Here is a 57,276-nt window from a genome sequence, read left to right on the forward strand (position 1 = left end):
TCGGCACGAACGGCCGCAGCATCATCAATGCAACGGCAACGATCGGCGATGGTTTCAACTCGACGCCTTCGTCGTCGCGCAGCATGGTCGGTGTCGGTGCAGGCATCATTCACCGGTTCTGATGCGGCTTTTGCCGGCTTTGCCGTATGAACGCTGCTTGACGTTTGCCTGAAGTGGTTTGACGTTTGCGTGAAGCAGGACAGGGCGCCGCGATTGCGGCGCTTTGTTTTTTGGGCGGGCACACATGTTGTATCGGTGTATGCGTGTGGCGCGGGACCGGCGCTTGCAACTCGCGTCGGCGGCTGAATCCTGCTTCATGACACGCCTGATCCGGCGTGACGACAGCAAACGGCCATCAACGGCGCGCATGATAGGCAGACGGCAACGACAGCCCGGCGGCATGAAGATGCTCAGCGGCTGCTACAATCCTGCGTCATTGCAATGAAGGTGAACACATGGGCTTTGAACAACTGGCGAAGCTGAGGGACGAACTCGCCAAGCAGGCAAAAGCGCAGCGCAAGGAAAAACAGGCTGCGGACACGCACGCTGCCCACCCGGGCAAGGATGCGAAGGCAAAGGATTCGAAGGCCAGAGACGCGCGCCCGGCAGGCAAGCCGGCCGCGAAGGCAGACCGGAAGCCGGCGCCCGCACGTCCGGCTCCGAAGCAGCAGAATCCCGTCGACCCCGTCGTCCATACCATCGGCAAACTGCAGAAGCGGTTTCCGCTGGCGTTTCCGAAGAATCCTGCGCCGAAGGTGGCGTTGAAAATCGGCATTCTCGACGATCTGCTCGCGCAGGCAGGTGAACTTAAGCTGACCGAGCAGGAAGTCCGCGATGCCGTGAGCACCTGGTGCCGTGGTAGCCGCTACTGGGCGAGCCTGACGGAAGGCGCATCGCGCGTCGATCTGACGGGCGCGGAAACGGGCAAGGTCACAGCGTCGGAATCCGCGTTTGCGCGTCGGCGTTCGGGCGGACGGACGAAACCGGCGACGGCGAAGGCTGCGGACAATGCGCCTGCTGTGGCTAAACCGGCGGATGAAGCGGCGGCTGCGCCCGCATCGGGCACGGACGGCAGTGAAGGCAACGCGCCCGCGGCAGATCAGGCTCAAGGCTGATTGTGGGTCGGCTTGGGCCGGCGTTGAAAGTTTGAGGTTGCGGGAAACGGTGGCGGGTTTGCTGCTGCCTGTTTGTGATTTTACATAAGATAAATTATCAACTTTTGGTCTGTAGGTCCCAAATAGAAATGTCGTGTTCTGGCTATTTACAGATGTCGTGTTTCTGAACGCTGCCAATCTGGCAGGCCGCGTGCCGGAGCAAGTGGTTACGAAGCCTGCCCCCGCATCGCCCGGTACTCTCGCCGGACGATATCCATCAACTCCGCAACGGACGTACTGACCGACTCCCGCTCATAAGTCACGCGTCCACGCTGCATCAGCATCACGCGGTCCGCGATATCGAGTGTCTGCGCGTAGTTGTGCATGATCATGATGATCGACAGACCGCCTTTCTCCTTGAGCCGCAGAATCAGGTCGATGATCAGCCCCGCCTCGCGCGCGCCCATCGCGGCGAGCGGTTCGTCGAGCAACAGGATCTTCGCGTTCGAATTGACCGCGCGCGCGACCGCGATGGCCTGCCGCTGTCCGCCCGACAATTGCTCGACGGGCAGATCCACGGAAGGCACGTGCACGCCGATCTCTTCGAGGCATTCCGCCGCGCGCGCACGCATCGCCTTATGGTTCAGCAGACGGAACGGACCGGGTCGAACGATCTCCCGGTTCAGGAACATGTTGTGATAGATGCTGAGCGAATTGGCGAGCGCGAGATCCTGATACACACATTCGATACCCAGCGCGCGCGCGTGATCGACCGAACGCAGCAAGGTCTCGTCACCGCCCAGAAAAAGCTTGCCGCTCGTCTGCTGATGAAAGCCCGTCAGAATCTTGATGAGCGTCGATTTACCCGCGCCGTTGTCGCCGAGAATCCCGAGAATCTCGCCCTGCCGCAGCGACAGCGAGACACCGTCGAGCGCCGTCACGGCGCCGAAACGCTTGACGATATCTTCTCCGCGCAACGCCTGGGCCGGTGACGACGACGGCATCGACGACATCACGATCCTCCCTTGCGCGCCAGACGAACGACGTGAATGTTGAAGATCATCGCCGCGAGAATCGCTCCACCCAGAATCATGTTGAACGTGAAGGCGTTGATGCCGATCAGCGTGAAGCCGTCGTTCAGAATGCCGAGCACGGCCGCGCCGATCAGCCCGCCGATGATCGTCCCCGAGCCGCCCGCGAGCGGCGTGCCGCCGATCACCGCGGCCGCCACGGCGAGGAACATGATCTGATTGCCGCCCGCTTGCGGATCGATCGACGAAATGCGGAAGCCTTCCAGAATGCCCGTAAAGCCCGCCAGCAACGCGGCGAGGATGAAATTGCCGAGCTTCAGACGGCGCACATGAATCCCCGCCTCGCTCGCGCCCAACGGATTCGCGCCCGACGCAATCGTATGGAGCCCCCAGCGCGTATGACGCAGCGTGACATGCATGATCGCGGCCAGCGCGATCGTCCAGATGATTTCGCTGTAGCCCCACGCGCCCATGAATTCGGCGAACATGCCGTCTTCGGGCGGCGACACGGGCGTGCCGCGAGAGATCGTCAAGGTGAAGCCGTTCACGAAGAACAGCGTGCCGAGCGTCGTCACGAACGACGGTATGCGCAGATACACCGACACCGCGCCGTTAATCAGCCCGATCACGCCCGCTGCCACGACACCGGCGATCACCGCGAGCCACGCGGGCGCGCCCGCCTCGTGCGCGAAATGCATTACGAACGGCGCGAACGCAAAGACCATGCCGGCGGACAGATCGATCTCGCCGCCGATCATCAACATGATCTCGCCGAACGCGATGATGGCGACGGGCGCGATGAACTGCGACAGATTCTTCAGACTCGCGTCCGTCAGCAGGAAGTCGTGGTTCGCGGTCTCGAAGTACGCGCACAGAATGATCGCAACCAGCAGGATGCGAATCTCGCTCGAGCGCACGATCGACCGCGACCATAGCCGCGGCCGTTGCGCTTTCGTTGTATCCGTCACGGAAGACGTCACCCCTTGATCGCTCCCGAACGCGGCACGATTTCAGGCTTCGTACTCTTGCCTTCGTAGCGTGTCGACGTGTTGAGATAGGGATCGACGGAACCCTTCGTCACGAACTTCAGGCCCGTATTCACGTTCGCCGGCCCGACGAGACCGCCCGACGCGAGATACACGAACGCCTGCATCACGGTATAGAAACCCTGCACATACGGCTGCTGATCGATCGTGAAATCGAGGAAGCCGTCGTGGATCAGCTGGACCGTGCGCGGCAGCAGATCGAAGCCGCCGCCATGCACGCCCTTCGACGGCAGGTTGTTCTCCTTCATCACCTCGGCGACACCCTGCGTGCTGCCGGCATCGACGGCGAACATGCCTTTCAGATCCTGATGGCCCAGATAGAACGACTTGATCTTCGACAGTTCTTCGTTGACCGTCGCACCCGTCGCGATGGTCTGTACATCGATCTTCTTGCCCGACTTCTTGATGGCGGCAACGGCGCCGTCGAGGCGCGGCTGGATGTTGAGCTGCCCCGGCGTCGCGATGAAGAGCCCGACCAGACCGCTGTCGATCAGACTCGCGATGCGCTCGCCCATCTGATAGCCCGACAGGTACAGATCCTGGCCGATATAGCTCAGCCGTGGATTCGACGAACCCTGCGGTGCATCGGCGTTGTACGCAAACACGGGAATGCCGGCGTCGAGCGCGGCCTGGATCGGCTTGTCGAACGCCTTCGGATCGACGATCGGCACGGCGATCGCGTCGGCCTTCCCGGCAATCGCGGCGTTGACGGCGTTGACCATCTCGGCGATGTCGGCGTTGGCCGAACCCGTCCACTGGTAGTCCATGCCGAGCAACGCCGTGGAGTCCTGAATGCCGTATTGCGTCGGGACAAAAAACGGATTCGTCGTCACGTGATTGACGAAGACGATCTTCCAGCGCTTGTGCGCGGGAAACGGCCCGCCCTCGGCAGCCTGCGCCGGCGTGACCACGCCGCCCAGCAGCGCCATTGCCGCTCCCAGCGCGGCGCCTTGCAGCATGCCGCGACGCATGCCCTGCACTTCGTCTTGGGGTTCCTGCTTTCCGGCCATGTCATCCTCCAGACTTTGAGTTATTGAATAACTTGCTGTGCATGACGGCGCAGGCGAGGAAAGCGCCGGTGCCGGGCGGCACCACACTTCACGAATCACGTGTGCATGCGCGTGCGCCTGACGACGACCTCGCGGAAAATCCTATATCACGGCCTTTGAGCGAATAATCAACGTATACCCTAAAAGTAGTCGGACTATTTCAGGGCGGCGTTGCCGCGCCCTGCCCGTGCCCAACCATTGGGACCGGATTGAGGCTCACGGACCCTCCGTCGACGCATCAATCGACGCATCAAAAAAGAAGGCCCGGAACAGGCGTCCGGGCCTTGCAGGCTTTCCGTATGGCTTCGTGACAAAGACGCGTCACTGCCCCGACGCATGCGATCGCAGATACGCGACATACCCATTCTGCGTCTTCAGAATCTTGTCAGCGCACTCGTCGTAATCGGACCCCTTGGCGTTGTCAGCGCCATACATCCCGCGACACTGCGCAAACAACGTGAGCGTCGCGCCGCCGGGTCTGGCCACCCGTGTCGCTGAGAAAGCCACCTTGCCCGAGCTGTAGGGAACGTCCGTTTCGATCGCCGATGCGTCGGCGCGCGTCACCGACGTATCCGAGTGCTGCTCGACATAGCGCTTCGTCGCCGCCCACGCGGCATCGCACTGCGCCTGTTCGCAATCGGCGGCCGCATTGTGCTGGGCGTCGGCGAGGCTGTTTTCGTTGTGGCGATACTGCTGCGCCTGCAGCGCTTCCTTTTCGGCGGACGAGCAACCCGCGAGCATGAGCGCAACGAGGGCAACGGGCGCGAAGGCATGGATCTTTTTCACGAGCAAGGCTTCCCTGGTCAGAGTCGAGCGCGATTATAGCCGCGCGCCTCGCGCATTCGCAGATCCGCCCGATGAGCGGCGCATGCTAATCCGTCTCGATGCCCAGCGCCGTGATCAGCCGCTCGCGCCTCGACAGCGCCTGTAGCGAGCGCTTGCCGAGATGCGTCGCAACCAGGTTCAGCAAGCCTTCGCAGAAGATCAGATACGCGCCCATGCTGTTGCTGAAGAAGCTGCTCTCGTGCGGTATCAGGAACGCATGACGCGCGGGCGGCACGAGCGGCGACGCGAGCGTATCGGTGATCGCGATCACGGTCATGCCCGCTTCCGCGGCCGCCGCGGCCGCATCGGCAACGCTGCGCGTATAGGGCGCGACACTCGATACGACCACCACGTCGCCCGGCTGCAACTGCGCGAGCCCTTCCGCCACGCCGAGCCCTTGTGCATCGAGCAGCGCGACGTCGGTGCGGATCATACCGAGCCCGTAGCACAGAAAACTGGCCAGCGAACTGAATTGCCGCAACGCATGCACGCGCACGCGCGGCGCGTCGGCGAGCAGCGCAGCCGCGCCGCGCAGGTCGGCCGGCGACAGGCGCGCGAGAAACGTCTCGACATTGCCGATCGATTCATGCGCGAGTTGCGCGACGACTTCGATTTCCGGCGATGTGCCGCCGTGAGCGGGCATCTGCATGCGCGCCTCTTTTCCGGCGACGAGCCGCTCGGCCTGATGCGTATAGAAGTGCCGATGGCGCTGTGCAAGGCTGTCGCGAAACACGCTCTGAAAATCCGCGAAGCCCGCATAGCCCAGCTTCGTGCAAAGACGCGTCAGGGTCGAAGCGTTCACGTCCAGCGCAGTCGCCAGATCCGTGATGGTGCGCACGGCGACTTCCTCCGGCCGTTCGAGCAGCTTCGCCAGCACCGTGTGCGCCTTGCCGCCGAGCGAAACGTCCGCCTCGTCGCGGCCGATGCGCACCACCAGCTCCCGCAGCCCGTCGACGCTGCGCGGCGCGCCGGCCGTCGCGCCGGGCGCCATCGCCTCGCTCTCCGTGGTGTTATTCGCGGCCTTGCGGCGCGTGTTGCGTTTGTCTGTGTCCATCGATGAACCGGTAGCGCGGCGGCGTCCCAGGCTGTTCATAAACGTCCCATTCTATGTGAGACGTCCGGATCACGATATCGGCCGTTGCGAGTGTGTTCTCGTCGTCGGGGTCGTCGGGCGCGGCGCGATAGATCGGCAGCGACGACGCGTCGTGCGTATCGGCGAGGATCGCAAGCGGATCGGGCGCGCGTCCCGCTTCGCGCGCTTCGTTCAGCAGCGCATCGCCGCGCCGCTGACGGTCGCGCGAAGAATCCGTCACGATCTGCGCGAACCCGCTCATCGCCGGGTGAATCGCGTGATTCGCATGCAGCGACGGCTCGCCGATCTCGCGCACCGAGCAGCCCTGCGAGCTGAATTCGACACTGACCAGGACGGGATGCGCGCGATGGCCGAGCGTCAGATGGAAGCCGCCTGCACGCGGGTTGTCGTGCAACACGGCAACGGCCGCGTCGAGCGTCGACGCATCGAGCACGGCGCGCGTGAGCACCATGCGCGGCACGCCCGCATCGACACCGCGCTGCCGCAGATTGTTGACCGTGACGGCAAGGCCCGCCTCCGTCACCGCGAATGTGTGCCCCGGCAGCGAGCCGGGATACACGAAGGCCGCAAAACCCGGACTCCCGTCGATACGGCATTCGGCGATCGCGCAATGTCCCGCGAAGCCGGGGTCGCCGTCTTCGTTATGAACGATGCGGGCAATGCGCCGGTCGACGTCCGCCGGCAATTGCACGGTGGTGCATCCATCGGGCGAGGCGGCCCATACGTCGCCGCGGCAGTTCCACAGGAAGACGTCGTCGAACGGCACGCGCAGGCCGTCCGCGAGTCCCTGCAACTCCGACCAGATACGCGGAAAACGTTGCTGGACGTGCGCAGCCATGGCAGCCGCCAGCGGCGAACCGCGCCATTGCATCACCTCGTGCCACGCAGCGGTGTGCAACAGATGACGATGCACGGCCGACGCGCCGAAGCGCCCCAGCGCCTGACCCGCCTCGTAAGGCGAGCCCGAAACTTCGATCAAACCAAGTGCAGGCATGTGAGCACAATCATTCGACATGTTGAAGAAAATCGCGCAAGCGCTGATTCGGCGGATTGTCGAGCAGTTCGACGGGCGGTCCGTCGACGGTGATGTGGCCGTGCTCCATGAAAATCAGCCGCGTGCCGACCTTGCGCGCGAACGTCATCTCGTGCGTCACGACGACCATCGTCATCCCCTCCTCCGCAAGCGACTGCATCACGCGCAGCACTTCCTGGCGCAGCTCGGGATCGAGCGCGGAAGTCGGCTCGTCGAACAACATCAGCTTCGGCTTCACGGCGAGCGCGCGCGCTATCGCGACACGCTGCTGCTGGCCGCCCGACAACTCGCTCGCGTAGTGACTCACACGGGAAGCCAGTCCCACTTTCGCGAGCAATTCTTTCGCGAGCGACTCCGCCTCTTCCTTGCCCATGCCGCGCACCTGGCGCGGACCGAACGCGACGTTTTCGAGCGCCGTCAACTGCGGGAACAGATTGAACTGCTGGAACACCATGCCCGCTTCCTTGCGGATTTCGCGGACCTTCCTCGTTCCACCGAGCACGCTGATTCCATCGACGATCAGATCGCCGCCGTCGATCTGCTCCAGCGCATTGATACAACGCAGCAGCGTCGACTTGCCCGAACCCGACGGGCCGATCAGTACGACGACCTCGCCCGCGCGGATGTCGAGATCGACGCCGTCGAGCACGGTCGTTTGCCCGAAGCGCTTCGTCACCTTCCTGAATTCCACCATGTTCGCGAGCGCGTTCATAGCATCCGCATCCTCTTTTCCATCGTGCGCAGACAGAATGTCAGCACGCCGATCATGCACAGATAAATCGCGGCCACGGCCGTCCAGATTTCAACCGCCCGAAAATTCGAGGCCATGATTTCCTGGCCCTGGCGCGTGAGTTCGCCGACGCCGATCACGATGAACAGCGACGTGTCCTTCAGGCTCACGATGAACTGGTTGCCGAGCGAAGGCGTCATGCGCCGGATCGCAACCGGGCCGATCACGAACGCGAGCACGCGCCACATCGGCATGCCGAGCGCGAGGCCCGCTTCCTTCAGGCCGCGCGGCACCGACAGAAACGCGCCGCGTACGATCTCGGCGATATAGGCGCCCGAGTTCACGACGATCGACACGACGGCGGCCGTCATCGCATCGACGCGCACGTTGAGCAGCACGGGCAGCGCGAAGTAGATGAACATCACCTGCACGACGATCGGCGTGCCGCGCACGAACTCCACGTACACGAACGCGATCTTCTGCATCAGCGCGTTGCCGTACGCGCGCATCAGGCCGAACAGGAACCCGACGGCAAGGCCGCCCGCCAGGCCCACCACGGTAATCAGCACCGTCAGCTTTGCGCCCTGCAGCAACGCAGGCAATGCATTGATGACGACGGACAGATCGAACTGCATGGCTACTCTCCCGCTGCCGATGTTGTTCAGGACTTCGCCGGCTCGACGCCGAACCACTTCTTGTAGATCGCCGCGTAACGGCCGTCAGCCTTGATCTTCGCGATCGCCGCATTGACCTTCGGCACGAGCGGACTGCCCTTCGGGAACGCGATGCCGTATTGCTGCGCCATCATTTGCGGCCCGACCGCTTTCACACGCCCCTGGCCCGCCGTGTGGATGTAATAGAGCACGTTCGGCGTATCGTGCATCGCGGCATCGACGCGCCCCGTTTGCAACTCCAGATACGCGTTGTCGATGTTCGGGAACTGGCGCAGATCGGTGCCGGCGAAATGCGCCTTCGCGTAGTCCGCCGCCGACGTGCCCGTCTTGATCGCGAGCGACTTGCCCTTCAGATCGTCCGGTCCCTTGATCGTGCTCGCGGTGGGCACCATCAGCATGAAACCGCTGTCGTAGTAGCCGTCGGAGAAGTCGATCACCTTCTTGCGCTCGTCCTTGATCGTGATGCCTGCGAGCGCGACGTCGACGTTATGCGTCTGCAGTGCGGGCAGGATGCCGCTGAAGTCCATCGGTTGCAGCTTGTAGTCGAGCTTCAGGTCTTTCGCGACGGCTTCCCACAGGTCGATGTCGAAGCCCACGTACTTGTCGCCCTGCTTGAATTCGAACGGCACGAACGCCGTGTCGACGGCAACCAGCAGCGTCTCGGCATGCGCCGCTTGACCGAGGACAGATACGGCGACGAGTGCGGCCGCAGCCAGCTTTGCTACGAGTTTCATGACGATCCCCTTGCGTGGTGAGTGGATGAAGGGTTGATGAAGGGATGGCGACCGGTTTGGTTGCAAGCCGATTTGCGCTGAGTATCTTTGTGCAAAATAATTTGCGCAATAGGGGTGTGCGCAAATTTGATTGCAAAGTGGGTATACCCTGGTGGGAGGTGTCGACCGGTTCTGTCTGCCCCTCGATGGGCAGCGGCCATGAGCGCGCGTGCTGGCGCACTCGATGCGACGAAGCATGGCGCTTCCGTCTGCGCAAATCCAATGCAAAACGCGCGCTCCGCCGGAGGCGGAACGCGCGTTCGTTACTGCTGCGCGCGAGAGACGCGCGCGCGATACGTCACATCATGCCGTACATCGCGTGCGGCGAATCTCGCCCGGCTCGCGCCGCTTAGAAGCGGTGACGGATACCGACGGTGCCGACCACTTGCGAATCGGTCGACGATGCGCTCACGCCGACGATGTGCGCCGTGATGCCCGAGCTACCCGTGCTGCCGACGTGCTGATAAGCCGCTTCAGCATAGACATCGGTGCGCTTCGACAGTGCGTAGTCGGATTGCAGCGTGAGCTGGTGGTACTTCGGATCGACGCCTTGCAAGCTTGCTTCGGTGTACGTGTACGCACCCGACAGCGACCATGCCGGCGTGATTGCGTAGCGGCCGTTCAGTTCGAAGTTCGTGAAGTGCGCGCCTGCGCCGTTCAGCGTGAAGCCGCTCGACGACGTCGAGCCCGATGCCGACTGGCTGATCGCCGTCGCGTTGGCGAGTTGCGTCTGCGTGAACACGAAGCCGACGTTTGCCGGGCCGAACGCGTAGCTGACGCCTGCGCCGTACGTGCGTTGACGCGAAGCCGTGAAGGTCGTGTCGGTGCTCACTGCGCCGCTCGTGTTGCTGGAAGCGCCGCCGCCGTTCAGTTGCAGGTAAGCCGCTGCAACCTTCAGGCCGCCGAATGCGTACGTTGCGCCGACGCTGTATGCGCGGTTGTTCGCGAAGCCATCAGCCTGGTTCGAGAAGCCGTACATCGCGCCCAGCTTGAAGCCAGCGTAGTCGATGCTCTGATACTTGACCGAGTTGCTGACGCGGAACGAGTTGTTCAGGTTGTCGTTGTCGTACGGGTGCGAAGCCAGCGTGCCGCCGTATTGCGTGCCGTTCAGCGACAGCGGCCCCAGGTTGTCGACGAGGTTGTCGTACTGACGGCCGAGCGTCACTGCGCCGTACTGGTTGCTGGCGAGACCGACGAATGCCTGACGGCCGAACAGACGGCTGTTCTGGCCCATGTTGCCATTCGACAGGTTAAAGCCGCTTTCCAACGTGAAGATCGCCTTCAGACCGTTGCCGAGATCTTCCGAGCCGCGCAGGCCCCAACGGTTGCCGTTCAGGATGCCGCTAGCCTGCTGGAAGTTGCTGCTGCCGTGAGCATTGCTGGTGTACGTCAGGCCCGTATCGAGCAGGCCGTAGAGCGTCACCGAGTTTTGAGCGTGTGCTGCACCAGCCGTGGCGAACAGCGCGAGCGAGAGGGTCGAGAGTACGAGCTTTTTCATCTTTTCTCCATTATTCCGATAACGAATGCTATCGTGCCGCGGAGAATATCTGATTGAATTGGGATTGCGACTTTGTCGTTGTGTTTTAACCACCACTTAAAAGCTTTCTCAATCTTCCCTGTAACGCCATTCGTAATTCAGATGATGCAGAGGTAGATGTGAAATGGGGCGCATCCCTCTCGCGGAAGCGCCCCAAGTGCCCAATTCTAGCTGTTCCCGGAATACAGGCCTGCGGATTTTATGAGCTGACCGTTGAAGCAGCAAGTCGCGCACTGCGCATTTTCCTTTCTCATTCTTATAATTGTAAGAAAACGCAATAAAATAACTCGATTTAAATACCATTTAAATCTGGCAATAATCAATTGTCGATTCGAACTATTGTCTTTTAAAGAATTCCGGACGCCGCGCGCTTCAATACCGGCATGCCCCACGCCCGCTTGCCCGCCAGCAGGCATCTGAAAGCGACCGCTGTTACTATCGGGCGCTCCACGCCAGCCCAAGTGGTTCATGCGCGCGGGCTGCCGCCCCTCCAGCAACCTCCATCACGCCGACAAAAAGAGACCTCTCGTGCATCTCACCCCAGCCTTGACCCCGTGGTCTGCCCACGACACACGCCTCATCCTCTCGTGCGCGCTCGGGCTCGTGCTCATCATCGTGTTCATCAGCGCGCTCAAACTCGCGCCGTTCCTGTCGATCCTGATCGGCACGTTCGCTGCGGGCTTCACCGCGCAGCTTCCGCTCGAAGCCGTGGCGAGTTCGTTCAGCAAGGGCGCGGGCGCATTGCTCGGCGACGTCGGCATCATCATCGCGCTCGGCGCGATGCTCGGCGCGCTGATGGCCGATTCGGGCGCGGCCGACCGGCTCGTGTCGACCATCCTCGAACACTCGACGCCGCGCCGCCTGCCCTGGCTGATGGCGCTCGTCGCGATCATCATCGGCTTGCCGCTCTTCTTCGAAGTCGGTCTCGTGATGATGGTGCCCATCATCTTCGTGATGGCGCGCCGCTCGCAGCAGCCGATCCTGCGCATCGCGATTCCCGCGCTCGCCGGCATGACGACGCTGCACGCGCTCTTGCCGCCGCATCCCGGTCCGCTGATCGCCGTGAGCGCGCTGCATGCCGATCTCGGCATCACGCTCGGCCTCGGTCTGATCGTCGCGATTCCCGCCGTGATACTCGCGGGTCCGCTGTATGGCATGGCGCTCTCGAAGCGCATGCAGATCGCCGAGCCCGAAGAAATGGGCAAGCTGTTTCGCGCCGAATCGACGCAAACGGCGTTGCCCGGTTTTGCCGTCTCGCTGATCACGATCCTGATGCCCGTCGTGCTGATGCTCGGCCGCACCGTTGCAAAACTCGCGCTCGAAAAAGACACACTGGCCTTCGACACACTCGACTTTCTCGGCGAGCCGATCATCGCGCTCGGTCTGACCGTGATCTTCGCGATCGTCGCGCTGGGCTGGTCGCGCGGCATGTCGCGGGAACGCGTCGGCGGCATCCTGCGCAAGAGCTTGCCGCCCATCGCGGCGCTGCTGCTGACCATCGGCGCGGGCGGCGGCCTCAAGCAGACGCTCGTCGCAGCGGGCATCAGCACGACCATCGGCAAGATCGCCGTCGGCGCGCACATGCCGCTGCTGCTGCTCGCGTGGCTGATCGCCGTCGCGCTGCGTCAGGCAACGGGTTCCGCGACGGTCGCCACCACGACGACGGCGGGCATCGTCGCGCCCGTCGTCGCCGGTCTGTCGGCGACGCACAATTCGCTGATGGCGCTCGCGATCGGCGCGGGTTCCGTGTTCTTCTGCCACGTGAACGACGCGGGCTTCTGGATGGTCCGCGAATACTTCGGGCTGCAACTGAAGCAGACCGTGTTCGTCTGGTCGGTGCTGCAGACTATCGTGTCGGTGGTCGGGCTGGGGTTGACGCTGGTGTTGTGGGGGGTGTTGGGCTAAGGCTGCTCAACGTGCGCCGCTCAGTCCCAGAACCTGCAGATACGTGTCGAGCGAGCGCTGAACCGCTTGCGCGACGAGTTGTGTGATCTCGGTGTAGTTGCCCGTCACGCACGCTTCATCCAGCGAATCGTAATCGGCGAGGCGATCTTCCTTGCGGATGATGGCGGGTGGATAACCCGCCTTCATCAACTGGAAATTCAGCAGCAGGCGTGCCGTGCGGCCGTTTCCATCCACGAACGGATGGATCTTGACGAACCGCGTATGGAGCTCGGCTGCGCGCGCGATCGGGTGCATGCCCTGTGCCTCGACATGCCACTCGACGAGCGACGCCATTTCCTGGGGTAGATGAAGAAAGTCGGGCGGTGTGGTGCTTGCACCTGCAATCACGACGTTTTCCTGTCGATATCGTCCGGCTTCACCGTCATCGATACCCTTCAGAACGAGACTATGAATGTTCCGAATTTGCCATTCGGACAATGGCTCGCTCTTCGCGACTAGTTCTTCCACATAGAGAATCGCATCGCGATGATTGGTCGCTTCGAAGTGTTCGCGCAGCGACTTGCCGCCAACCGTAATGCCCTCCAGCACGACCTTGGTTTCACGCAACGTGAGCGTGTTGCCTTCAATCGCGTTGGAGTGATAGGTCCACTCCAGCGCCAGTTTCTCGCGCAATGTGGCAAGCGAATGCTTGGGCAAAGGGTGAGCCGCGTCGAGCTTCGACTTGTCGTTATCGATTGCCTCGAATGGCGCGGTAGGTGGGAGCGTCATCTGTGTTCGGAGCGCGAATGGTATGCCGGATCGATCGTGCGCATGGGCGAAATCATAGCATCGCCCTTGCGGCGTGCGCCTCTCGTTGAATCCGGGTCAATCGACGATCTCCGGCACATCGATCGCCCGCTTCAACACATCCACGAACGCCTGCACCGTCTGCGGCAGCGTGCGCCCGGCCATCGTCTGAACCTGCAGCGTGCGCTGATGCAGCGCGGGGTTCGTGATCGGAATCGCCGCCAGCCCGTCCACCTCGAGCCGGCTGCGTACGGTCAGATAGCCCGTCAGCGTGACGGCGTCCGTGAGACGCACGAAGCTTTGCAGCGCCGCATGATAGTTGCTGACGAACACCGGCTCGAAAATCAGCCCTTCCAGGCTGCATGAAATATCGAACAACTGCCGGATCGTCACGCCCTGGTTGTCCATCGCGAGCGGCCACGGCGTGAGGTCTTTCAGCGACACCGCTTCACGCCCGGCGAGCGGATGTCCGCGCCGCACCAGCGCGTAGATCGGCGCGCGCTGCGAGTAGTGCACGTCGATCTCCTTCTCCGGCGCGATGCTGAAACAGACGGCGATATCGGCCGTCCCTTCCCGCACCCGCTGCGTCGCCACGGAAGGCGCGGACACGTCGAGCTGAAAATGCGTCGACGGATACGTCTTCATAAAATGCGCGAACACCTGCGGCAGAAAATGCGGCGCGACGCCCTCCGAACTGGCGACGCGTATCGTCGCGCGCCCCTCCTCCGCGAGCCCGCGAATCTCGCCGACCACGCGCTCGGCTTCGAGCAGGCTGCGCCGCGCATGCTCCGCCAGCAGCCGCCCCGCGTCGCTCAATACCATGCCGCGCGGACGCCGCTCGAATAGCGGCGTGCCCAATTCCTCTTCGAGCTTGCCGATCTGCCGGCTCAACGCCGACACGGCCACGAAGAGCCGCTCCGAAGCCTTGCTCAGCGACCCGCTGCGGGCCACTTCCAGGAAGTAACGCAGTGCCGTGTTGTCCATGTCCGCTTTGCCGTTTCGGCAACGTTTGGTCGCAAATATTGTAATTGTGCAGAAATATCGGCGGCCGCAGCATCGGTTCGACTGCTTATCCATGAACCCGCGCCGACGCCGGTGCGACGCACAGGAGACTTGCCGTTGACTCGTGACATCGCCATTCAAAACGCGGCCGACCAGTACGATTCCGGCCATTTTCTCGACGATTTGCGGCGCCGCGTCGCGTATCGCACGGAAAGCCAGGAAGCCGACAGCGGCGCACGGCTACGCGCTTATCTCGACGAAGAACTGACGCCACTGCTCACGCAATGGGGCTTCACCTGCCGTGTCGTCGACAATCCCGCGAAAGGCGCAGGCCCGTTCCTGATCGCGCACCGTCACGAAGACGACTCGCTGCCGACCGTGCTCAGCTACGGCCACGGCGACGTCGTGCGCGGCTACGACGCGCAGTGGCGCGAGGGCCTCTCGCCGTGGGACGTGACCGTCGACGGCGAACGCTGGTACGGCCGCGGCACGGCCGACAACAAAGGCCAGCACAGCATCAATCTCGCCGCGCTGAAGGCCGTGCTGGATGCGCGTGGCGGCAAGCTCGGCTTCAACCTGAAGCTGCTGTTCGAAACGGGCGAGGAAGTCGGCTCGCCGGGTCTGCATGCGCTGTGCACGCAACGGCGCGACGAACTCGCTGCCGACGTGCTGATCGCGTCCGACGGCCCGCGCCTGTCGGCACATCGCCCGACGCTTTTTCTCGGCTCGCGCGGTCTCGTCAACTTCAAACTCGAACTGACGCTGCGCGAAGGCGGCCATCACTCCGGCAACTGGGGCGGCCTGCTGCGCAATCCGGGCATCGTGCTCGCGAACGCGATTGCGTCGATGGTCGACACGAACGGCAAGATCCTGATCGAAGGGCTGCGTCCGCCGCCCATTCCCGACGCCGTGCGCCGTGCGTTGTCGGGTATCGGCGTGGGCGGCAATCCGGGCGAGCCCGGCGTCGATGCCGACTACGGCGAGCCGGGCCTCACGCCGACCGAGCGCGTGTTCGGCTGGAACAACCTCGAAGTGCTCGCGTTCCGCACGGGCAATCCGGACAAGCCCGTCAACGCGATTCCGCCGTCGGCCGTCGCGTACATGCAGATCCGCTTCGTGGTCGGCACGGACTGGCGGAACCTCGAATCGATCGTACGCAGGCATCTCGACGAACACGGCTTCGGCATGATCGAACTCGACGTGGAGCGCGGCGCGCCCGCGACGCGCGTCGATCCCGACAATGCGTGGGTGCAATGGGCGCTGCGCTCGCTGCGTCACACGACCGGCGACGAACCCGTGCTGCTGCCGAACCTCGGCGGCACGCTGCCCAACGATGTATTCGCCGACGTACTCCGCATGCCGACGCTGTGGGTGCCGCACTCGTATCCCGGCTGCTCGCAGCACGCGCCGAACGAGCATCTGCTCGGGCCTGTCGTGCGCGACGGGCTGCGCATCATGGCCGGTCTCTTCTGGGACCTCGGCGCCCAGGAAGCCGGCGCAACCAATCCCGCACCGCATGTTTCGACCACCCCCGCATGAGGACGTCGCAATGAACATGGATTCCGTCACCGCGCATCATCCCTCGCATTCGTCGCACGAGTCGCACGATGCCGCTTCGTCCGCCACCTCGGGCAAGGGCGTCGCGCGCCTGATCGTCGCCACGTCGATCGGCAATGCACTTGAGTTCTACGACCTGATCGCGTACGGCTACTTCGCGACCACGCTGTCGAAGCTGTTCTTTCCGGTGCACGACGCAACGGTCTCGCTGCTGCTCACGCTCGGCACCTTCGCGCTGTCGTATCTCGCGCGGCCGATCGGCGCGCTCGTGCTCGGCTCGTATAGCGACCGCAAGGGCCGCAAGGCGTCGCTGACGCTGTCGATCGCAATGATGACGCTCGGTACGGGCATGGTCGCGCTGATGCCGACTTACGCGACGATCGGCCTGCTCGCGCCGATCGGCATTTTCGTGTCGCGCCTGCTGCAGGGCTTCTCGGCGGGTGGCGAGTTCGGCAGTTCGACGGCCTTCCTGATCGAACACGCGCCCAAGCGCAGCGGCTTCATGTCGAGCTGGCAGTTCTCCAGCCAGGGCGCGAGCACGCTGCTCGCGTCCGCGTTCGGCGCAGTGCTGACGGGCATGCTCACGCAGCCGCAGCTCGAAGGCTGGGGTTGGCGCATTCCGTTTCTGTTCGGCATGCTGATCGGTCCCGTTGGGCTGTATATCCGCCGTCGCATCGACGAAACGCCGGAATTCGAGCGCACCGAAAAAGCCGAGTCGCCCGTGCGCGAACTGCTCGCGACGCAGAAGTCGCGCGTGCTGGTGTCGATCGGCGCGCTCGTGCTGACGACGACGGCCAACTACATGATTCTCTACATGCCGACGTACGCCTCGCGGCAACTCGGCCTCGCGCCGTCGTCGGGCTTCATCGCGACGCTGATCGCCGGGTTGATCGTCACCGTGCTCACGCCCTTCGTCGGTCACTGGTCGGACAAGGTGGGCCGCACACGCATCATGCTCGGCGCGGGCGCGTTGTTCTTCGTGACGGTGTATCCCGCGTTCATGTTCATGAACGCGCACCCGTCGTTGCCGACGCTGCTCGCCGCCGTCATGTGGGTCGCGCTGCTGAAAGCCACCTACTTCGCGCCGATTCCGGCACTCATGGCTGAGCTCTTCCCGACCCGCACACGCACCACGGGCATGGCGTTCGGCTACAACATCGGCACGACGATATTCGGCGGCTTCACGCCGCTCGCGGTCGCGTCGCTGATCGCCGCGACAGGCAACAACCTCGCGCCGGGTCTCTATCTGATGATGGCGGCCGTCGTCAGCCTGTTGACGCTGGTGTGGGCACGGGCGCGGCTGAACGCACATTGAGCCGGATGAATCGAATCGAATGAATCACGAGGAATACGCACGTATGCAAGCCGATTTGCCGCAGGAACTCCAGGAGGCGATCCAGTTTTCGATCGATCACGAATCGCCGTGGGACCGCAACGCCGATGGCAAATTCGGCGTGCATGTGAACGACCCGCCGCCGTGGAACCGGCTGCTCGGGCCGATTCATGACCGCGGGCCCGTGTCGGGCGCCGTGGCCGTCGATGGCAGGCTGCTCGCGACATGGGGCGAGCCGGATCGCGCCGATCTGACGTTCAGCATCGCGAAAACGTACCTCGCGCTGCTGGCGGGCGTCGCGCACGATCGCGGCCTGCTGCCCGATCCCGACGAACCGGTGCATGTGCGCGTGCCGGGTTTCGGTTTCGACGACACGCACAACGCCGCTATCACGTGGACCCAACTGTTACAACAGACGAGCGAATGGCAAGGCAGCTGCTTCGGCCTGTCCGATCAGGCCGATCACTACCGCGCGGTGACCTTCGGCGATCCGCCCGCCGGCCGCAAGGGCGACCTGCGCCCGCTGCAATCGCCTGGTACGTACTGGGAATACAACGACGTGCGCATCAACCAGTTGTCGCTGGCGCTGCTGCATCTGTTCGGCAAGCCTTTGCCCGAGGTTTTCCGCGAAGCCATCATGCGGCCCGTGGGCGCGAGCGAGCACTGGCAATGGGTCGGCTACGACGATGCGTGGCTCGAAGTCGGCGGCCGCCGTGTGCAGTCGGTGCCGGGCGGCTCGCACTGGGGCGGCGGCATGTCGGTGAGCGCGAACGATCAGCTGAAAGTCGCGCAGATGCTGCTCGACGACGGACTCGCCGACGGACGCCGCGTGCTGTCAGCCGAATGGATCGCGCGGATGCGCACGCCCTGCGCGCTCGCGCCGTACTACGGCCATCTGGTGTGGCTCAACACTGCGCGGCGCGTGTTTCCCAGCGTGCCCGAGTCGAGTTACTTCGGCGTCGGCGCGGGCAGTTCGTTCATGTGGATCGAGCCCGAGCGACGCATCGCGCTGATCGTGCGCTGGCTCGATTCACAGTTCGCGGACGCGTTCTTCGGCAGGATGCTGGGCGCGATCGATACGGTGTGTTCGCGCTAGCGCTGCACGCGCCTGACCCAACACGCTACATCGCCCGCGCGACGATCAACGGATCGACCGAGCCGATCACATCGAGGTTGCGATTCGCATACGGCAGTTTGTGCAACACGAAGCGCATCGCATTGAGCCGCGCCCGCTTCTTGCAATCGGAGCGTACGACGGTCCATGGCGTGTCAGCGGTGTCGGTGTGCGCGAACATCGTCTCCTTGGCTTGCGTGTAGTCGTCCCATTTGTCCAGCGACGCGAGATCGACGGGACTCAGCTTCCATTGTTTGAGCGGATGAATCTGGCGCTCCTTGAACCGCCGCGCCTGTTCCTCGCGGCTCACCGAAAACCAGAACTTCACGATATGGATGCCGCTTTGGGCGAGATGCCGCTCGAATGCCGGCACCTGCCCCATGAACTCGGTGTACTCGTTTTGCGTACAAAAGCCCATGACCCGCTCGACGCCCGCGCGGTTGTACCACGAGCGGTCGAACAGCACGATCTCACCTGCCGTCGGCAGATGCTGAACGTAGCGCTGGAAGTACCATTGCCCGCGTTCCAGTTCGGTCGGCTTTTCGAGCGCGACGACGCGTGCGCCACGCGGGTTCAGATGCTCCATGAAGCGTTTGATCGTGCCGCCCTTGCCCGCTGCGTCGCGACCTTCGAAAAGAATCATCACGCGCTGCCCCGATTCGCGCACCCATGCCTGCAGCTTCAACAGCTCGACTTGCAAGCGGTACTTCTGCTTTTCGTATGCCTTGCGCGACATCAGGTTGAGATACGGATAGCCGCCTTCGCGCCATGCGGGCGACAACTCGTCGTCGGGATGACGGCGCTTGCCCGTCGTCCAGGCGGCAGGATCGCCTTCCAGCAGCAAAGCACGCAGCGCGCTCACCTCGTCGGCTGACATGCCGTCCATCACGGTCTTCACCGAGTCGAGCAGCGTATCCGCGTTCTGCGTCGCGCCCGCTTCGATCACCGACTGCATGCTGTTCGCAAGCAGATCGTTGGCGGCAACCGCCGCTTGATGCGTATGTGCAAGTTCCGCGGCCCTCGCCGTGTGTCCCGGAATCACGTCGCCGCGCGAAACCTGGCGCGCCCCCTGGGTTGATTTGTCTTGCTGCGCGGTCAACTTCATGAACTCCCGATTGCGTTGAAATTCGGACGGACCCCGGCGCACGCCTCCAACGACACGCGACACGCGGCCCACGACAAGGTACGCGTCAAGCCGACGTCTGCGCCTGTCGGAGGATCGTGTAGAGGCTGTCCTTGAGACGCAGCTTTTCTTTCTTGAGGACTTCGATGCTGCGGCTGTCGCCCGGCACATTCCCCGCTTCCATGTTGCGAACCTGATGGTCCAGTTCATTGTGGCGTTCGAAAAGCCGCGCGAAATGCGCGTCTTCTTTCTTCAGGCGCGAGATCAGATCGCGATACTCGGGAAACATGGCACCTCCTCACACGGTCACAGGCAAGCAGCTAGATTCAAGCTTGCGTTCATTTTCTCACCGTGGCGGAGCTTCGCAATTACTATGTATGACTAATGACTGTGTCATGTGGTCGCATCTGAAATGCGCTCGATGAATGCGCGCCGCGCGTGACGGGCGGCGCACCACTGCAAGCTTCACTGACCATCCAGCGACATGAGGATGCGATGCGCGGCAGCCACGCGATCCGCAATCGGGAAATTGCGGTTGCCGAGAATCACGATGCCGATGTGCCGCGCCGGCACGAACGCCACATACGAACCGAAGCCATTGGTCGAGCCCGTCTTGTTGATCCACACGTTTTCCCGCGGCGCAGCGGGTGGCTCGATGCTCTTGACGGGCGTGGCGTCGAGCGCCATCGACGGCGCGTTGCCTTCCAGCAGCGCGTTCAGCGTGACGGGATACGGGTATTGCTCCCAGATCAGATCCTGCGTCATCGGGCCGGCCTGGAAGTAACCTGTGTGCGTCTGCGTGATCGCGCGCTGCAGGTCGCTGTCGAGCCTGACGAGCTTCATGTTGGCTTCGATGAAGCGCAGCATGTCGGCCGCCGTCGATTTCACGCCATACGCCTGCGCCGCCAGCACGCCGCCCGCCATGCGGATCGGTTTGCCGTCTCTGGTATAGCCTTGCGCATAGTCGGCCTTCCTGCCGTCGGGGACGTCGATGAAGCTGTTCTTCAGTTCGAGCGCGGGGAAGAGCCGCTGCTCGACCAGCACCGTGAAATCCTGTCCCATGCTCTTCGCCGCGATCAGACCGAGCGCACCGATGCCCGGATTCGTGTAGGTCCGTACCGTGCCGGGCGCATACGTCGGGCGCCATGCCTTGAAGTAGCGCATCAACTGGGCGTCGTCGTGGATGTCGTCCGGCACCTGGAGCGGAAGAACGCCCGGCGTGTGCGTGCCGAGATTCAGCAGGCTCAGCTTGCCGAACGGTGTGCCATGCAACGCGGGCAGATACTTGCCGACGTCGTCGCCCAGTGACAGTTGTCCGTCGACCTGCGCCCACGCGGTCAAGGTCGCCGTGAATGTCTTGCTCACCGAGCCGAGTTCGAACAGCGTCGCGTCGGTGACGGGCTGGCGCGATTGCGTCGATGCGACGCCGTAGTTGAACACCTGTGCACTGCCGTCGACGATCACGCCGACCGCCACGCCAGGGATGCGGTCTTTGGCCATCATGGGCCGGATCGCTGCGTCGACGGCCTGTCTGACACGCTCTTGCGGCGCGTCCGCCGCCGCGTGGCCGACACCCGTCACGCACAGCGCACACAGCAGCGCCGCGATGCGCGCGCCCATCGTTGCGAATCTCATCTGCGATGTCATCAGCGGATCTCCCGTTCAGACATGCGCAACCAGCGCGCCGACCTTCGCGATTGCCGCATCGCGCTGCGCCGCGCCCGCCTTCGTCGCGCCCGTCAGATACACCGCGACGAGAAGCGGCGGGCGTCCGGCAGGCCAGACGATCGCGATATCGTTCGAGGTGCCCCGCTCGCCCGTGCCCGTCTTGTCGCCGACCCGCCATTCCTTCGGCAAGCCCGCGCGCAGCCGCGCATCGCCCGTCTTGTTGGCGACGAGCCACGCCGTGAGCTGGTCGCGCGATGCAGCGGACAGATGCTCGCCAAGCAGCATCGCACGCAGATCGGCGAGCATCGCTGCGGGCGTCGTCGTATCGCGCGGATCGCCTTCTATCGCTTCGTTGAGCGTCGGCTCGTTGCGATCGAGGCGAGTAACCGTATCGCCGATGTCACGCGCGAACACCGTCAATGCCGCCGGCCCGCCGATGCTCTCCAGCAGCAGATTGGCGGCCGTATTGTCGCTGCGCGTGAGCGCGGCTTCGCACAGTTCCCCTACCGTCATCCCGTCGCCGCCTGCACGCGGACCGCTGACGGGCGAATTCGCGACGACGACCTCCTTCGTGTACACGATCCTGCGCCCGAGTTCTTCTTTGCCTTGATCCTTGCGCGTCAGCACGGCCGACGCGAGCAGGAACTTGAACGTGCTGCACATCGGAAAGCGCTCGTGCATGCGCCAGCCTGCCTGCCTGCCGTTTGCCGTATCGAGGATCCCGACACCCAGACGGCCGCCCGTTTGCGCCTCGATCTGCGCGAGCTGTTTTTCCACGGCGCCGCCGTGCGCCGCGCGCCGCTGCGCGGACGCGGCCGCGCCGGCGCCGAACGCCTGAGCCGCAACGCCAGCTAACCCAGCGCCAGCCAGCGTAATGGTGAAATCTCGCCTCGTAACCATTGCTCCTCCTTGAAGAGCCGCCACTATCGCGTTTCCGTAGCCGTGTGACAAACGATGATAAATTGCTCGAAGCCCCTCTCGAACATGCGACCTTATCTCCCCCTGAACGCGCTGCGCGCGTTCGAATCGTCGGCCCGGCATCTGAGTTTCACGCGCGCCGCGCTCGAACTGAACGTCACGCAGGCGGCCGTGAGTCAGCAGGTGCGCACGCTCGAGGAGCGGCTGGGCGCGACGCTTTTCAAGCGCCTGCCGCGCGGACTCGCGATCACGGATGAAGGACTCGCGCTACGCCCCGTGCTGAGCGATGCATTCGATCGTATCGAAGCCGTGCTACGGCAGTTCGAAGGCGGACATTTCCATGAGGTGTTGACAGTCGGCGCGGTCGGCACCTTCGCGGTCGGCTGGCTGATGCCGCGTCTGAAGGCGTTTCATGACGCGCATCCGTTCGTCGAACTACGGCTGATGACGAACAACAACCTCGTCGATCTCGCCGCGGAAGGTCTCGACTTCGCGATCCGCTTCGGCGACGGCACGTGGCCGGGCTCGCGCGCGTCGAAGCTGTTCGACGCGCCGCTGTCGGTGCTGTGCACGCCGGAGATCGCGCAACGCCTGCATACGCCCGCCGATCTCGCCGGCGAAACGCTGCTGCGCTCGTATCGCGCCGACGACTGGGCAAGCTGGTTCGCAGCCGCGGGCCTTGCGCCGCGCGCCGTGCGCGGCCCCGTGTTCGACTCGTCGCGGCTGATGGTGGAAGCGGCGATGCAAGGCGCAGGGGTCGCGCTCGCACCGGCAGCGATGTTCGAACGCGATCTGTCGATGGCACGCCTCGCGCGTCCGTTCGATATCGACGTGCACGCGGGCAGCTACTGGCTCACCTGGCAAAAGGCGAAACCGGCGTCGCCCGCGATGCGCGCGTTCAGTCAGTGGCTTGCGAAGGAAGCCGAAGAAGTGGCCGAAGGCATCGAGCCGTCAGGCGAAGCGTCGTGATACACGCCTCGCGCGGTAACGCATCGCATCACATCTCGGTCAGATGCGCAGCCGCCGATGTCTCGCGTGGCTGCCCGCCGATCTTGATGTGCGGCACCATCATCACCGACAGCACCGCGCCCACACAGATCACGAAGATCGACAGGAACGTCAGATGCAGCGAATGATGCAGCGCCGCGCGCACCATGTCGTTGCCCGCCAGCGCGGCCTGTGCCGCGCCCGGTGTTGCATCGAGCAGCGAGCGCAACTGGTCGGACGTGATCGACATGCCCTTGAAGTGGCTGAGCCCGAAGTTCAGCACGGCACCGAAGATCGCCGCGCCGAGCGTGCTGCCCAGGTTGCGTGAGAACAGGTTCGATGCCGTGGCCGAACCGCGTTGCTGCGGCTGCACGATCTCCTGGATCAGGATCAGCGAACTGACGCTGACGATGCCCATGCCGAGCCCCATCACCAGCGAGCCGACGCCCGCCGTGACGGGCGAGCCGTCCGGTTGCAGCAACGCGAAGGCAATCGCGCCGAGCGGCAGGAAGAAGCTGCCCGCCACCATCGTGCGCCGCAATCCGAGCCGGTGGAACGACTTCGCGGTGAACGTCGCGCCCGACGGCCAGCCGAGCATCACCATCGTCAGCGCAAGCCCCGCGACCACGGGCGACTGATGCAGCACGCCCTGCACGTACATCGGCAGGAAGGTGGTCAGACCCATCAGCGCCATGCCGGACATCACGGTCGCCGCATTGCACGCAGCGATGGGGCGTTGGCTCCATAGCGCGAACGAAATCATCGGCTCGGACACGCGCCGCTCGTGCCACACGAACAGCACACCTGCCACGACGCACAGCGCGACTTCGAACAGCGCGCGGCCATCGTTTTCCGAGCCGGCGTCCGTGAGCGCCATCATCAGCGCGCCGATCGCGATCGTGAAGAGCACGGCGCCCATGATGTCGATGGACGGACGCTGATGACGCTTCTCTTCGTGCAGATACGTGATGAAGCCGAACGCGGCCAGAAAGCCGATGGGCACGTTGATCCAGAAGATCCACGACCATGACAGATCGCGGATCAGCAGGCCTCCCGCCATCGGACCGATCACGGCCGAGATGGCCCAGACGCTGGCCAGATAGCCCTGGATCTTGCCGCGCTCGCGCGCCGGATACAGGTCGGCGACGATGGTCAGCGTGACCGGCTGGATCGCGCCCGCGCCCATGCCCTGTATGAGACGGAACGCGATCATCGCGGGCATCGACCACGCGAAGCCCGCGCCGATCGAACCGATCAGGAAAATAGCGATGCCGACCAGCACGGTCGGCTTGCGGCCGTACAGATCGGCGAGCTTGCCGAACACGACGGTCATCGCCGTCTGCGCGAGCAGGAACGACGAGAAGACCCAGCTGTAAAGACGCAGGCCGCCGAGTTGCGTGACGATTTGCGGCATCGCCGTCGAGACGATGGTGGCCTCGATGGCCACCATCGCCATCGACGCCATCACGGCCGCGATGACGAGATGACGCTTCGTCTGAGGATGATTCGACATGGGGGGCTGTAATTGTGTGCTGCGCGGACGTGCCGAAAGTTCGCGGAAACAGCGTGTGTTTCGCAAGCCATTCGATGCGCAAAGAAATGTATGCTACCGCTTAATTGATGTGCGCGCACGCGGTTGTACACGCGTCGACGGTTCGCTGACGGATTTCCGGCAATCCGCTCACTCGCACGCGGCGGCGAGCCGCCGCGCCAGCGCCTGCGCACCCGGCAAATCGAGCCGCAGCGACGCATACGCGCTGCGCTTCACATCATCGGGCAAGGTCGAGTCCCACTTTTCGTTGTCGATGTTGCCGATCGCGCGCAAGGCGTCGGTGGTCTGCGAGGGCGTCAGCGACGCGATGCGTTGCAGCGCATCCTTCACCGACTCGGCGCCCTGGATGCGCACGCTCACGGTCGGCCCCTGATTCCACGCGTCGAAGCCTTCTGCGCGAAGCAGCACGACGAGCGCATCGTTGATCCAGTCGCCGGACCAGGTCGCGAGCACCGTGCTGCCGCCATGCGCGAAGACAGAGCGCGTCGCCAGTTCGTTCGATGCGAAATAGCGGCGCGCCTCTTCGAGCAGTTCGCGGCCCGTCGAATCGAGAAACACGACGGGCGCGCCGTCTTTCAGCACATGGAACATTTCGCGCCGCACCTCGTCGTGCACGAGCGAGCCGCCGCCGTCGAACACGGGCGGCACGCCGCCCTGATCGGGCTTCACGTACACGGTTTTCCTCGGCGCATCGACTTCCTGCACGCGCCAGCGCTGTCCGCCGAACACGAGCCCCTGCCCCGGCGCCAGCGGACGCGACACGGGCACCGAGCCGAGCACGCTCGCGCCCGCGACGATACGAAACTCGTCGTCGGTGGAAAAGGATGCGTAGAACTCGTAGCGGTTGACGAGACGCTCGCCCGCCGTGCCATGCAGCAGCAAGCCGCCCGCTTCCTGCACGAGCAGATCCTGCGCGCCGAGGCTGCGCAGGATGGCTGCGAACATCGGCTTGTCGATCGCGCCGAACGGACCTTGCGCGACGAGCGTGTCCCACAGCTCGTTCGCTCGCGCGCCGCCACGCTCGGCGATGATGGACAGGATCTGCTGCACCAGTGTGGACGGATGCATGCCGCCCGCGCGCGGCGGCTCGAACCAGCCGCGCAGCAGCAGGTTCACCATCGCCACCGATTGCACGAGGCTCTCGCGCAGGCGGTCCGACAGATCGGAGCCGCTGTGCAATTCGGCTTCGACGCAATAGCAGCGCAGAATCGCCGCTTCGCCCTTGCGCCGGCCCGAGCGTCCGAGCCGCTGCCGCAAACTCGCCACCGACGGCGGCGCGCCCACCTGCACGACGTTCTTCACTGCGCCGATGTCGATGCCGAGTTCGAGCGTCGTCGTGCACACGGCGCTCGCCGGCCGGTCGCCTTTCTTCAGCGCCTGTTCGGTCTGCTCGCGCAATTCCTTCGACAGGCTGCCGTGATGCGGCCAGAACTCGTTCGGATAGCCGTCGCGCTCGCACGCTCTGCGAAGCAGGTCGGCGTACAGCTCGACCTGGCGGCGGCTGTTCGGAAAGATCAGATTGTTCGAGCCGCGCAGCACCTTGTACATGTGATTCGCAACTTCAACCGTACTGGCGGGTACGACGTCTTCGAGGCCGGGGTTCTCGATGCCGGGTTCGAACTGGATGCGCGGCGGCTTCTCGACATAGCCTTTGACGAGGATCTTGAGTTCCTGGCCGGTATTGCCCGACTCGACGATCTGCACGCTCTCGGCACCTTCAGGGCGCAGGAATTCAGCGGCGAGTCGCATGTCGCCGAGGGTCGCCGACAAACCGACACGCGGCACACGGCGCCCGCATACATGATCGACGCGCTGCATCAGCGATTGCAGCTGCATGCCGCGCTCCGAGCCGATGAACGCATGCAGCTCGTCAACGACGACATAGCGCAGCGCACCGAAAGTCGTGGCCAGCGACGCACCGCGCGTGACGAACATCGCTTCGAGCGATTCGGGCGTGATCAGCAGTACGCCCGTCGGGTTCTTCACGAAACGCTGCTTGCGTCCCGACGACACGTCGCCGTGCCAGCCGGTGACGGGAATCTCCAGCGCGTCGCACAGGTTGTCGAGACGGGACCATTGATCGTTGATCAAGGCCTTGAGCGGGCTGATGTACAGCACCGAGCCGCTGCATGGCGTATCGCGCAGCAGGTTCGACAGAATGGGGAGGAAGGCCGCTTCCGTTTTGCCGGCGGCCGTCGCGGCCGCGATGATCACGTCGCGGTCGGCGTCGATCAGCGCGGGGACGGCCCGCTCCTGCGCATCGCGCAGCTCCGTCCAGCCCTCGCGCCAGATCCAGCGGCGAATGCGCTCGTCGAGCAGGTCGAAGCTGCGCGAATCAGTTGAGCCGGAAGCTGGCAAGCTCATCGTCGCTATCGGAAGCGGCGTCGTTGACGATGTCGGCCGCGCCGCCCGTGTCGCGCTCGATCTCCATGCTGCCGATCAGCTCGCGCCAATCCGCCGACGGGTTCTGCTCCAGCACCGCCAGGAAATTGATGAACGCGGTGATCGTCGTGCGCGGCGTGCGGAAGTACGCTTCGCCGAGCCGCGTCGCACAATGCGCCATGAACGCGGGGATCGCCTCCTCGGGCACGAGCGTCTTGCTCGCATCGCCGAATGCGTACACGAGGCGCAGCTTGTCGAGCAGCACGTAGAAATCTTCCGGCGTGAGCGCGGCGAGCCGGATCACAGGGCCGCTATAGTCGACGAGGCCGTTGGTCGCGAACGCGTTTTCCGCGAGCCGCGACTGCAGCGCCGCATAGCTGTAGAGACCGCGCCGTGTGTCGAGCAGAAACTCGGGCGTGCCGCCCAGCACGAAGCCGAGCCCTTCCGCGGTGCCTTGCAGCGAGTCGTTCAGGATACGCAGGATCTGTTCGTAGTTCGCGTTGCGGGCCTGCAGGTTGGCGAGCTTGTACAGGTTCACCATTTCGTCGAGGCACACCATCAGGCCGCTGTAGCCCGCGAGCCGCACGAAGCGGCCGAGCAGCTTCAGCTGGTCGTACATGTTCGCGTCGTCGACGATGGTGCGCACGCCGAGCGCCTGGCGCGCGTCGGTACGTGTCGAGAACTCGCCGCGCAGCCAGCGCACCGCATCGCTCTTGAGCTTCTCGTTGCCTTCTTCGAAGCCTTTGCAGTAAGCGGCGATCACGTCGGCGAAATCGTAGCCGTTGACCATCTCCGTCAGTTGCGAGAGCTGCGCGCGAATCACCTCGTCGCTGCTGCGGCCCGTCGCCTTCGCTTCCGTCTTCGCCTGGCCGATGAACTTCTCGACCACGCCCGCGAGTGCGCCGCCTTCGGGCTTGGTGCGCGTCGCCATGTTCTTGACGAGTTCCGCGTACAGCGAACGCGCCTGGCCGCCCGACGCGTGCAGACGCCGGTCCGGATTCAGGTCGCCATGCACGGTGACAAGCTTTTTCTCGAGCGCGATTGCGCGCACGAGGTTCAGGAAGAAGGTCTTGCCCGCGCCGTACTCGCCGACGACGATGCGAAACGCCGAGCCGCCGTCCGCGACGCGCTCGATGTCCTTCAGCAGCGCTTCGAGTTCGCGCGCGCGCCCGACCTGGATCAGATGTTGCCCGATGCGCGGCACGACGCCGGCACGCAGGGATTGCAGGACCGCGTCGCGGTCCCTGGGGCGAATCGTTGTCATGCAGCCAACCTTTGTGCGACTTCCTGATTGATTTCGACGGGATCGTCTCCGTCCGTGAGCGGTTCGTCCCAACGGTCGAGCGACGCCTCGTTCACCTGTTCGATCGCGCCGTCGAGCATCAGTTCGAGATGCGACGCGGCATCGGCGAGTTCGGCGCGCGTCCACGATGCGCGCGTAACGAGCAGACGCAGGAACGACGAGTGCGGGTCGTCGAGGCCCAGCAGCGGCGCTTCGTTTGCGTCAGATGTTTGCAGTGTTTCCGGCGCGGGCATTGGCGTCGGTTGCTCGTCATGTGCCGCCGGCATCGCCTCTGCCGGTCCTGCAAGCACGTGCTGTTCCCCGGCGGTATCCGGCGCGCCCGGCTGCGCTGCGTGAGCGTGCGGCATCGCATGGGGCACATGCGCGTCCTCGACGAACACGTCGGCCAGCATCGACGAAACACGCGCCGTCTCTTCCTTGAGCGCGGCGATTCGCGTCGCGTCGAGCACGAACTCATGCTTCGGCGCGGCGGCCCTGGGCGCGTCGGCGGCGTGCTTCTTCGACGGCTTCGTGCCGCCATGCGCCGGCGTTGCGGGCGCGCCGCTCGCATGCTGATGCAGATCGGTGTACAGGCGCTGCGGATCGATGCCCAGCATCCGGTACACCTTTTCGAGCAGGCGCACTTCGTCGCGCGATACGGCACCGTCGGCATTCGCCGTATGTACGAGGAACGACGCGATCGTCGCCTTCACGTCCTGCGACAGCGGTGAGAGCTTCTTCTTCAGCCCCGCGCTCGCCGTCGGCTGCGTGAGTTGCACGAGATTACGCGCTTTCAGCCGCCTGCGCTGTTCGTCCGACAGATGCGGCCACTGGTCGATCTGCCATTCGATCACGGCCGTCTCGCGCTGCGTCGCGTCGCCGTCCGCACGCGCGACGGTCGCGGCCAGATCGACGATGATCGTCGCGACCTCGTACGCGTCGTCGACGGACAGCGGGTTCGCACCCGGCTCGATGCCGAACAGCGCAACGGCATCCGTCGGCTTCGGCGTGCGCGCGCCGAGGCGCACGTCCGGTTCGACGGCAATGCCCGCTTCCGCGAGCGCCGTCGTGAACACGACCGCCTTGTCGCGGGTCATCTTGCCGCCCGAGCGGAAGCGCGCCAGCAGCGTGCCGAACGTGCTGACGGCCGTCGCGCCGGCGATTTCGCCGGCCAGCGCATCGATGGCGTCGTGCGTCGCCTGCGGCCACATCGTGGGCGGCAGCGTCAGCGTGGCTTCGAGCGTGCCCTGCGCCTCCGGATAGCGGCCGAGGTAGCGGCTGTACGCATCGAGCGCGGCGGCGCTTTCGTGCATCAGCAACTGCAGCTTGTTGCGCGTGCCGTTGACGGCGGCGATATCGGGCAAGCCGACCAGAAAGCCCGGCACGGGCACGCTCTTCAGCGCGCGGAACGACGGTTGCGGCGACGCGTCGAGCTTCGTGCGGTTCGCGGGAAGCAGCATGCCGGCGCCGAACCGGTCGCGATACTGCCGCGTGAACACCCGGTCGAATTCTTCCGGACACCGCGCGACGGCCGTGCGCCGCACCATCATCGGATCGAGCTTGACCCACGCGAGCGCCCAGTCGGCGGGCAGCGGATGCTGGTCGAGCGCCGCCTGGCCGAACGCGACGCGCACGTTCAGCGGCACCTGATAACCCGTCGCGAGTCCGTCGGGCGCGGCTTGCAAATACATGCGCGTGTGCCGCGACGCCATCAGCGACAGCGCGTCGATCAGCGCGCGCACATGCTTTTGCCAGCCATAGTTCGCGTCGAGATTGATCAGGCGCCGCAGTTCCTTCGCGATCGCATCGAATTCGTCGCCGCTGACCTTGCCCGCCGCGCCGTCGACGAGAACCCGCCGTTCGAGGCCGTACAGATAGAAAAACAGATACCCGGTGTTGATGTCCGATTTCTTCCGGTCGGACGCGAGCCATTCGAGATATGTGCGCCGCTGTTCAGGCGAGAAACCGCCATAGCTGAGCGCCACGCTGTCCAGTCCGGCCGACGGATTTGCGCCGTCGCGCGCGACGTCGAAGCGCGCGTCGATCACGCAGGCATCGATCGAATCGGCATGCGAGCGCTGCACGTCGCCCGTATAGAAGAAGCCTCCCGACACGTCGAGGCCGTGGATATCGACGCTTTCGCCGGGCGTGACCCAGCGCGCGGACACTCGCGCGGGCGAACGCACATCAGGCCGCGCGCCGGCGGACGCGGGGCTGATGCGGTAGGCGTCGGCGGTAGCGCCCGCCATGCTTATCGATACCAACGGCTCGTCGTCGTATGAGCCGGAAGAACTTGTCATGAAATTGCGCGGCTCCTTTCGAGCCCTGTGAGATCCGGATCAAAACTGCGACACGAAACGCGCCGCCCTCGCCCTCGCCTGTGACGCGGGCGCGCGCCGCTGCGGTCCTGGCAGCATGTCGACACGGCGCTCACGCAACGTGTCTTCCGATGCAAGCTTGAAAGTCAGCCAGCGACGCACGGGCCGTACCATGAACAGGCCCGCGCCCGAACGATCAGATGGCTGCCGGGGACAGGAAAGCAAGCCCCATCGACAGGCCGATCACGACGGCCACGCCCTCCCGTGACGGCTTCGATCGCGGCGCATTGTTCTTTCGTCCACATCGCCGGGAATCCGTTGCCCGGCGTGGTCGCGACCTTTGATTATATGTTCTTTTTCAGGATCGATCCGGTGGCGGGAAATCGAGGGTTCGCATACCGGCAGACGCGTCTGCGAAGAAGCGCTTAAAGAGTCTTCCTTACGGAAACCTTTGTGCGCAAGCGCACGATCGGGCCCCAACTAAATCGCATATTTTGCAAGCTCATTTTATGAACTGGGGGTACACTCAGCGGCATGCGTCAGGCGCGTGGTATTGCACGTCGGCGCGCCTGATCCGAATTCCATCTCCGACGCTTCAAGCGTCAGATTTTTCGCACCGTCTCTCAGGTTCTGGACGGCCCTCGGAATGCCAGAACCTATTCACGCCAGCGCAAGCTGGCGTCTTTTTGTGCGCTGACTCGTGGGATGACTCGTGGGCTGCCTTATGAGGGGCTGCCTTGTGAGCCGACAGAAAGGTTACGTTCTGTCCCGCAGCGCCCGTACCTTGCACGCCTTGCACAGTTTGCGCGCCCTGCGTCGCTTGCGCCGCTACTGCCGGCGCGACGACCAGCGTCAAACGACGGCGCCGGACCGTCGCGTAGGTTGCGAGTGCGAGGCCGCACCAGATCAGGCCATAACCCGTCAGGTCGATTGCCGTCAGCCGCTCATGGAAGACCGTGAGCGCGAGCACGAAGGTCACCGTCGGCGTCACGTATTGCATCACGGCCGACTCCGTCAGCGACACCAGCGGCATCGCGTACGCGTACAGCGCGAGCGGCACCACCGTCAGCGGCCCCGCCATCATCATCAGCACCGACGCATCGATGCCGTACGACGTGAACGCGAGCGTATGGTGCGACGTCAGATAGCCGAAGTAGCCGAGCGCGAACGGCATCATCACGACCGTCTCGCGCCACGTGCTGACGATCGCATTGCGGGTCGGCCACACTTTGCGCGCCAGGCCCAGCAACGAGAACGTCACCGTCAGCATCACGGCGAACACGGGCACGCCGCCGTGCGCATAACACTGGACGAAAGTGCCCGCCAATCCGAGCGCAAGCGCCGCCGCTTTCAGACCATTGAGCCGCTCATTCAGAAAAACGATGCCGAGCGCCGCCGACAGGAGCGGGTTCAGGAAGTAGCCGAGACTCGCCTGCAGCGCATTGCCCGTCACCGACGCGAGGATATACACGACCCAGTTCGCCGACAGCAGCACGGCGGGCACCAGCGCGAGCGCGAACGAGCGCCAGTCGCCCATTTGCTGCCGCAACGCGGGCTTGAGCGCAATCACAGCGGACAGCACTGCGAACGACCAGAACACGCGGTGCGCGAGCATCTCCGGCGCGCTCACTTCCTTCAGATGCCAGTAGTACAACGGCATCAGGCCCCACCAGCACAGCGCCACGAGCAGCGCAGCGTAGCCGGCGCCCTCCTTCTGCTTCTGATTGTTTGCATTCATGGCTGTAGCGCCTCGTCGAGTCGGTCGATCAGAACTTCCACTTCATCCACGCCAAAAATCAGCGGCGGCGACAGGCGCAGCGAATCCGGTGCAGCCGAATTCGGCATGGCCAGCACGCCACCGTCGATCAGATCAAGCCACACGTCGGTCATGCTTCTGCCGGGTTGTGCCGCGAATTCCGCGTCAAGCGCGAGGCTGAGCGCGAGGCCCTTGCCGCTCACCGTCACGCGGCCGCCGAAACGCGCCGCGATGCGCGCTTCGATCAGCGCGCCTATCGCCGCCGCGTTGTCGACGAGCCGCCCGCTTTCGACGAGATCCAGCACGATCAGCCCGCAGTGCATCGCGAGGCGGTTCCCGCCGAACGTCGAGCCCTGCACTTTCGCCTTGCCGGGCGCGCCGAACACAGCATCGAAGTCAGCGTCGTTGAGCAGTACCGCCGACAGCGGCACGAGTCCGCCCGTCAAGCCTTTCGATACGACGATCATGTCGGGCGCCGCCGACGCGTCCCGCATGCCGATCGCGTCGATGCCGAACCAGGTGCCCGTGCGGCCGAGCCCGCAATAGACTTCATCGGCGATCAGCTTCGTTCCCGTCGCGCGGCACAGCGCGGCGAGCCGCGCCGACGTGTCCGCGTTCCAGTGCTGCGCCGACGACGATCCCGCGACAGGTTCGAACACGACGGCGGCAACCTTGCGGCTCGCCAGCAAGTCTTCGAGCGCGGCGAAGTTGTGCGCGTCGACGTGATGGACGTTGCCCGGCTTCCACGGCAACGCCTCGGTCCAGAACGGATTGCCCGTCATGAACGACGAAAACATCGACAGGCCGTGAAACGCGTCGCGAAACGCGACGACGTCCGGCCGCCCGGTGCCCGTCATCGCGAACTTCACTGCGCTTTCGACCGCCTCGGCACCCGTGGTCGCGAAGAACACTTTCTGGAAACGCTTGCCTGAGAGCGCGATCAGTTTGTCGGCAAGCAGGCGCTGCAACTCGGCGCATTCGAACGGAAACACGTTCACCGACGTCTGCTGCAATGCGTCGGCGAAACGCGCAAGCAGCGACCCATGCGCATGCCCGAGATTCGCGGTGCCGAAGCCCGCGAGACAGTCGAGCAACGTGCGGCCGTCCGCCGTTTCGATGTAACAGCCGTCGCCGCGCGCGCCCGTCATATCGAGGCCCGCTTCGTCGAGAAACTGCGCCCACCAGGGGTTCACGGAATCGAAGCGCGCTGCCTCGTTCGCCGCGCGCTCGACACCGACGTCAGGCTCGATCTCAGACTTCAAGCGGCCTCCTGCCTTCGTGCAGTCCATGAAACTGGAGTTGCTTTTGATCGCCGTAGAAGAACGCGACCGATTCGAGTTGGCGCATGTTCACTTCGAGCATGAACAGCGCCGCTTCGAGGCTGTAGCGCTGTTCCTCGGCCGTGACATGCGGAATGTCGGCGAGGAAGAGACGCGACAGGCTCGGATGATTCAGTTCGTCGTTCGTCTCGCCGTGCTTTGCAACGATGTCGCCCGCATGCAGCGCACGCTCGACGAGTGCGGCGATGTGCTCATGCACGGGACTGTGCTGGTCGCGCAGGCCTTCCGTGACCATGATCGACGTGAAGAACGCAGTGGGCAGACGATGCGCGAGCACCGTGTACGCGTCGATATAAAGCGCGGTGAGCGGCAGCGGCACCGAAGCGCACACGTCGGCTTCGTTCATGCCGAGCGCGACGCACGTCGCGAGTTCGAATGCTTCGTGGCCGTACTCTTCCAGGAAGTACTGAAAGAGCCGCGCGCGCAGAGTGCGTTTGAGGCGGCGCGACAGCAGCGGTCCGAGAATTTCGACGAAGCGGTCGGTGACGTGATATTGCTCGATGTACAGGCCTTTCACGAGCGGCGTAATCGCGTCGCTCGCGAGTGCCGCCGATGCATAGACGTTGCTGCCGAGACCGTCGAGCGCCTTGAGCAGCAGACGCTCGGCGCGCGCGGCGAGCGCGAGGCCGCTGCACGGCTCGCTCAGCGTGTCCGTCGACGCCGACGTGACGCGGCGGCCGACACGCAGCGGCGCGATCTCGATGAAATGCGCAAACGACAGCAGGTACATCTGCAGATCGGTCGGATCGAGCGAGGCGATGCTGTGGACACCGTCGTGCGATACGTCTTTCGCGATCGCGGTGTGGGGATGCCAGCGCACATGCGTGAACACTTCGGCCAGCACGCTTTGCCACGCGATCAGCAGTTCCGGCGCGTTGCGGCGTGCATACGCCAGCTGGAAATACAGCGCCTGCAGCGCGAAATTATTTGCGAGCGGGCCGTGATGGTCGTCCGAAAACGGAAACACTGCCTGCTCGTGGACTTGCGCTTGATCCGTCAGCATCGTGTGCACGACGGCGAGCACCTCCTTGTACATCGCAAGACGCTTCGCGACGACACGTGCGAGCCGCTGCCCGACTTCCACGCACAACGCGAGCGCGCGTTCCGCTTCGGACGTCACGCTGTCGACCCCGCTGTCCGTCTCTTCGATCAGCGAGAGCGCATCCAGTTGCACCGTCAACGCGCGAATCCACGCGGGACATTCGCCTTCGTTCAGCCTGATCCAGATGTCGGATGAAGGCCGCATCAGCTGCTCAATGACGTCGGCCACTTCGTCACGCGCGACGCCTTCGAACGACAGGTCGATCGCATCGTCGCCGATGCCGATCGTCAACACCGCGTCGCCTGACGACACCTCGCACGGCACCAGCGCCGGCCGTCTGTATCGATCGATATCCCAGCGTTCCATGACCGTTCTCAGGCAAAGATGCGCGGTTTGACGACGGGCTGCTTGCCGTAGAAATCGAGAATCTGGTTCTCCTGCAGCACCATGGTTTCGATCGCGAGCATCACGTGCTTCTTGACCGTCATCTGCTCTTCCGGCGACACGGCTTCGATTTCGGACAGCAGGCTGAGCGAGATGTCTTCGTGATCGAACTCGTCGTTGATCGTCGCGTGACGGGCGATCGGGCGCCAGAAGCCCTCCGGGATGCCCGTCCCGCGGCAATAGTTCGCCAGTTCGATATGAAAGCTCACGCTCGGCTGCTCGAACAGGAACAGCAGCGACTTGAAGCTCAATGGATGCTGGCGCGCATATACGCCCAACGACGCGCACAGCGCGAACGTGGCGGGCAACGGCACCAGATCGTCGAGGTTGTCGGTGCGAATGGAGACGGCGTGCAACGACTGCCGCAGCATGTCGTCGTGATTCAGTTCCGAGGCGAGAAAGCCTTGCAGCAACTTCTGCACCTTGACGGGGCCGGCATGCGTAAGCGCGGGTGCGATCAGCCCCGGCGCCTCGCGCACGATATAGAAGTATTCGAGCGCATAGCCGATCAGCGCGCTCTTCGGCAGCGTGCGGTCGCACAGCCCCTGATAGAGACGCGATTTCGACTTCGCGGCGATCGTCTCCGAAGCGAACTTCCTGAGCCGGTGATAGAACTCCTCGCCGGACAGACAGCCTTGCGGCTCGGGAAACGCGCTCTCCGTCAGAAGGCCGAGCCTGTCGAATTCCTCGATCAGCCCGTCGATTTCCTGCGCGAGTTCTGTGTGGCGGCGTTTCAGTTCCGGAATCGACGTGTCGCCGCGCCTGAGCGATTCGACGAACGCCTTGAGCGCGCCCCGCTTGTCGGCAATCACCGAGCACGATTGCTCGCGATAGTCGACGGTCAGGCCATTGTCTTCTTCCGTCAGCTGGACGCCGGGGCGAAAGCGCGGCGCGGCGAAAAGATCGGCGGCTGTCGTGACTTGCATCATGCGTCTCCGCTGACGTCGAGCTGACGCAACAGCGTCGGCGACGTCGAATAGTGTTCCCAGATACCCGTGTAGAACTGGTCGTACAGTTCGATGAACAGATGCGTCTGCGCGCGCAGACGGCGCACGTCCGAATCCGGGATGGCGGGAATCCGCGAAAAGATCTTGCGCGTGAGGCTGCCGTGCCCGCCGTTCAGGTTGATGTCGGAATGGGCCTTCACGGGCTTGAGCAGCGCGGGATCGACGCCGATCCGATAGGCGGCATCGAGAAAAGAGTCCTGCTTGATGTCCTTGCCTTCGAGTATGCCGAGCGTCGAAAAGAAGAACAGCGGATCGCTATGCGCCCAGAACGCGAGCGCGTTGCACAGCGCCATGGTCTGCGGCAGCGGCACGGTGCGCGCGAGATCTTCGCGCGTCACGCCCAGCGTGTTCAGCGCCTTGAGCAGCAGTTCGTCGTGACCGTACTCTTCCGCGTAGAACTCGTTCATCGCGAGCCGCACGCCCGTATTGGCGACGTACGACAGAACCGGCGCGTCGAAGTAGCTTTCGCGGAACAGGAAATGGTAGTTCTCCACGATCATCCCGTGGATCACATTGAGCGGAATGTCTTCGCGCGTGCTCGCGGACGCGCACTTCTCCCAGAACACGTTCGTATAGAGCGTGCGGTACAGCAGTTCGTTGGCGAGATCTTCGAGTTCGAGCAGCACGTCGAGGCCGCTGCGCGCCAGCGCGGGCTTGACCGCGCGCACCAGTTGCAGCTCCTTCAGACGGTCGAACAGTTTCTGTTCGTACGGCGAGTAGCGGGCCAGCACTTCTTCGGCCTTGACGCCCGAGCGCAGCGCGCTGATCAGCGACGCCGCATCTTCACCGTCGACGGACGCCGGAAATTCGTATTGATGCTCGTCGTCTTCGATGACGAGCGAAGGCGACGTGCTGAGACACTTTCCCGCCAGCACGAACGCCTGTGGTTCAAAAATGTCGTCCATCACGACAGCCTCCGTTCGTGGCCGGCACGCGACGGTGCCGGCTGGTCGATTACAGGTGAACCGGAATGAGCACGGGCCGGGCTTTGCGCGGCTTGACCACGACCGTGATCTTTTTCTCGTCCTGCCGGTCCGTCTGCGACTGGGCTTGCGATTGCTGTTGGGGCTGCACTTGCTGAACCTGCGTTTGGGTCGTCATTTCAAATCTCCTTGGGTTAGCGTTCAATCTGCACTGCTTAACAAGCTGTCCACCAATGTGGCCAGTTCTTTCACGCCCGGAGCCAGAAACCCGAAGCCGTGCGGCGGGCAGCATCGCCGCGCCAATGGCGGCGGACGATGAGCGCAACAGGCTTGAAAATGTAGCCCCGTTCTCCGTCGTGGATCCGGCACCGGTCGCGGCTTCTCGGTCCGTTCCGGTGCAGTCAGACGCATGTGTTGTTTATCGACCGGTTCATTAACCCGGTTTTCAGCACGTTGCCGCGCTGTGGCCGAACAGGCGTGCCCGAGTGTCGCACTGACGCCGCAGCCAGACGCACTCGACACGCAAAACGGGCGCTCCCGCCAAGGGGAGCGCGCCTGAAGGTCGATCTGGTCTGGGCGGTCGGGTCGGATTCTCGTGGTTGGCCGCCGTTCGTTGTTTCTCTCAGGTTCCGTCTGCTGCTGTTCTCTCAGGTTCTGCTGCGCCGTATCTTTTTTGCACGGCCTCGGAAATTCTCTCGGTACAGTTCCGGTTTTGCACAATCAGTTAAAGTGTTCGCTCGTTTTCACCGCCGTTCGACGAATTCGTCAAATGTTAAATAACTTACTGATTTAACACGATTTTCGGTCGAAAATTCATGCAAACAAACTAACTCGTTGGACCTATTGTTCCGGTAAACTGCGATAACTGGAATGAACACTTTCGATCAATTTGCGCGAAGTGTTCGGCGAACTTGCTCGAACACTTTGACCGGGAGGCGAATGAAGATCACCCTCGACGTCGCAACGGCCACCCCGCTGACGGAACAGATCGTCGGTCAGGTCGAAGCGCTGATCCTGTCGCGCGAATTGCGCGTAGGCATGCGCCTGCCGTCCATCCGCAAGTTCGCGGCCGAGCACAACATCAGCCGCTTCCCCGTCATCGAGGCCTACGACCGGCTCGCCACACGCGGCCTGCTCCAGCCCAAGCACGGCTCCGGCTATTACGTCGCCGAACAGTTCGAAAAAGCGCCGCGCGCCACGCGCGGGCTCGACGCGATTCGCGCGACGCCCGAGTCCGATCAGATCCTGCGGCAATTCGAGCGCCCCGACGAGGTGCTGAACCTGTCGATCGGCTTCATCCCCGAAGCATGGCGCGACGTCGAAGGCATCGCGCAGGCGATTCGCCAGGCCTCGCGCACGGACGCGCGCAGCCTGATCGACTACGCGATTCCACAAGGCGACCCGGTGCTGCGGCTGCAGATCGAACAGCGCCTCGCCTTCGTCGGCGTCGCCGCGGAACCGCAAAACATCATGGTCACGAACAGCGCGAGCGAGGCGCTCGACCTCGTCGTACGGATGCTGCTCAAGCCCGGCGACACGGTGTTCGTCGAAGATCCCGGGTATTTCAACCTGTTTGGGCTGCTCAAGCTGCAAGGCATCGAACTGGTCGGCGTGCCGCGCCTGTCGACGGGACCCGATGTCGACGCCGTCGAGGCGCTGCTGAAAGAGCATCGGCCGAAGCTATTTTTCGTCAACACCGTCTTTCACAACCCGACGGGCACGAACGTCGCGCCGCACGTCGGCTTCCGGCTGCTGCAGCTCGCGCAGGAACACGACTTCATGATCGTCGAGGACGACGTGTACGCGGATTTCCAGGCAATCCCGACGCAGCGCCTCGCGTCGCTCGACCGGCTGACGCGAGTCGTGTATATCGGCGGATTTTCAAAGAGCCTGTCGTCGTCGCTGCGGCTCGGCTACATCGCCGCGGAAGCGGGACTGATCAAGCACTTCGTCGAAGTGAAGGCGCTCACGAGCCTCGGCGGCACGCGTTTCAGCGAGCGCGTCGTCGCGGCGCTGCTCGAACGCGGCACCTACCGCAAGCATCTGGAGCGGTTGCGGCGGCGCGTGAACGGCGCGATTTCGACGGCCGTGGAACTGCTCGCCGAGATCGGCTGGCAGGTGTTCGACGAGCCGTGCGGCGGCACGCTCGTGTGGGCGCGTGTGCCCGGCGTGCCGAATTCGGATGTGTTCGTCGCCGAGGCGGCGCGGGCCGGCATCACGGTGCAGCCCGGCAGCTACTACCGGCCGCATGGCGAGCCGACGCCGTGGGTCCGCTTCAATACCGCGTATCTCGACAACGAGCGCGCGATGGGATTCTTGCGGCGCGCGGCGGCCATGGGCGATTGAAGACTCGCCAGGCTCGCCGTTCTCGCCAGTCAATGGGCGGCGCACACGCACCGCCCGCCGGTACCGCTCATTCGCGCCTTCAGCCGCCCTGCTGTTGCTGAAGCCTTCCGCGCGCTTCGCCGAGGCTCTCGAAGCGGTCGTCGTCCTCGTTGAACACGGCGATGCGCCCGTGCCCGATGTCGTAGACCCAGCCCTGCACGTCGAGCCGTTTTTGCGCGAGCCTTCCCGCGACGGACGGATGCGTGCGCAGGTGCATCAGTTGCAGCCGGATATTTTCTTCGACGAGCGCCTGCACCAGATGCTCGCTGTCGACCTTGCGCGCCTGCACGACGCTGCGCGCGGTCTCGGCATTGCGCAGCCACGCGTTGACGGTCGGCATGTCTTCCGCGGTCATCGGCGCCGTGCCGGCGAGGCCGCGCATCGCGCCGCAGTCGCTGTGGCCGCAGATCACGATCTGCCGCACGTTGAGCGCGAGCACCGCATACTCGACGACAGCCGATACGCCGCCCAGCATCTCGCCGTAAGCCGGGACGATATTACCGATATTGCGGCACACGAACAGTTCGCCCGGATGCGTTTGCGTAATCATTTCCGGCGACACGCGCGAATCGGCGCACGTGATAAACAGCGTGTGCGGCGCCTGTCCCTGGGCGAGACTTTCGAACAAGGCTTGCGTGGCGGGAAACACCTCGTCGCTGAACTGCTCGACGCCGTCCAGCAGATGCAGCAGGTCCGACTTCGCGGGGTCGCGAAGCCGCCTGGTGTTGAGCATATCGTCCGACATGGAGCTGTCCCCCTTCGCAGCGCTTCTGGATGATGGATGAGGGAGTGTACGACGGGAATGCGGCAGCGGGCAGGTCACGTTCTCGCCGCAAAAGCTGAACGCGATGAGAGAAGGCCATAAAAGAAGCCCCGGCCGGACGTGATCGGAGCGGCGCGGGGCTCGACAAAAAGCTCGCCTGTTCTCAAGAGGCAGCCTCACGTTACGCGCGTCAAAAAAACGGAGCAATCGAAAAAAACCCCGGTTGCCGGGTGCGGCGACCGGGGGAAGCTCTCTCGCGCGCGAAGGGAACCACCGCGCACGACAGTCACTTTACTGATTCGCGGGTCGGGGATTAACCCATCGCGGGGAAACACTCCTTTCCAGCGCGCACAAGCAAAGCAAACGCAGGGCAAAACACGCGCGTCTTCCGGGCCCGGCCTGCCGAAGGCATCACTTCGCACGCGGCCTCGGCGGATGCGCGCGCGCCGCGCATTCGGCACACACACCCTGCAATGCCAGCGTCTTGCCGACAAAGCGTTTACCGAACTTTTTCGCAATGGCGATACGCCGCCGGTTGATCGTCGGGTCGGAGAACTCTTCGACCCGGCCGCACACGACGCACACGAGGTGATCGTGCGCCTTGCCCCTGTTCCATTCGTAGAGGCTGTGATGCTTGCCGAGCGGCACGATCGCGACGAAGCCCGCCTCCACCAGCTGACCGAGCACGCGGTACGTGGTCGACAGATTCATCCGCTCGCCGCCCGCGACGATACGCCGGTGAATGTCCTCCGCGCTGAAATGGCCGTGCTCCGCGTGCTGCAGATGGTCGAGCACGGCGGCCTGCGCGGCCGTGCCGAGCAGGCCGGCGCGCTTGAGCGCATCGAGTGACGAGAGGGGTGACGATGAACGAGGCGGCATGCGCAGCCGTTTGCGATCGAAGTTCGGGTTCGAATCGGGAGAACCGGCTTTCAGCCTATGACATCGGCCCGCACATTACCGGAACCTAGTTGATTGCGATTCGTATTCGAAAATATGAATCAGCGCGAGCGGGGTCCGTCGCTGGTGTCGGCACGCTGCCGCGCGACGTGCTGTTCGGCGGGTCTGAGCACGGCGGCTTCCCGTTGCCATGCACCGCGCCGGCTGCGCCCGATCTCGGCAGCTTGCCACGAGGCGAGCGCGAGGCAGCCGAACACGACTTCGCGCATCCGCTTCACGAGCGCCAGCGACAGCGCCGTCTGCTCGTCGACGCCAAACAGCCGTGCGAGCAACACGACGACGGCCTCCTGCACACCCAGCCCCGACGGCACGAAGAACGCGGCATGCCGGGCCGCCTGCGTGAGCGCCTCGACGGCGATCGCGCCGCCGATCGACACGGGATGCCCGAGCATCCACAGCGCCAGGTACACCTCCGACGCGCCGAGCAGATAGCCGGCAAACTGCCAGACGAACGCGCGCAGCAACAGAAGAGGCTTGCTCAGCAGCGTATCGATCGCGGCGTCGAGCTGCGCGCCATCGAGGCGCTCGACGCCCCAGTGCGCGCTCATCGGCAGACGCGCGGACCAGCGTTCGAGTGCGTGAAAGATGCCGCCGCGCCGCAGCAGCACGAACACCACGACGGGCACCGGCAACGACAGCAGCAGCGCCGCGCCGACCGTCACGAGCAGATCGTCGTGCCCCGTCTGCGCGACGATCATCACGAGACCCAGCGCCGCGAACACGTACTGGACGGCCATCGTCACCAGCACCTCGACGATCACCGACGCGCCGACCACGCTCGTTTCGCCGACCTTCCAGCGCGCGAGCCGCACGCCGACGAACTCGCCGCCGATGCTCGCCACGGGCAACAGCCGGCCGACGGCCTCGCGCACCGTTGCGACCCACCATAGATACGGCAGAGACGCGCGCTTACCGATCAGCAGCCACCACGCCTGCGCATCCAGCAACAACGGCAACGCGTGCAGCGGCACGAGCCACAGCAGCGCGAAGCCCGCCGCGCCGATCGCATGCAGCACGTCGCTCATGCCGCCGTGCAGCGCGAGCGCGATCAGCACCGCGATGCCGACAGGCAAGCCAAACCAGGTGAGCCACTTCATCATCGGTAAAAAGCCACTGCGTCCATCACATGTATGCACGTTGCGCGAACACATCCGCGAAACCGCCCGTGATCGCGCCGCTTGCCGCCAGCGCCGACGCGACGCGTTCGGACATCAGCGCGTCGAATTCGTCGCTATGCCGGTACGTCTGCATGGTGGGCGTGATCGCCCCTTCCCCCGGCACGGCGGGATGGCAGTAAATCTCGCCGACGCCTTCCGGCAGCCGGGCAAGCGCGGCGAGCAGCGCCGCTTCGTCCATGTGTCCCGTCTGCGACATGCCGATCACGTAGTCGTTGTGCGCGATCCCCGCATTATCCAGCTGCTTGCGCACGCGCGCGATCCACGGCCTGATCCACGCGGGCGCACCGCGCTCGTACGGCAGGCGCATCGCATTCAGGCCGTATTCGCTGCCCACTTCGATGATCAGCGCCAGCACGGTCGGATGCAGATGAAAGTGCTTGTGCGTGTTCACGTGATCGAGCTTGAGACCCGTTCGCGCGAACGCCTGAAACTGTGCGCGGATCTCCGCCTTCAGCTGGCGGCGCACCTCGGGCAGCAGAAAAAAGCGAAAGCCGTCGCGCACCATCCGGTCGCCGAGCCGTCCATCCCGGTCGACGAGCGCGGGAATGAGATGCGACGCGAGCATCGGCACGCCGTCGGCCAGCACGATGTGCAAGCCGACGCGCAGGCTCGGATACTGCCGCGCGCGATGCACGGCATCCGCCGAGGCCGGCGCGGAGACCATCAGGCTGGCCGAAGTCAGGATGCCATGCAGATGCGCGCGCTCGACGGCTTCGTTGATGCGCGGATGCAGGCCGAAGTCGTCGGCGGTAACGATCAGTGCACGTTGCGGCGTACGCGGCGCATGCGTCGCACGTTGCGTCATGCCTCGCGGGCCCGCAGGAAGCGGAAGAATTCGACGCCCTCGCGCAGGCGCCGCTTCATCATCTCCCAGCTCATCAGCATTTCGCGCACGATTTCCCAGATCTTCGACGGGCGGAAATAGAACTGCCGGTAGAACTGCTCCAGATGGTGATAGATCTCTTCGCGCGACAGATGCGGATAGCCGATCGCCGCAAGCTGTACGCCTTCCTTGCTGACGAGGTTGATCACCTTGTTCTCTTCGAGCCAGCCATTGTCCACGGCTTGCTTGTAGAGCGTCGTGCCCGGATAGGGAGCGGCGAGCGACACCTGGATGGTATGCGGGTTGATGTCCTTCGCGTATTCGATGGTCTTCTGAATCGTCTCCTTCGTTTCCCCCGGCAAGCCGAGAATGAAGGTGCCGTGGATCTTGATGCCGAGCTTGTGGCAGTCTTCGGAAAAGCGCCGCGCGATATCCGTGCGCAAGCCCTTCTTGATGTTCAGCAGGATCTGATCGTCGCCCGATTCGTAGCCGACCAGCAGCAGGCGCAGGCCGTTCTCCTTCATGATCTTGAGCGTCGCGTACGGCACGTTGGCCTTCGCATTGCACGACCACGTGACGCCCAGCTTGCCGAGACCGCGCGCGATCTCTTCGACGCGCGGCTTGAAGTCGGTGAAGGTGTCGTCGTCGAACATGATCTCTTTCACTTCGGGCATGTTGTCGCGAATCCACTTCACTTCTTCGAGCACGTTCTCGACGGAGCGCGTGCGGTAGCGGTGGCCGCCCACTGTCTGCGGCCACAGGCAGAACGTGCAGCGCGAACGGCAGCCGCGGCCCGTGTAGATCGACACATACGGATGCTTCAGATAGCCGATGAAGTAGTTCTCGATCTTCAGGTCACGTTGATAGACGGGAGCGACGAACGGCAGCTCGTCCATGTTTTCGAGGATCGGGCGCGCTTCGTTGTGCTCGATCGAACCGTCCGCCGCGCGATAGCTCAAGCCCTTGATCTGCGCGAACGGCAGCCCTTCGGCGATTTCCTTGCAGGTGAAGTCGAATTCCTCGCGGCAGATGAAGTCGATGGACTCGCTCGCCGTCAGCGAGTTGTGCGGATCGACGGCGACCTTCGCGCCGACCATGCCGACCAGCGCCTTCGGCGCGCGTGCTTTCAGCTGTTCGGCGAAGAGCGCGTCCGTCGGGAAGGACGGCGTGCTCGTGTGGATCACCACCACTTCGTACTCTTGCGCGATGGCGAGCGACGCTTCGACGGACAGGCCGTCGGCGGGCGCATCGAGCACGCGGCTGCCCGGCACGAGCGCGGCCGGCTGCGCGAGCCACGTCGGATACCAGAACGAACGGACTTCGCGCTTTGCCTGATAACGCGACCCCGCGCCGCCGTCGAAACCGTCGTACGACGGCGCCTGCAAAAACAACGTCTTCTTCATCTTCGTTTTCCACGAGTTTTGATTGAGCCGAGCGCGTGCCAGATCGTTGCGCTCAGCGGCCATCGGATACTTCAAGTGCCTTGACCGGCTCGTGCCGGAAAACCGTCGCCGGGCCTTCCGTGTCCTCGACGGGCATGCGCACCCCGCGCCACACCACCGTCGAGCCGAACGACCCCGCCATCCATTGCGCAAACAGCAACGCATCGCGCACGGGCATCAGTGCGAGATCGCGCCGGAACGTCCTGGGCTCGCCGCTCGTCATCGCGTGCAGGACGACACGCGCCGACACACCGGTCACACATGCCGCGACTAGCGCGACGAGCGCGGCGGGATGCCCGGCCGCACCATGCAAGGCGAATGCAAGCCACGCGCCGCACAGGATCCACGGCAGCGTGATGGTCACGAACAGGAACGTGAACCCCAACCGGTTCACCGAGCGGATCGTGCGCAGCCAGCGCGTCTCGCGGTCCCACAGCGCGGCCAGTGTGCTTTCCGTCACGTCCGTCTCGACGACCACGGGCGACAGCACCGTCGCGAGCCCGAGTTCGCGCACGTGTTCGGCGAGCCAGAAGTCGTCGGCGAGCGTATTGCGCAGCCGTTCGAAACCGCCCATACGTTCGAGCGTCGCGCGCCGCAGCGCGAGCGTCGCGCCGAAGCCGAAGCGCATCGAGCCGAACGCATGCGCGATCCGCGCGGACGGCACGAACCACTCGTTGATGAACTGCGCGCCGACGCGCGACCAGAACCCCGCAATGCCTTTCGCTCGATACAGGCAGGTGACGATGCCCGCTTGCGGATCGGCGAGCGGCGCGCACACGCGCTCCAGGTAATCGGGCTCGACGGCGATGTCGCTGTCGGCGAGCACGAACACATCATGATGCGCCCGTTGCGCCAGGTTGATCAGGTTGCTGACCTTCAGGTTGGTGCCGTGGATGCGCGGATCGACGACGAGCGAAATCCGGCGGCGCGGATACGCGGCCTGCAACTGATGAACGATCGCGACGGCGGGATCGTCCGCGCGCGACACGCCGCAGATCACTTCGAAGCACGGATGCGTCTGCTCGCAGAACGTCGCGAGATTTTCGAAGAGCCGCGGCTCGGCGCCGCATAGCGGCTTGAGCACGCTGACGGGGGTCGGTGCGGCGCGCCGCTCCCTCGCGACCGCGCGCGACGCCGATATGCGCGACGCCACGACGGCGACGACGGCATAGAACGCGGCGCCGAACACAAGCGCCATCGGCAGCCAGTAGATGTGCAGTAGCGCGTCCTGCATGGTTTCGATTGCTCCGGCTGAAAACCTGAAAGCTGGCCGTCCCGTCGACGTCGCAGCCACGTACACACAATGCGGCGACGGCTGTCACCAACCCGTCGCTTTGACGGGAACGTAAGGCATGCCGGTGAAATGCAGATGAAGAATCACAAGACTTCGTGCCGGACAGATCGCGGATACGCACACGGCATCGCGTCGTGGTCCGATGTAGTGCGCATGACGCCGCTTCATCGCCGCGCGAAATGCGATGCTCGCCGCATGACGCGTGATCAGTACGGCAGCGAGCAGCAGCGCGAACGCAAGCTCGCGGAACGACGTCGTCTCGAACAGCGTCTCGGGAAACTTGCAGAAGAACAGCAGACCTACGACGAATACGTCGATCGTCGTCGCGGCCACGGAAGCCGTGACGACGTGCGCGCGAATCATTTGAACGGTGGTTTGCTTCATCACCCGGCCAGCCCTACATGGTGCGCACCGATCGGCTGCCGCGACTCCGCAAATATGAAGTCAGCATGACGGTGCGACGAATTCAAGCGTGTCCACACTGCTGGACACGACGCACCGATGGTAGCGAGGCGATTCTGAAGAGAATATTAAGTCCCTCAAATCAAGTTTTGTTTCAACTCGCCTTCACTGGATTGCTTGCTGCTTACGGAAGCATCCGCTGCAACACGTCGTCTTTCAGCACGACACGATGAAACAGCGCGGCACCCACATGCAGCACGATCAGCGCGAGCAGTACCCATGCGAGCACGCTGTGCACGTCGCCGAGCGCATGCCCCGTCGGCGAGCCGGACTGCGTCAGATCCGGAAAGCGCACGGCGCCGAACAGCTTCACCGCCCAGCCGCGCGACGACGCGTTCGCCCACCCCGCCAGCGGCACGGCGACGAGCAGTGTGTACAGCAGCGCATGCGTGAAGTGGGAAATGAGCTTGAGCGAGCGCGACAGCTCGGCGGGCGCAGGCGTATGCGTCGCGCGCCAGACGATGCGGCACGCGACAGCCGCGACGATCGCCGCACCGACGCCTAGGTGCCACGCGATCAGCCCGTTGGGCAAGGTATCGCGATGCACGTCGGGCATCGTCCAGCCGATCACGAACTGCGCGGCGATCAGCAGCGCGATCAGCCAGTGCAGGAGGCGCGCGATGCCGTCGTAGGCGGGACGTTGAGCAAGGGTATTCAGGTTCATTGTCGATCTCGAAGGAATGAAGCCGCGCACAAAGCGCCAAAAGGGGCAGACTGCAAAGCGCGGAGGACGCGGCGATGCTAACGGGGCGATCCTGAAGAAAAGCTTAAAGCCGCCTGGATGACTGAAAGCGCATATACATGGGCCGCATCCGCGCTAGACTGCCAGTCGATACGATATGCCACATCAGTCAGATAACGACACCATGCGCATTCTTCTCGTTGAAGATGACGACCTGATCGGCAGCGGACTGGAAGTCGCGCTGCGCAACGCGGGCTTTACCGTCGACTGGGCGCGCGACGGCCAGCATGCGGAACTGGCGCTCGCGACCACGCACTACCTGCTCGTGCTGCTCGATCTCGGGCTGCCGAAGCTGTCCGGTATGGATCTGCTGAAGTCGCTGAGGCAACGCGGCAACGAGGTTCCCGTGCTGGTGCTCACCGCGAAAGACACGGCGGCCGACAAGGTGCGCGGCCTCGATGCCGGCGCCGACGACTATCTCGGCAAACCGTTCGATCTCGCGGAACTCATTTCGCGTTGCCGCGCGCTGATCCGCCGCTCGCAGGGCCGCAGCAGCGAATTGATCGCGTGGCGCGGCCTTACCGTCGATCCCGTCGCGCAGACGGTCTCGAAGGAAGGCGCGCGGGTGCCCCTCACGGCCCGCGAATGGGCCGTGCTGATTCACCTGCTCACCCATGCGGGCGTGCCGCAGCCGCGCGCGCGCATCGAGGAAAGCCTGTACGGCTGGCATGAAGAAGTCGAGAGCAACGCGATCGAAGTGCATGTGTCGAACCTGCGCAAGAAGCTCGGTGGCGACGTGATCCGCACCGTACGCGGCTTCGGCTACGTCGTGGACAAGACATGACCGGGCCGGGCTCGACGTCGACGTCGATCCGCCGCCGGCTGATGTGGTTGATCCTCGTCAGTGTCGGCGCGGTATGGGCGGTGATGTTCGCGTGGAGCTTTAGCAACGCGACGCGCGAGGTCGACGAATGGGACGACGCGCGCCTGATCCAGCTCGCGCATCTGCTGATCCAGCTCGACGGCGCCAACCTCGCGAAACTAGCCGCCGCGGGCGTCGACGTGCGCAACGAATACACGCGCGCGTCGCCCGCCGTCGACGACGACTCCGATGCGCAACCCCGTTATGCGCTTTTCGAAGTGCGCGACGCGGCGGGTCAGGTGGTGGGCGCCAGCCCCGGCATCGTGGCGCTGCGCCATTCCGCCAATCCGGGCGAGACGGCGGAAGGCGTACATATCCTGACGGTGGACGGCCAGCCGTGGCGGGCTTACGCGTTGAACGACAGCGCGACGGGCCGCAGCGTGCGCGTATTCGAACCCGCCAACCTGCGCAGCGACCTGACGACGGGCGTCGCCAGCCGGATCGCGCGGCCGATGGCGCTCGCGCTGCCCGTGCTCGCGTTGCTCGTCTGGTTCAGCGTGGGGCACAGCTTCAGGCCGCTGTCGGCGATCTCGAAGGCCGTGCGCATGCGCGACAGCCGCAATCTCGAGCCGATTCACGTCAACCCGTCGCCCGCCGAGGTCCGGCCGCTCGTCGACGCCATCAACCAGCTGCTCGCGCGCCTGCAACAGTCGATCCTGCGCGAGCGCGCCTTCACGGCCGACGCCGCGCACGAACTGAAGACGCCGCTCGCCGCGATCAAGGTCCAGGCGCAGGTCGCACTCGCCGCGCACGACGGCGCGCAACAGCAGCTGGCGATGCAGCGTGTGGTTCAGGGCGTCGACCGCAGCGCGCATCTGGCCGAGCAGTTGCTGCTGCTCGCCCGGCTCGACGAGCGCGACACGATGACGACCGCGCGCGTCAGGCCATACGACATCGCGGGCGAGGCAATCGCATTTCGCGCGCCGCATGCGGAAGAAAAGTCGATGAGTGTCGCGCTCACGGGCGACGCCAACGCGGAAGTCTACGGAGACCGTGTGCTGGCGCGCACGCTGATCGACAACCTGCTCGACAACGCGATCAAGTACGGCGACCCGGGCGGGCGGGTACACATCAGCGTGCTGGCCGACGCGCAGACGGTCTCGATCACGGTGTCCGACAACGGCCCCGGCGTCTCCGACGAAGAACGGCTGCGTCTCACCGACCGCTTCTTTCGCGGCGCGTCGGCAACGGCGAGCGGGAACGGCAGCGGCCTCGGGCTGTCGATCGTCGCGCGCATCGCCGCGCATTTCAACGCGCAGATTCATATCGGCTCGGGCATCGGGCGGCGCGGCCTGGCCGTGCAGATCGCGTTTCCACGCGTGCCGGACGCGCGCACGGGCCAGACGGCGGCGGCGACCTGACGCTGCCCTGTCGGTGCATGTCCAACACTCGTGTCAATGATGACGGGTGCGTGACAACGTTGCGTCGTCCACGTTTCGACGCGACTCCACGGGGAAGCCCGTCCTGACGCCTGTCCTGAAGCACATCGCTCATACAGCGGTTCGATGGCACGAGATTCGCACTGTCTGGCGCAAGCGCGCCGGCCGCTTATCCGAACCTGCAACCGTTCCGCTCAAGGAGACGCATCATGAAGACTTTGACCATTCACGACCTCAGTGCCTCGACCGAACTCGACAGCAAGACGATGGCCGACATCCACGGCGGCCGCATCAAGCTGCCCGGTCAGCACAACAACGGCACCATCCTGATCTCGCCGGATGGCGACCCCGTCGATGTGTACGTCGACGGGGTGCTGCAGAACTCGGTGACCGACGGGTTTTATCACACGCATTAGTGCGGACGTGAAGCGAGGCGCGGCCGAACGCGTCTCGCTTCGCGCGAGCGCGTCATCGGGTTGCAAGGAGAAGAAAGGGACAAGCCGTTCGCCGCGAGACGCGCGACGTACGTTCGTGCATCAGGGAAAGAGCGGCAGCGACATCGGCATCTCGACGCGCACTGCCTTGACGCGCGCGGGCTGCGCGGCGCGGGGCTTGCGCTGGCGCATCGGCGCGCCGGCACGCTCGAGGCCGTGGCAGACGCGTGCAAGCGCCTTCGAAATGGACGCGGGCTGTGCCATCAGCGACGGCAGCGATGCTTCCAGTTCCTTCAGCAGCAGCGGCAAGGCCGGCAAGGTCAGTGCCGGGGACTGCAGGGTCTTCCGTGGTCGGTTTGTCATGGACGCCTCTCTGGAACGCTGCGGGCACTGTATCACAGGCGGGCAACCGCCCTCCCCGAACCCCGCAGCCTCGAACCAGGCACCCGGCCGTCCCTCAGACGCGCGCCTCGTCCATCCCCGCCAGCATCGTGCCGCGGCACGCGGGCGATCCACACCGGCATACGTATTGGCGGCGGGTTTCTTCGTCTTGCGGATCGTCGACGGACAGTCCATACGAGATGAACAGTTCTTCGCCGATCTGGATATCGACGGCGGCTTCGATGAACACGCGTCCGTCGATTTCGACGGCTTCGCAATTGGCCTTGCACGCATGATTGAGCCAGCGCGCGCTATTGCCGCCGACGCTGCCGTCAATCACCCGTCCATCCGACAGCCCGAACACGAAGGTATGCCCGTACTCGCCGCCGCGTTCGATACGCCGCGCGGCGCGTCGCCATGACGTCACCTCGCCTTTGTATTCGATGATGCGTTCGCCCGCCGCGAGCGTGCGCAACGCGAACACACCTTTGCCGTGAATCGGCGACCGTCTGACTGTTAAACGACGCATGGCCTGCTTTCGAAGAGGATGGATCGATTCAGTATAGAGCGCGAAAAAAATGCACTGTTATCGATGTGTGTATGTTGGTCCTCCAGTGTGAATCGAGATCGTGACGTTGCGTTTGCGCGCCGATGTGCTAGCGCATCGCACTACCTGCCACGTCTCACGACTGCGAAGCTCACGGCGACTGCGCCACGCGCGCTCGCGTTGCGCGGTTCGAACGACGGCGAGCCGGGGCGCGCTTCATGGGCAAGCCGCGCATAGAGTTCGGGACGCCGCGTGGCGAGCCATCGGTGCGCGGGGCTCGTGCCGATCAGCGCCGGATCGAGTTCCGCCGGGATCATCTGCTCGCCGGCTGCGCGCTGCGCGACGACATGACCGCACGGATCGACGATGGCGCCATGGCGTTGGTCGCTGTAGACCACGAACAGGCCGTTGTCGAGCGCGCGCGCCGGCAGGGTGCGACGCAGCCAGGCGCTTGTTTCATCTGCATCGCCTGCCACGTCCGCCCGCGCGTGCGCCGAAACCAGCAGGCCCGCACCGAGCAGCGCCGCCATCCGCGCGTTCTCCACCAGATAGTTGTCGCCGCCGACCAGCACCGCGATCCGCCAGCCGCCCGGCAGATCGAACACCGTGAAGCCGTCGCCGCTCGCGATATGCGGCTGGCCGTCCGCCTGCAGCTTGCGATGCACGTGCCGTTGACCGTCCGGCAGACAGACGACATAGCTGCTGTATAGCTCGCCGTTGTGCGCGCGCTCGATCAGACCGACGCCCGCCGCCACGCCCGTTCGTTCGACGGCATCGGCGACGGCTTGCACGGGGCCGCCGTCGACGCTCGTCGCCAGCGCCTTCATCTGCGCGCGGCGCATCGGCCACCCCTCGATGCCGCCCGTCAGGCACGCTTCGGGAAACACCGCGAGCCCGATGCGTTCCTGCGCGGCTCGCTCGATAAGCGCCACGACGCGCGCGACATTCTGTTCGATCTCGCCGCACTGCGCAGCGAAGGGAATCGATACAACGCGCAGCGGCGCGGCAGGCAAGGAAAACATGGCAGACATGGAGACAACGTCGATGGAATGACGCCATTGGACCGCCCGCGCATCGATTAGTAAAATGAATAATCTGATCGATACGATAACTGCCAAGAATGGAAATCCGCCTGTTGCGTGCGTTCCTGACCGTGACGAATCTGCGCCATTTCGGCCGTGCCGCAGATTCAATGCATCTGAGCCAGCCTGCGCTGAGCAAGCAGATCGTCGCGCTCGAAGAAAGTCTTGGCGGGCGGCTGTTCGAACGCGGCCGGCACGGCGCGGAACTGACCGCGTTCGGCGAAGCGTTCCTGCCCGATGCCGAAGCGCTCGTGCGCGACGCCGACGACGTCCTCGCCCGTGCGCGCGAAGCGAGCAGCGGGCGGCGCGGTCATCTGCGCATCGGGCTGTGCCTGTCGACGCTCACGCTCGCGCCGCCGCTGATCGCTGCCTACCGCGCGGCTAATCCGCTGATCGGCGTCACACTGAATGATCTGTCGTCGGCGGAACAGACGCGGCGCATGTTTGCCGGCAAGCTCGACGTCGGCTTCGTGCGCCTGCCCGCTGCCGAGGGGCTATCGGCGTTTCCTGTGATCGACGAGTCGCTGGGGCTCGCGATGCCGCCGCACGCGAAGTGGAAGCGCCTGCCCGCGAAGCTGGATGAATTCAACGAACTGGGCTTCGTCGCGCTCGCGCGCAGCCGCGGGCCGGGCACGGCGGCCATGATCGACGCCTGGTGCGCGGAGCGCGGCTTCGTGCCGCGCGTGATCCAGCAGGCGGACGATATCCAGTCGGTGCTGGCCGCCGTCGCGGCGGGTGTCGGCGTCGCCTTCGTGCCGTCGCGCGCCGAACATCTGCTGCGCGACGCGAAGGTGCTGCGACTGAAAGATGCGTCCGCACAATGGCGCGTCGGCATCGCCTGGCAGACGGCACGCGACGATCCCGTCGTGAAGCGCTTCGTCGACTACGTGCGCGATCAGGTGCGCGCCGCGACGAAGCACAAGGCCGACAAGCCAGGCGTCGACCTCACAGCGTGAGGCGCGCTTCGAGCCCGCCGCCTTCGCGATTGCGCAGCGTGAGCGTCGCGTTCATCGACTGCGCAAGCTGCTTTGCAATCGCGAGGCCCAGCCCCGTGCCGCCCGTCTCGCGATTGCGCGAGTTTTCGACGCGATAGAACGGCTGGAACACGGCGTCGAGTTGCTCCTGCGGAATGCCCGGGCCGCGATCGAGCACGACGATCGACCAGTGCTGCGCAGCCGTCCCGTCGACGGACACTTCGACGTTCACCTCGTCGCCGCCCGAATACTTCAGCGCGTTATCGACCAGGTTGCCGAGAATGCGGCGCAGCGCCTGCGGGCGCGTGGTCACCGCCGTCCCGACACGTCCCGCCAGCGTCACGCGGTCGCCCGCATCGGCGTAGTCGTTGACGATGCTCTCGATCAGCGCGTCCGGATTCACGCGGACGGGTTTTTCGTCGGCGCCGTGCAGCGTGCGCGCATACGCGACGCCTTCGCGCACGAGCAGTTCCATCTCCTTCAGATCCTTTTGCAGACGCGCCCGCTCCGCTTCGTCGTCGAGCATGTCGGCGCGCAGCCGCATCCGCGTAATGGGCGTTTGCAGATCGTGCGAAATGGCGGCGAGGATCTGCAGCCGCTCGCGCATATAGATGCCGATGCGCGCCTGCATCGCGTTGAACGCCTTCGACGCGCGCGCCACTTCCTCGGGACCGTCTTCGGGCAGCGCGGCGGGCGCGAGATCGGGGCCGAGCGTGTCGGCCGCGCGCGCGAGACGCTCGAGCGGCCGCGTCGCGAGGCGCACCGCGAGCCACGCGCAGCCGGCGAGCAGCGCGAGTTGCGCGATCAGCACGAGCGGCAGCCACGGCGACACGGGAATGCCGTGCATGGGATGCATGTCGATGGTGAGCGGCGTGCCGTCGCTCAGCGTCAGATGCACTTCGAGATGCTCGCCCTCGCCCGGCACGGCGTTGGCCGTCACCTTGTATTGCTGCCCGATGTCCTTCGCGATCGACGCGCCGATTTCCTGCGACAGCTTCGCGTCCGGCGGCATGCCGTTCGTGCCCGTGCCCAGTACGAACCGGTAACTGCGCCGCCCCAGCTTCGGCAGCCATTCCTCGCGCTCGGCGGGCGTCAGACGGTCCAGCAGCGCAACGGAGCTGGTCACTTCCTGGCCGATGTAGCCGACCATCACGTGCATGGTCGCCTCGTTGCGCTCGGTCATCGTGAGCCAGAACGACAGCGTCTGCGCGGCGAGCAGCCCGGCGACGAAGATCAGCGACAGCCGCACGAACAGCGTGCGCGGCCGCCACACACTGCGCAAAACACCCGGCATCCGATCCCGCATATGAACCGTTGGCGTGCTCATCCGCCCTGTTCCTCTGGCGTGACGAGCGACGAGAACACATAGCCCTCGTTGCGCAGCGTCTTGATGTAGCGCGGCTCGCGTGCGTCGTCGCCGAGGCGCTGGCGCACGCGGCTCACGAGCAGATCGATCGAACGGTCGAACGGCTCGGTCTGCCGGCCTTGCGTCAACGTCAGCAACTGATCGCGCGTCAGCACGCGCTGCGGATGATCGACGAACACGCGCAGCAGCCGGTATTCGGCGCCGCTCAGCGCGACCAGCGTGCCTTCGCCGTCGATCAGGTTGCGGCCGATCGTATCGAGGCGCCAGTCGCCGAAGCGCAGAAAATGCGCGGACCCCGCCGGCTCGCTGCTGTTGCCGGGTGGCATCATGCGCGCGCGGCGCAGAATGGCGCGGATCCGCGCGAGCAGTTCGCGCACGGCGAAGGGCTTTGCGAGGTAATCGTCCGCGCCCATTTCGAGTCCGACGACGCGGTCGGTTTCCTCGCTCAGCGCCGTCAGCATCAGGATCGGCACGGTCTGGAATTCGCCCGCGCGCAGCTCGCGGCACAGGTCGAGACCGCTCTCGCCGGGCAGCATGAGATCGAGCACGATCAGGTCGGGCCGCTCGTCGGCGAGCGCCGCGCGCATCTGCCGGCCGCCCGACGCGAGCGTCGCGCGCACGCCGTTCCTGGTGAGGTACGTGCCGACCAGCTCGCGGATGTCGCGGTCGTCGTCGACGATCAGAACGTGATCCGTTTTATCCACACAAGGCTCCTTCGCCGGCCAGGGGTTCGGTTATCTTACGCGTCATCGACCACGGAAAGGCTCTTGCCGTCCGCCACCGACGCCTCCAGCGCGTAAGGGTCCACGCCGTCGAGGCAGCCGATATTCACGCGCCACAGGTTCGGATCCTTGCGTGTCTGATGAAACGGATAGATGCCGCAGTGCTTGCAGAAGTAATGCTTCGCGACGCGCGTGTTGAACTGGTACAGCGTCAGGTCGTCCTGGCCGGACAGGATGCGCAGCGCGCCGGCGGGAAAGAACGGCGACATCAGCGCGCCCTTGCGCCGGCACAGGCTGCAGTTGCAGCGGCCGGCGGGCGTGACGGGCGTCTCGACTTCGAACTTGACGGCGCCGCAATGGCACGAGCCGTGGTGAAAATCGGTGGTCATGGCATGCTCCTGTATGCGATGACCGCATTTATACCCGAGCGCTGCCCGGGCTTTGTGTCCCAATGTATCTGCCGCGTACAGCGATACAAAATGGGGCGCCGGCGGCCGTGAAAGCCTGCCGGCGCCCCCGTTCGGCGACGCGCTAGCCCTTGCAGAGATCCTTCGCGCCGGGCGCCTGCGCGGCCTTCAGATCGAAGTCCGCTTCCTGCAGTCCCTTGGGGCTCGTCGCGACCCAGTGCAGCTGGGTCGGCGAGCGCACCAGCCCGACGCTGCCCGTGTAAGTCCACGCGATCGGCGACGGCTGCGTGCCCGCCAGTTCGATCGAGCTGGGCGTCAGCTTCAGATGCAGCAGCCGGCCATCCTGCGACGGCGCGAACGCCCGCTGGCCGATCACGGCGACGCCCGCTTCGCGCACGGACGCCGGCATGCAATCGAGCGACGCCGTCGTCTGGCCGTTCGCGTCGATCAGTTGCGCGAAGCCTTTACCCTTGTCGTCGGTGGCGACCACGACGAAGCGGTCGATAGCGGGCACATACGCTGCCGAATACGTGTAATACGACAAGCGGTCGGCGATCACGCGCGCTTCGCTCAGCGCGCCCGTCGACGGATCGAGCGTCGCCACCTTCAGGCGCGCGTAGGTTTCGCCGCTCACGTATTGCTGCCACACGAGCAACGCGCGCGTCGGCGAGCCGGCGATCATCGGCCACCATTCGCGCGTGCGCGGCGCAACGTCGACTGCCTGCAGCAGCGCGCCGTCGGCGTCGTAGGTTTTCACGTAGACGCCGTTGCCCGTGCCGAGATTGTCGACGCCACCGCCGTTCACCCAGTCATTCGAATAGAACACGACGAAGCGCGAGCCGACGGCGGCGACATGGCCGGAGTGGCCGCCCGACAGCACATCGTTCGGATACGGCTTCACGTCCTTCAGATCCGACGTGTAGACCCCGTAGCGCTGGCTCACTTCATTCGGCGTGTTCCAGCCGTCCTCGAACGACACCATCACGCGGCCCGTGTCGTTTTGCGCGACCGACACGGGTTCCTGCGCCTCCGGCCGCCCGATGAACACGCGCGGACGGTCGAGCTTCGGCTGCTTCGGCGTCCAGCGCGCGATATACACATCGTGCGTCCAGTTGCGGTCGCGCCCCGCCCCGCGCGGCGGCAGGCCCGAGCTGCTGAAGAACACCGTCGTCACGCCCTGCTCATCCGTGATCGCGCCGATGCCATGCATATAGGCGCGCAGATCGCCCGTCGGCACGCGCGACACAGCGGCGGCTTTAGCGGCCTTCGTTCCGCCCGCGTGCGCGGGCGGAACGAGGAGGATCGCCGCCGCCGTGGCCGTGACCACAGTGAGCACTGCAAAGATGATCCGCATGAGCGCCCTTCACTCCACCGTGACCGACTTCGCCAGATTGCGCGGCTTGTCGACGTCGGTGCCGCGTACGCTCGCGGTGTGATACGCGAGCAATTGCAGCGGCACCACATGCAGGATCGGCGACAGCGGCCCGTAGTGCTCGGGTAGCTGGATCACGCGCAAGCCTTCGCTGCTTTCGATCTTCGTGTCGGCATCGGCGAGCACGTACAACTGGCCGCCGCGCGCGCGCACTTCCTGCATGTTCGACTTGAGCTTTTCGAGCAGCGCGTCGTTCGGCGCGATCGTGATGACGGGCATCTCGTTCGTGACGATCGCGAGCGGTCCGTGCTTCAGCTCGCCCGCGGGATACGCTTCCGCGTGGACGTAGGAGATTTCCTTGAGCTTGAGCGCGCCTTCGA

The 57,276-nt window shown here is 64.5% G+C and carries 53 protein-coding genes (1 of these 53 only partly in view); 11 read left to right on the plus strand and 42 right to left on the minus strand.

The features are described from left to right. Positions 1–455: 455 nt before the first annotated feature. Positions 456–1,115, plus strand: a complete 660-nt coding sequence (locus tag G3N95_RS34525; protein ID WP_205974567.1) for a ProQ/FinO family protein — start codon at positions 456–458, stop codon at positions 1,113–1,115. Positions 1,116–1,321: 206 nt separating this feature from the next. Here G3N95_RS34525 and G3N95_RS34530 read toward each other — a convergent pair whose 3' ends face one another. The 10 genes from G3N95_RS34530 to G3N95_RS34575 form a co-directional block, all read right to left on the minus strand. Continuing rightward, positions 1,322–2,107 carry an ATP-binding cassette domain-containing protein gene (locus tag G3N95_RS34530; protein WP_205974568.1) on the minus strand — a complete coding sequence of 262 codons (786 nt, stop codon included), beginning with the start codon at positions 2,105–2,107 and terminating at the stop codon, positions 1,322–1,324. Next, a complete protein-coding gene (locus G3N95_RS34535; protein WP_346778435.1) occupies positions 2,107–3,093 on the minus strand; it encodes an ABC transporter permease in 987 nt (328 codons plus the stop codon). The genes G3N95_RS34530 and G3N95_RS34535 overlap by 1 nt, the downstream gene beginning before the upstream one ends. Positions 3,094–3,101: 8 nt before the next feature. After that, complete coding sequence (locus G3N95_RS34540; RefSeq protein ID WP_205974570.1) at positions 3,102–4,181, minus strand: sugar ABC transporter substrate-binding protein; 1,080 nt, start codon at positions 4,179–4,181, stop codon at positions 3,102–3,104. A 360-nt stretch (positions 4,182–4,541) separates the two neighbouring features. Continuing rightward, complete coding sequence (locus G3N95_RS34545; protein WP_205974571.1) at positions 4,542–5,006, minus strand: hypothetical protein; 465 nt, start codon at positions 5,004–5,006, stop codon at positions 4,542–4,544. 85 nt (positions 5,007–5,091) lie between these two features. Then, the gene (locus G3N95_RS34550) at positions 5,092–6,099 is read right to left on the minus strand and encodes a MurR/RpiR family transcriptional regulator (RefSeq protein WP_205974572.1); all 1,008 of its coding nucleotides are present in this window, start codon (positions 6,097–6,099) and stop codon (positions 5,092–5,094) included. Beyond that, on the minus strand, positions 6,056–7,132 hold the full coding sequence (locus G3N95_RS34555) for a C45 family peptidase (RefSeq protein ID WP_205974573.1): 1,077 nt from the start codon (positions 7,130–7,132) through the stop codon (positions 6,056–6,058). Before G3N95_RS34555 ends, G3N95_RS34550 begins: the two co-directional genes overlap by 44 nt. Before the next feature lie 10 nt (positions 7,133–7,142). Continuing rightward, positions 7,143–7,883: a glutamine ABC transporter ATP-binding protein GlnQ gene (gene glnQ / locus G3N95_RS34560; protein ID WP_277398059.1), complete on the minus strand. Its 741-nt coding sequence runs from the start codon at positions 7,881–7,883 to the stop codon at positions 7,143–7,145. Continuing rightward, positions 7,880–8,536, minus strand: a complete 657-nt coding sequence (gene glnP / locus G3N95_RS34565; RefSeq protein WP_205974574.1) for a glutamine ABC transporter permease GlnP — start codon at positions 8,534–8,536, stop codon at positions 7,880–7,882. The genes glnQ and glnP overlap by 4 nt, the downstream gene beginning before the upstream one ends. Before the next feature lie 26 nt (positions 8,537–8,562). Continuing rightward, positions 8,563–9,309 (minus strand): glutamine ABC transporter substrate-binding protein GlnH, encoded by a 747-nt coding sequence (gene glnH, locus G3N95_RS34570; protein WP_205974575.1) that lies wholly within the window; start codon positions 9,307–9,309, stop codon positions 8,563–8,565. Between the two features lie 388 nt (positions 9,310–9,697). Further along, the gene (locus G3N95_RS34575; RefSeq protein ID WP_205974576.1) at positions 9,698–10,846 is read right to left on the minus strand and encodes a porin; all 1,149 of its coding nucleotides are present in this window, start codon (positions 10,844–10,846) and stop codon (positions 9,698–9,700) included. 567 nt (positions 10,847–11,413) lie between these two features. Here G3N95_RS34575 and G3N95_RS34580 point away from each other — a divergent pair. After that, positions 11,414–12,790 (plus strand): gluconate:H+ symporter, encoded by a 1,377-nt coding sequence (locus tag G3N95_RS34580; protein WP_205974577.1) that lies wholly within the window; start codon positions 11,414–11,416, stop codon positions 12,788–12,790. A 6-nt stretch (positions 12,791–12,796) separates the two neighbouring features. Here G3N95_RS34580 and G3N95_RS34585 read toward each other — a convergent pair whose 3' ends face one another. Further along, positions 12,797–13,558, minus strand: a complete 762-nt coding sequence (locus tag G3N95_RS34585) for a Fic family protein (RefSeq protein WP_205974578.1) — start codon at positions 13,556–13,558, stop codon at positions 12,797–12,799. Between the two features lie 96 nt (positions 13,559–13,654). Then, positions 13,655–14,560: a LysR family transcriptional regulator gene (locus G3N95_RS34590; protein WP_205974579.1), complete on the minus strand. Its 906-nt coding sequence runs from the start codon at positions 14,558–14,560 to the stop codon at positions 13,655–13,657. 135 nt (positions 14,561–14,695) lie between these two features. Between G3N95_RS34590 and G3N95_RS34595 the strand changes: the two genes are divergently transcribed. Genes G3N95_RS34595 through G3N95_RS34605 form a run of 3 tightly spaced genes read left to right on the plus strand, consistent with a single transcriptional unit; the run spans position 14,696 to position 18,564 of the window. Continuing rightward, on the plus strand, positions 14,696–16,117 hold the full coding sequence (locus G3N95_RS34595) for a M20 family metallopeptidase (protein ID WP_205974580.1): 1,422 nt from the start codon (positions 14,696–14,698) through the stop codon (positions 16,115–16,117). Positions 16,118–16,127: 10 nt separating this feature from the next. Continuing rightward, entirely contained in the window at positions 16,128–17,450 is a 1,323-nt protein-coding gene (locus tag G3N95_RS34600) for an MFS transporter (protein ID WP_205974581.1), read from the plus strand. A 43-nt stretch (positions 17,451–17,493) separates the two neighbouring features. Then, positions 17,494–18,564: a serine hydrolase gene (locus tag G3N95_RS34605; protein WP_205974582.1), complete on the plus strand. Its 1,071-nt coding sequence runs from the start codon at positions 17,494–17,496 to the stop codon at positions 18,562–18,564. A gap of 25 nt (positions 18,565–18,589) precedes the next feature. Here G3N95_RS34605 and ppk2 read toward each other — a convergent pair whose 3' ends face one another. The 4 genes from ppk2 to bla form a co-directional block, all read right to left on the minus strand. Continuing rightward, complete coding sequence (gene ppk2 / locus G3N95_RS34610) at positions 18,590–19,687, minus strand: polyphosphate kinase 2 (RefSeq protein WP_241019117.1); 1,098 nt, start codon at positions 19,685–19,687, stop codon at positions 18,590–18,592. A gap of 85 nt (positions 19,688–19,772) precedes the next feature. Beyond that, positions 19,773–19,994 (minus strand): YdcH family protein, encoded by a 222-nt coding sequence (locus G3N95_RS34615; protein WP_205974583.1) that lies wholly within the window; start codon positions 19,992–19,994, stop codon positions 19,773–19,775. Positions 19,995–20,170: 176 nt separating this feature from the next. Beyond that, the gene (ampC, locus tag G3N95_RS34620; RefSeq protein ID WP_205974584.1) at positions 20,171–21,340 is read right to left on the minus strand and encodes a class C beta-lactamase; all 1,170 of its coding nucleotides are present in this window, start codon (positions 21,338–21,340) and stop codon (positions 20,171–20,173) included. A 27-nt stretch (positions 21,341–21,367) separates the two neighbouring features. Continuing rightward, positions 21,368–22,273 (minus strand): class A beta-lactamase, encoded by a 906-nt coding sequence (gene bla / locus G3N95_RS34625; protein ID WP_205974585.1) that lies wholly within the window; start codon positions 22,271–22,273, stop codon positions 21,368–21,370. A gap of 84 nt (positions 22,274–22,357) precedes the next feature. Between bla and G3N95_RS34630 the strand changes: the two genes are divergently transcribed. Continuing rightward, on the plus strand, positions 22,358–23,260 hold the full coding sequence (locus tag G3N95_RS34630; protein WP_205974586.1) for a LysR family transcriptional regulator: 903 nt from the start codon (positions 22,358–22,360) through the stop codon (positions 23,258–23,260). Positions 23,261–23,288: 28 nt separating this feature from the next. On the opposite strand, the gene G3N95_RS34635 is transcribed toward G3N95_RS34630, so the two are convergent. The 10 genes from G3N95_RS34635 to G3N95_RS34680 form a co-directional block, all read right to left on the minus strand. Further along, positions 23,289–24,791: an MDR family MFS transporter gene (locus G3N95_RS34635; RefSeq protein ID WP_205974587.1), complete on the minus strand. Its 1,503-nt coding sequence runs from the start codon at positions 24,789–24,791 to the stop codon at positions 23,289–23,291. 168 nt (positions 24,792–24,959) lie between these two features. Next, positions 24,960–27,194 (minus strand): DEAD/DEAH box helicase, encoded by a 2,235-nt coding sequence (locus G3N95_RS34640; RefSeq protein ID WP_205974588.1) that lies wholly within the window; start codon positions 27,192–27,194, stop codon positions 24,960–24,962. Next, positions 27,166–28,476, minus strand: a complete 1,311-nt coding sequence (locus G3N95_RS34645) for an ATP-binding protein (protein ID WP_205974589.1) — start codon at positions 28,474–28,476, stop codon at positions 27,166–27,168. The genes G3N95_RS34640 and G3N95_RS34645 overlap by 29 nt, the downstream gene beginning before the upstream one ends. Next, positions 28,473–30,794: a TerB N-terminal domain-containing protein gene (locus G3N95_RS34650; RefSeq protein WP_205974590.1), complete on the minus strand. Its 2,322-nt coding sequence runs from the start codon at positions 30,792–30,794 to the stop codon at positions 28,473–28,475. Before G3N95_RS34650 ends, G3N95_RS34645 begins: the two co-directional genes overlap by 4 nt. A gap of 613 nt (positions 30,795–31,407) precedes the next feature. Further along, the gene (rarD, locus tag G3N95_RS34655; RefSeq protein ID WP_205974591.1) at positions 31,408–32,550 is read right to left on the minus strand and encodes an EamA family transporter RarD; all 1,143 of its coding nucleotides are present in this window, start codon (positions 32,548–32,550) and stop codon (positions 31,408–31,410) included. After that, entirely contained in the window at positions 32,547–33,830 is a 1,284-nt protein-coding gene (locus G3N95_RS34660) for an aspartate aminotransferase family protein (protein ID WP_205974592.1), read from the minus strand. Before G3N95_RS34660 ends, rarD begins: the two co-directional genes overlap by 4 nt. Further along, a complete protein-coding gene (locus G3N95_RS34665; RefSeq protein ID WP_205974593.1) occupies positions 33,820–35,316 on the minus strand; it encodes a hypothetical protein in 1,497 nt (498 codons plus the stop codon). Before G3N95_RS34665 ends, G3N95_RS34660 begins: the two co-directional genes overlap by 11 nt. A gap of 8 nt (positions 35,317–35,324) precedes the next feature. Next, the gene (locus G3N95_RS34670; protein WP_241019118.1) at positions 35,325–36,323 is read right to left on the minus strand and encodes an iron-containing redox enzyme family protein; all 999 of its coding nucleotides are present in this window, start codon (positions 36,321–36,323) and stop codon (positions 35,325–35,327) included. Beyond that, positions 36,320–37,306: an iron-containing redox enzyme family protein gene (locus tag G3N95_RS34675; RefSeq protein WP_205974594.1), complete on the minus strand. Its 987-nt coding sequence runs from the start codon at positions 37,304–37,306 to the stop codon at positions 36,320–36,322. Before G3N95_RS34675 ends, G3N95_RS34670 begins: the two co-directional genes overlap by 4 nt. A gap of 49 nt (positions 37,307–37,355) precedes the next feature. Next, positions 37,356–37,502: a hypothetical protein gene (locus G3N95_RS34680; RefSeq protein WP_205974595.1), complete on the minus strand. Its 147-nt coding sequence runs from the start codon at positions 37,500–37,502 to the stop codon at positions 37,356–37,358. Between the two features lie 761 nt (positions 37,503–38,263). Between G3N95_RS34680 and G3N95_RS34685 the strand changes: the two genes are divergently transcribed. Next, positions 38,264–39,670, plus strand: coding sequence for a PLP-dependent aminotransferase family protein (locus tag G3N95_RS34685; RefSeq protein ID WP_205974596.1), 1,407 nt, complete (start codon positions 38,264–38,266; stop codon positions 39,668–39,670). Positions 39,671–39,749: 79 nt separating this feature from the next. Here G3N95_RS34685 and G3N95_RS34690 read toward each other — a convergent pair whose 3' ends face one another. The 8 genes from G3N95_RS34690 to G3N95_RS34725 form a co-directional block, all read right to left on the minus strand. Then, positions 39,750–40,454: a carbonic anhydrase gene (locus G3N95_RS34690; RefSeq protein ID WP_205974597.1), complete on the minus strand. Its 705-nt coding sequence runs from the start codon at positions 40,452–40,454 to the stop codon at positions 39,750–39,752. Between the two features lie 429 nt (positions 40,455–40,883). After that, on the minus strand, positions 40,884–41,351 hold the full coding sequence (locus G3N95_RS34695; RefSeq protein ID WP_205974598.1) for a Fur family transcriptional regulator: 468 nt from the start codon (positions 41,349–41,351) through the stop codon (positions 40,884–40,886). 119 nt (positions 41,352–41,470) lie between these two features. After that, positions 41,471–42,529: a lysylphosphatidylglycerol synthase domain-containing protein gene (locus G3N95_RS34700; protein ID WP_205974599.1), complete on the minus strand. Its 1,059-nt coding sequence runs from the start codon at positions 42,527–42,529 to the stop codon at positions 41,471–41,473. A gap of 22 nt (positions 42,530–42,551) precedes the next feature. Next, positions 42,552–43,412: a hopanoid biosynthesis-associated protein HpnK gene (gene hpnK, locus G3N95_RS34705; protein ID WP_205974600.1), complete on the minus strand. Its 861-nt coding sequence runs from the start codon at positions 43,410–43,412 to the stop codon at positions 42,552–42,554. Continuing rightward, a complete protein-coding gene (gene hpnJ, locus G3N95_RS34710; protein ID WP_205974601.1) occupies positions 43,409–44,833 on the minus strand; it encodes a hopanoid biosynthesis associated radical SAM protein HpnJ in 1,425 nt (474 codons plus the stop codon). The genes hpnK and hpnJ overlap by 4 nt, the downstream gene beginning before the upstream one ends. 52 nt (positions 44,834–44,885) lie before the next feature. After that, positions 44,886–46,106 carry a bacteriohopanetetrol glucosamine biosynthesis glycosyltransferase HpnI gene (hpnI, locus tag G3N95_RS34715; RefSeq protein WP_205974602.1) on the minus strand — a complete coding sequence of 407 codons (1,221 nt, stop codon included), beginning with the start codon at positions 46,104–46,106 and terminating at the stop codon, positions 44,886–44,888. Between the two features lie 84 nt (positions 46,107–46,190). After that, a complete protein-coding gene (locus G3N95_RS34720; RefSeq protein WP_205974603.1) occupies positions 46,191–46,550 on the minus strand; it encodes a hypothetical protein in 360 nt (119 codons plus the stop codon). Between the two features lie 202 nt (positions 46,551–46,752). Beyond that, entirely contained in the window at positions 46,753–47,292 is a 540-nt protein-coding gene (locus tag G3N95_RS34725; protein WP_205974604.1) for a cytochrome b, read from the minus strand. A 202-nt stretch (positions 47,293–47,494) separates the two neighbouring features. On the opposite strand from G3N95_RS34725, the gene G3N95_RS34730 reads away from it, so the two are divergent. The 3 genes from G3N95_RS34730 to G3N95_RS34740 all read left to right on the plus strand — a co-directional run bounded on the left by G3N95_RS34730 (position 47,495) and on the right by G3N95_RS34740 (position 50,027). Next, complete coding sequence (locus G3N95_RS34730; RefSeq protein WP_205974605.1) at positions 47,495–48,154, plus strand: response regulator; 660 nt, start codon at positions 47,495–47,497, stop codon at positions 48,152–48,154. After that, entirely contained in the window at positions 48,151–49,593 is a 1,443-nt protein-coding gene (locus G3N95_RS34735) for an ATP-binding protein (protein ID WP_205974606.1), read from the plus strand. Before G3N95_RS34730 ends, G3N95_RS34735 begins: the two co-directional genes overlap by 4 nt. 227 nt (positions 49,594–49,820) lie before the next feature. After that, positions 49,821–50,027 (plus strand): hypothetical protein, encoded by a 207-nt coding sequence (locus tag G3N95_RS34740; RefSeq protein WP_205974607.1) that lies wholly within the window; start codon positions 49,821–49,823, stop codon positions 50,025–50,027. 120 nt (positions 50,028–50,147) lie between these two features. On the opposite strand, the gene G3N95_RS34745 is transcribed toward G3N95_RS34740, so the two are convergent. The 3 genes from G3N95_RS34745 to G3N95_RS34755 all read right to left on the minus strand — a co-directional run bounded on the left by G3N95_RS34745 (position 50,148) and on the right by G3N95_RS34755 (position 51,995). Beyond that, positions 50,148–50,408: a hypothetical protein gene (locus G3N95_RS34745; RefSeq protein WP_205974608.1), complete on the minus strand. Its 261-nt coding sequence runs from the start codon at positions 50,406–50,408 to the stop codon at positions 50,148–50,150. 94 nt (positions 50,409–50,502) lie between these two features. Further along, positions 50,503–50,955, minus strand: coding sequence for an SET domain-containing protein-lysine N-methyltransferase (locus G3N95_RS34750; protein WP_205974609.1), 453 nt, complete (start codon positions 50,953–50,955; stop codon positions 50,503–50,505). Between the two features lie 140 nt (positions 50,956–51,095). Then, positions 51,096–51,995 carry a nitrilase-related carbon-nitrogen hydrolase gene (locus G3N95_RS34755; protein WP_205974633.1) on the minus strand — a complete coding sequence of 300 codons (900 nt, stop codon included), beginning with the start codon at positions 51,993–51,995 and terminating at the stop codon, positions 51,096–51,098. A 98-nt stretch (positions 51,996–52,093) separates the two neighbouring features. Between G3N95_RS34755 and G3N95_RS34760 the strand changes: the two genes are divergently transcribed. Continuing rightward, on the plus strand, positions 52,094–53,011 hold the full coding sequence (locus G3N95_RS34760; protein ID WP_205974610.1) for a LysR substrate-binding domain-containing protein: 918 nt from the start codon (positions 52,094–52,096) through the stop codon (positions 53,009–53,011). Here G3N95_RS34760 and G3N95_RS34765 read toward each other — a convergent pair. The 5 genes from G3N95_RS34765 to glmS all read right to left on the minus strand — a co-directional run. After that, positions 53,001–54,356 carry an ATP-binding protein gene (locus G3N95_RS34765; protein ID WP_241019119.1) on the minus strand — a complete coding sequence of 452 codons (1,356 nt, stop codon included), beginning with the start codon at positions 54,354–54,356 and terminating at the stop codon, positions 53,001–53,003. The genes G3N95_RS34760 and G3N95_RS34765 overlap by 11 nt on opposite strands. Further along, positions 54,353–55,099 carry a response regulator gene (locus G3N95_RS34770; protein WP_205974611.1) on the minus strand — a complete coding sequence of 249 codons (747 nt, stop codon included), beginning with the start codon at positions 55,097–55,099 and terminating at the stop codon, positions 54,353–54,355. The genes G3N95_RS34765 and G3N95_RS34770 overlap by 4 nt, the downstream gene beginning before the upstream one ends. Before the next feature lie 35 nt (positions 55,100–55,134). Next, positions 55,135–55,506 carry a GFA family protein gene (locus G3N95_RS34775; protein WP_205974612.1) on the minus strand — a complete coding sequence of 124 codons (372 nt, stop codon included), beginning with the start codon at positions 55,504–55,506 and terminating at the stop codon, positions 55,135–55,137. 142 nt (positions 55,507–55,648) lie between these two features. Further along, on the minus strand, positions 55,649–56,878 hold the full coding sequence (locus tag G3N95_RS34780) for a hypothetical protein (protein WP_205974613.1): 1,230 nt from the start codon (positions 56,876–56,878) through the stop codon (positions 55,649–55,651). A 9-nt stretch (positions 56,879–56,887) separates the two neighbouring features. After that, positions 56,888–57,276 carry the final stretch of a glutamine--fructose-6-phosphate transaminase (isomerizing) gene (gene glmS, locus G3N95_RS34785; RefSeq protein WP_205974614.1) on the minus strand. 1,441 nt of this gene lie beyond the right edge of the window, so the window shows 389 of its 1,830 coding nt (coding positions 1,442–1,830); its start codon lies off the right edge, out of view; the stop codon is at positions 56,888–56,890.

The sequence above is a fragment of the Paraburkholderia sp. Tr-20389 genome (assembly GCF_017104565.1).
In the GTDB taxonomy this organism is placed as follows: Bacteria; Pseudomonadota; Gammaproteobacteria; order Burkholderiales; family Burkholderiaceae; genus Paraburkholderia.

Coding starts and splice junctions, on each gene's coding strand:
- G3N95_RS34525 (WP_205974567.1), top strand. CDS start 456: ATGGGCTTTGAACAACTGGCGAAGCTGAGGGACGAACTCGCCAAGCAG.
- G3N95_RS34530 (WP_205974568.1), bottom strand. CDS start 2,107: ATGTCGTCGATGCCGTCGTCGTCACCGGCCCAGGCGTTGCGCGGAGAA.
- G3N95_RS34540 (WP_205974570.1), bottom strand. CDS start 4,181: ATGGCCGGAAAGCAGGAACCCCAAGACGAAGTGCAGGGCATGCGTCGC.
- G3N95_RS34550 (WP_205974572.1), bottom strand. CDS start 6,099: ATGGACACAGACAAACGCAACACGCGCCGCAAGGCCGCGAATAACACC.
- G3N95_RS34555 (WP_205974573.1), bottom strand. CDS start 7,132: ATGCCTGCACTTGGTTTGATCGAAGTTTCGGGCTCGCCTTACGAGGCG.
- glnQ (WP_277398059.1), bottom strand. CDS start 7,883: ATGAACGCGCTCGCGAACATGGTGGAATTCAGGAAGGTGACGAAGCGC.
- glnP (WP_205974574.1), bottom strand. CDS start 8,536: ATGCAGTTCGATCTGTCCGTCGTCATCAATGCATTGCCTGCGTTGCTG.
- glnH (WP_205974575.1), bottom strand. CDS start 9,309: ATGAAACTCGTAGCAAAGCTGGCTGCGGCCGCACTCGTCGCCGTATCT.
- G3N95_RS34575 (WP_205974576.1), bottom strand. CDS start 10,846: ATGAAAAAGCTCGTACTCTCGACCCTCTCGCTCGCGCTGTTCGCCACG.
- G3N95_RS34585 (WP_205974578.1), bottom strand. CDS start 13,558: ATGACGCTCCCACCTACCGCGCCATTCGAGGCAATCGATAACGACAAG.
- G3N95_RS34590 (WP_205974579.1), bottom strand. CDS start 14,560: ATGGACAACACGGCACTGCGTTACTTCCTGGAAGTGGCCCGCAGCGGG.
- G3N95_RS34600 (WP_205974581.1), top strand. CDS start 16,128: ATGAACATGGATTCCGTCACCGCGCATCATCCCTCGCATTCGTCGCAC.
- G3N95_RS34605 (WP_205974582.1), top strand. CDS start 17,494: ATGCAAGCCGATTTGCCGCAGGAACTCCAGGAGGCGATCCAGTTTTCG.
- ppk2 (WP_241019117.1), bottom strand. CDS start 19,687: ATGAAGTTGACCGCGCAGCAAGACAAATCAACCCAGGGGGCGCGCCAG.
- G3N95_RS34615 (WP_205974583.1), bottom strand. CDS start 19,994: ATGTTTCCCGAGTATCGCGATCTGATCTCGCGCCTGAAGAAAGAAGAC.
- ampC (WP_205974584.1), bottom strand. CDS start 21,340: ATGAGATTCGCAACGATGGGCGCGCGCATCGCGGCGCTGCTGTGTGCG.
- bla (WP_205974585.1), bottom strand. CDS start 22,273: ATGGTTACGAGGCGAGATTTCACCATTACGCTGGCTGGCGCTGGGTTA.
- G3N95_RS34630 (WP_205974586.1), top strand. CDS start 22,358: ATGCGACCTTATCTCCCCCTGAACGCGCTGCGCGCGTTCGAATCGTCG.
- G3N95_RS34635 (WP_205974587.1), bottom strand. CDS start 24,791: ATGTCGAATCATCCTCAGACGAAGCGTCATCTCGTCATCGCGGCCGTG.
- G3N95_RS34640 (WP_205974588.1), bottom strand. CDS start 27,194: ATGAGCTTGCCAGCTTCCGGCTCAACTGATTCGCGCAGCTTCGACCTG.
- G3N95_RS34645 (WP_205974589.1), bottom strand. CDS start 28,476: ATGACAACGATTCGCCCCAGGGACCGCGACGCGGTCCTGCAATCCCTG.
- G3N95_RS34650 (WP_205974590.1), bottom strand. CDS start 30,794: ATGACAAGTTCTTCCGGCTCATACGACGACGAGCCGTTGGTATCGATA.
- rarD (WP_205974591.1), bottom strand. CDS start 32,550: ATGAATGCAAACAATCAGAAGCAGAAGGAGGGCGCCGGCTACGCTGCG.
- G3N95_RS34665 (WP_205974593.1), bottom strand. CDS start 35,316: ATGGAACGCTGGGATATCGATCGATACAGACGGCCGGCGCTGGTGCCG.
- G3N95_RS34670 (WP_241019118.1), bottom strand. CDS start 36,323: ATGATGCAAGTCACGACAGCCGCCGATCTTTTCGCCGCGCCGCGCTTT.
- G3N95_RS34675 (WP_205974594.1), bottom strand. CDS start 37,306: ATGGACGACATTTTTGAACCACAGGCGTTCGTGCTGGCGGGAAAGTGT.
- G3N95_RS34680 (WP_205974595.1), bottom strand. CDS start 37,502: ATGACGACCCAAACGCAGGTTCAGCAAGTGCAGCCCCAACAGCAATCG.
- G3N95_RS34685 (WP_205974596.1), top strand. CDS start 38,264: ATGAAGATCACCCTCGACGTCGCAACGGCCACCCCGCTGACGGAACAG.
- G3N95_RS34690 (WP_205974597.1), bottom strand. CDS start 40,454: ATGTCGGACGATATGCTCAACACCAGGCGGCTTCGCGACCCCGCGAAG.
- G3N95_RS34695 (WP_205974598.1), bottom strand. CDS start 41,351: ATGCCGCCTCGTTCATCGTCACCCCTCTCGTCACTCGATGCGCTCAAG.
- G3N95_RS34700 (WP_205974599.1), bottom strand. CDS start 42,529: ATGATGAAGTGGCTCACCTGGTTTGGCTTGCCTGTCGGCATCGCGGTG.
- hpnK (WP_205974600.1), bottom strand. CDS start 43,412: ATGACGCAACGTGCGACGCATGCGCCGCGTACGCCGCAACGTGCACTG.
- hpnJ (WP_205974601.1), bottom strand. CDS start 44,833: ATGAAGAAGACGTTGTTTTTGCAGGCGCCGTCGTACGACGGTTTCGAC.
- hpnI (WP_205974602.1), bottom strand. CDS start 46,106: ATGCAGGACGCGCTACTGCACATCTACTGGCTGCCGATGGCGCTTGTG.
- G3N95_RS34720 (WP_205974603.1), bottom strand. CDS start 46,550: ATGAAGCAAACCACCGTTCAAATGATTCGCGCGCACGTCGTCACGGCT.
- G3N95_RS34725 (WP_205974604.1), bottom strand. CDS start 47,292: ATGAACCTGAATACCCTTGCTCAACGTCCCGCCTACGACGGCATCGCG.
- G3N95_RS34730 (WP_205974605.1), top strand. CDS start 47,495: ATGCGCATTCTTCTCGTTGAAGATGACGACCTGATCGGCAGCGGACTG.
- G3N95_RS34735 (WP_205974606.1), top strand. CDS start 48,151: ATGACCGGGCCGGGCTCGACGTCGACGTCGATCCGCCGCCGGCTGATG.
- G3N95_RS34740 (WP_205974607.1), top strand. CDS start 49,821: ATGAAGACTTTGACCATTCACGACCTCAGTGCCTCGACCGAACTCGAC.
- G3N95_RS34745 (WP_205974608.1), bottom strand. CDS start 50,408: ATGACAAACCGACCACGGAAGACCCTGCAGTCCCCGGCACTGACCTTG.
- G3N95_RS34750 (WP_205974609.1), bottom strand. CDS start 50,955: ATGCGTCGTTTAACAGTCAGACGGTCGCCGATTCACGGCAAAGGTGTG.
- G3N95_RS34755 (WP_205974633.1), bottom strand. CDS start 51,995: ATGTTTTCCTTGCCTGCCGCGCCGCTGCGCGTTGTATCGATTCCCTTC.
- G3N95_RS34760 (WP_205974610.1), top strand. CDS start 52,094: ATGGAAATCCGCCTGTTGCGTGCGTTCCTGACCGTGACGAATCTGCGC.
- G3N95_RS34765 (WP_241019119.1), bottom strand. CDS start 54,356: ATGAGCACGCCAACGGTTCATATGCGGGATCGGATGCCGGGTGTTTTG.
- G3N95_RS34775 (WP_205974612.1), bottom strand. CDS start 55,506: ATGACCACCGATTTTCACCACGGCTCGTGCCATTGCGGCGCCGTCAAG.
- G3N95_RS34780 (WP_205974613.1), bottom strand. CDS start 56,878: ATGCGGATCATCTTTGCAGTGCTCACTGTGGTCACGGCCACGGCGGCG.